Origin of the sequence: Escherichia sp. WS1450, assembly GCF_046487395.1 — a bacterium.
In the GTDB taxonomy this organism is placed as follows: domain Bacteria; phylum Pseudomonadota; class Gammaproteobacteria; order Enterobacterales; family Enterobacteriaceae; genus Escherichia; species Escherichia coli.
In genome coordinates, this window is the sequence record NZ_JBJQJO010000026.1 from 1 (window position 1) to 57,671 (window position 57,671).

The following is a 57,671-nucleotide window of genomic DNA, read 5'->3' on the forward strand; positions in this document are numbered from 1 at the left end:
TGATGTGAAACAGCTCATAGCCTCCATCTTCCATGAACACCGGGGATGTTATGGGTACCGGCGGATCCATTGTGAGCTTCAGAAAAGAGGTCTTAAGTTCAGTGGCAAAACGGTGCGAAAACTGATGCAACAGCTCGGCCTGAAGTCTCCTGTGCGCCTGAAGAAATACCGGTCTTACCGGGGAAATATGGGACTCGCTGCAGAAAATATCCTTCAGCGGCAGTTCAAAGCGGAAGCTCCCTGTGAGAAATGGGTGACAGATATCACCGAATTCAGGGCTGGCGGACAAAAACTGTACCTGTCCCCGATACTTGATTTGTTTAACGGGGAAATCGTGGCGTGGGAAACGGCCTGCAGGCCTACAGAGGAGCTGGTGAAGCGGATGTTAAATAAGGGGCTGGAAAGCCTTGCTGAAGGGGAGAAACCGCTGCTCCACAGTGATCAAGGATGGCATTACCGGATAAAAAGTTATCAGTCCGCCCTGGCGGACAGAGGGTTAGTGCAGAGCATGTCGCGCAAGGGCAACTGCCTTGATAATGCGGTAATGGAGAACTTCTTTGGTCACCTGAAAGAAGAAATGTACTATCGCCGGGACTACAGAAATGTAGAAGAGCTGGAAAATGCCGTTAACGAATACATAACTTACTGGAATCAAAAAAGAATAAAACTCAGTCTTGGGGGACTCAGTCCGGTAGAATACCGGACTGAGCATCAAAAAGCCGGTTAACTGAAACTGTCCAGGTTTTGGGGTTCAGTTCAAATCATCTATCCGGCATACAGTAACTAATCTCTCAACACCGCTCCCGGATATCCCAGCTGCCGCCAGGCTTCATACACCACGACCGACACCGCATTGGACAGGTTCATGCTGCGGCTGTCCGGCACCATTGGAATGCGAATTTTTTGTTCAGCGGGCAGGGCATCGAGAATGCTTGCTGGCAGGCCGCGCGTTTCCGGGCCGAACATCAGATAATCGCCATCCTGATAGCTTACGGCGCTGTGAGCAGGCGTACCTTTCGTGGTGAGGGCAAACAGGCGCTGGGGATTTTCTGCTTCGAGGAACGCGCGATAGTCATGATGACGCGTAACGGCGGTAAACTCGTGATAGTCCAGCCCCGCGCGGCGCAGGCGCTTATCGTCCCAGGCAAATCCCATCGGTTCGATGATATGCAGACGAAAGCCGGTATTAGCGCAAAGACGGATGATGTTGCCAGTATTTGGCGGAATTTCTGGTTCGTAAAGTACGATGTTTAGCATACTGCCCCCTTAGTGCGGGGGCAGGATAGCAGAAAATTGGTGATTGGTACGGCCTTTTCCCCTCACCCCCAACTATGCCGCATTCCCTTTCGCCATCGGAGCCAGTGCCGCAGGCAACTCTTTACCCAGCCCTTGCACCAGCGAATCTTGCGTAATTTCACTGATCGATTTCGCGCCAGTCAGCGTCATTGCCACTTTCATCTCTTTCTCGATTAGATTAAGCAGATTTGCCACGCCCGCCTGGCCCGCTGTTGCCAGCGCATACAGGAAAGCACGACCCAGCAGTACGGTGTCGGCACCGAGCGCAATCATACGCACGACATCAAGCCCGTTACGAATCCCGCTATCCGCCAGAATGGCGATATCACCTTTCACGGCATCCGCAATAGCAGGCAGTGCACGGGCAGAAGAGAGCACACCGTCCAGCTGGCGGCCACCGTGGTTAGAAACCACAATTCCATCAGCACCAAAACGTACTGCATCGCGCGCATCTTCCGGATCGAGGATCCCTTTGATCACCATCGGGCCATCCCAGAAATCGCGGATCCACTCAAGGTCTTTCCATGAGATGGACGGATCGAAATTATTCCCCAGCCAGCCGATGTAATCTTCCAGTCCGGTCGGTTTGCCGAGGTAAGCCGAGATATTACCTAAATCATGTGGACGACCGTTCAGGCCCACATCCCACGCCCATTGCGGATGCGTCACCGCCTGTAAGTAACGGCGCATTGCCGCATTTGGGCCGCTCATACCCGAGTGTGCATCACGGTAACGCGCGCCCGGTGTCGGCATATCCACGGTGAAAACCAGCGTCGAGCAGCCTGCCGCTTTTGCTCGCTCCAGTGCGTTACGCATAAAGCCGCGATCGCGCAGCACATAAAGCTGGAACCACATCGGACGTTTAATGGCTGGAGCGACTTCTTCAATCGGGCAAACGGAAACCGTCGAGAGAGTAAACGGAATGCCATGCGCATCCGCCGCTTTGGCAGCCTGAACTTCGCCACGACGCGCATACATGCCACACAAACCCACCGGAGCCAGCGCCACCGGCATCGACAATTTCTCATTAAACAGCGTCGTTTCCAGGCTTAAGTCAGACATGTTTTTCAGAATACGCTGGCGCAGCGCCACTTCTGACAAATCTTCCACGTTGCGGCGCAGCGTGTATTCAGAATATGCACCCCCATCCATATAGTGGAACAGGAACGGCGGCAGAATGCGTTGTGCTGCGGCGCGATAATCGCTGGCTGCGGAAATAATCATGCGTTTTTCTCCCTCGAATGCTCATTATGGTCACCAGGCAGGCGGGTAATGCGTGCATGGCGAGCTTGATCTTCATCGAATCGTTTCATGGTGGTGTGAACAAAGCTAAGGTGCGCCATCATTGCTTTACGCGCCCCGTCAGCATCACCGGCAAAAATGGCGTCAATGACTGCCTGATGTTGTTCGGTCAGCTGTGAAAAAACCGGGGGTACCAGATACATTCGCTGGCGGCTATGCTTCACAGAGGATTGCAGGACATCGAAGAAACCGCGCATGGTTTGCAGCAGCACGATGTTATGTGAGGCTTCGGCAATCGCCAGATGAAAACGAACGTCCGCTTGTGAGGCGAGATCCGGGTCTTCACTTAGCGTTGCTTCAAAGCAAAGCTGAATTTTCTCTTTTTCGCCTGGTGTGGCGCGCATTGCCGCATGCCACGCGGTGCTGGCTTCAATGGCGTAGCGGGCTTCCAGAATATCGAAACTGTAATCCGGATCATCGGCCATCAGCGTTTTCAGCGGTTGGACGATGTTTTGCTCCGACCATGTGTCATGACGCCAGCGAATAAACGTCCCGCCGCCGCGTCGACTAAGCAGCACGCCTTCGCTCACCAGTTTTGCCAGCGCCTCGCGCAGTGAATTACGTGATACGCCGAGTTGCATCGCCAGTTGACGTTCAGCGGGCAACTTCATGCCCGCCTCCAGGTTTTTTTCATCAATCAGCGCCCGCACACGATCGGCAACCTCGTCTGACAGGCGTCTGGGTAAAACAATCATTAAGGAATCATCCACGTTAAGACATAAGCCTGAAGCGTGGTGATCACGCCCACCATACAGGTGAAGATCAGGCTGTGTTTGACGGTAAAGCGGAACAGATCTGACTCTTTGCCTACCAGGCCTACCGCCGCACAGGCGATAGCGATAGATTGCGGAGAGATCATCTTACCGGTGACACCACCGGTGGTGTTGGCGGCAACCAACAACAGGTCAGAAACGCCAATTTGTTGTGCTGCAGTGGCTTGCAGGGCGGCGAACAGGGCGTTAGATGAGGTATCCGATCCGGTCAGGAAGACACCAAGCCAGCCGAGGAACGGCGAGAAGAAGGTGAATGCATGGCCGGTGTGCGCCAGTGCCAGCGCCAGCGTTGATGATAGTCCGGAATAGTTCGAGATAAAGGCGAACGCCAGCACCATACCGATGGAGTAGATAGGCAGAGCCAGTTCTTTCAGCGTGCTGCCGAAGGTGCTGATAGCGTCAGATGGTTTCATCTTCAGCCAGACAATCGAGAGCAGGGCAGCAAAAAGAATGGCGGTACCGGTGGCAGAGAACCAGTCGAACTTAAACACGGCGGCATACGCTGTCGCTTCACTGACCACTGGCGGCATACGGGCAACCAGTTTATCGAGGTACGGCACCGGAATATTGATCACCCATTCATACAGCGCACCACCCGAAGCGAACAGGGCTTTAAACGGTGGAATACTCCACAGCGTTACGGTGGCGGTCAGGAACAGGAACGGTGTCCAGGCGCGAAGCACCTGACCTGCGGTGTAACCGGTGTGAGCCAGCGTCATATCAACCTGTGACGCCCCCAAGTCACCGAAGCGGAATACGCGCACTGGTTGCCAGCGTTTGAGGAACAGCGTCAGGCAGAGCAGTGATACCAGCGAAGAGATAATGTCTGGCAGTTCCGGCCCAATGAAGTTAGAGCTGAGGTATTGAGCAATGGCAAACGAACCACCTGCAACCACGACCGCAGGCCACGTTTCTTTGATTCCGCGCCAACCGTCCATAATCGCCATGATCCAGAACAGCACGATAATGGTCATAAACGGCAGCTGACGCCCCACCATCTGACCAATCTCAAAGCTGTCGATGCCTGTTACCTGCCCGGCGACCAGAATCGGAATGCCCATCGCGCCAAATGCCACTGGCGCGGTGTTAACAATCAGGCACAGTCCGGCGGCGTAGAGTGGTTTAAAGCCCAGACCGACCAGCAATGCGGCGGTAATTGCTACCGGAGCGCCAAAGCCTGCGGCTCCTTCAAGGAAAGCGCCGAAACAGAAACCGACGATCAGCATTTGCAGGCGCTGGTCAGGGGTTATCGAAAGAATAGACGAGCGGATGATGTCAAACTGCCCGGTTTTCACCGAGATCTTATAGACGAACACTGCCGCAATAATGATCCACGCGATGGGCCACAAACCGTAGAAGAAGCCATAAACCACCGAGGCCAGCGCGTTAGCGACCGGCATTTTATAGAACAGCAAAGCCACGGCAAGGGCGATTGCCACCGTCCATGAGGCGGCGACATAACCTTTGAGTTTGAGCTTAATCAGCGCAAAGAAGAAAAACAGGATGGGAAGCGATGCTATCAGACTGGAAAGCCAGATATTCCCGGCGGGATCGTAGTTTTGTTGCCAGAGATTCATTGCAGGTCTCCTGCAGTCCACGCACATCGTGTAATGAGTCTGATGCTCATCTCCTTGTCACACGTTGTGTAAAAGTGGTACTGCCAATTGTGTTGTGTAGGGATAATGACAATGAATGGTTAACTAAATGTTATGTATTGGCAACATTGATGTGAGTTTTAATTGGAGATCTGTGAACCAGAGGTCAGATAAGCGAAGAATTGGTAGGGCCAATCTTGGGAGAGAGGTAATGAAGAAAAGGGCAATTCCCATCAGAGAATTGCCCCAGATTGTTGAACTGGTGCGCCTTATCTTGCCGGATGCGGCGTGAACGCCTTATCCAACCTACAGGAATGTGCTGAATCACCCCGTAGGCCTGATAAGCGTAGCGCATCAGGCAATGTGGCGTTTACCCATTCGTTAATGGATGATTACCACTGAATACCGGCACCGAGCGCGGCGGAGTATTCACCCTGGCTATTGGTACTACCTTGTAATTTGTAGACCCAACGACCATTGGCGCTCACCATCGACACACCTAAAGCAACAGCCGATTCACCATTGTAAGTACCGCCACCAATAGAGGCCATGCTGGCACCTGGAGTGTAAGCCTGCGGCAGACCGGTCATTGCCATTGCAGAAGCGATACCACCGCTCAACTTGCTTTCGGTTTTGGACAGTTTGTTATCCATCTCAACCATCCGCTGATCGGTATATTGCTTCGTTTCCTGCACGCTTTGCTTCAGCTGCGCATAGTTCACTGCGTCGTTGTTGTTCACGCCAGCGGAGACGTTGCTGATGCGAGTCGTACCGCCATTACCACCACCGAGAGTGATGTTGCTGTAGTCTACAGAGCCATCAGCTTTGGTGTCGTAACGAACGCCGCCTGCCTCAGAAGACTTCAGCTGCGAAACGTTAACCGCATCGGTGGCATTAACACCTGCAGCAACGTTGGTGATACGACGCTGGTTGGTAGAAGAACCCACAGAGATGGTATTTTCTTCGTTGGCCACGGAGCCTGTACCCAGCGCGACGCTGTTGTCAGCGGCAGCAATGGAACCAGAACCAATCGCAACACTATCTTTACCCTGCGCGTTGGCATCTACGCCATCGGTGTTGGTCTTGAAGTATTTGGTGCTACCGGTGGTTACGATATCGCCAATGCCGTTTTCGATATTGGTAACGCGAGTATCCAGATTCGTCACCTGATTGTTCAGGTTAGTAATGCTCTGGGTATTCTGGGAAACCTGCGCGTCCGTTACTTTCAACTGACCTACGTTAACCGCATCGGTATCCGCTGAACCAGCCGCGACGTTGGTGATCTGACGTTGACCGTCTTCACTGCCGACAGAGAATTCACCGACAGAATTCTGCGGTGCGTCCATGTTGTAGGCGGTGTAATCAGTTTGCGCACCACGGGTGGTCTGGGAACCACTACCCATCGCAATACTGTTTGCATGATTTGCACTCGCGTTGCTACCAATAGCAATGCCATTAAGTGCATTCGCGTCCACGTAGGCACCATAACCGATACCAATACCCACATTACCATTAACGATAGTTTTCGCGCCCATTGCTAGCGAGTCTTCACCTACTGCCAGTGAATCTTCAGCTGTTGAGTTAGCGTGGAAGTATTTGGTCGGCGTGGTAGCGACTGCACCAATGGCATTTTGCAACTGGCGAACCGTAACGGCGTCATGGGCTTCGGAACCATCGGCTACGTTGATGATTTGACGATATTTACCGTCATCACCAATAGACAACGCACCAAGTAGTTCGCCATCCGTGGTGTCATAACCAATCACAACACCTTCTTCCGACACGCTGGTGTCACGAGAACCTTTAACTATTACACGGCTGGAAACAGAACTGCTACCCAGGGCGATACCCGTATCAACGGAGCTGCTGCTACCTTGACCAATGGCTACGCTGCTTTCGCCTGAGGCGACAGCGTTATAACCCACAGCCGTAGCGCCAATACCTGAAGCGCTGGCATCGTTGAACGCTAAGCCGTTGTCGTTGGTACGTACATAGTTAATGCCCGCACCGTTATCTTCGATGTAGGTTTCGCTGGTGTTACCGGCAAGCTGATTGATGATTTCGCTGTTCTGCTGGATCAGCATATTGGTGTTAAACAGCTGAGAACCGTTGATGGCGTCAGTGCTGCCTTCGCCAATGTTACCATCAGCAACATTTGTGATGATGCTGGCCTTGCCGTCATGGCTGGCGTTGTAGGCACCTGCGCCGTCATTGGCTGTTGCATCCCACAGCAGAGCGTTATCGTCGAGCGCATCCAGGGCGTCACCGACGTTGTTGTACTCGGCATTTGCAATGGTGTAAGTCGGCGCAGTAATAGAACCATCAGCGTTAACTTCTGCGTCACCACCCAGGGCATCGGCAATGTACTTGTTGGTGGTATACAGTTGTGAACCGTTAATGGCATCGCTGCTGGTGGCAGAGATTGCACCGTTAGCGACGTTAGTGATTACACTGGCTGTTTTATCTTTTCCGTGAGCGGCGCTAAATGCACCATTGCCATCATTGGCTGTTGCATCCCACAACAGAGCGTCATCCAGCGTGGTATCGATCGCTTCCAGCGCGTCACCGACGTTGCTGTAACTGCCGCCAGCGATGGCATAAGTCGGTGCGGTGATTGTGCCGTCAGCATTGACTTCTGCGTCACCACCCAGAGTATCGGCAATGTACTTGCTGGTGTCATAGAGCTGTGAGCCGTTAATAGCGTCGCTGCTGGTAGAGGAAATTGCACCGTCTGCAACATTAGTAATGATGCTGGCTGTGTTATCTGTCCCGCGACCGGCGCTAAACGCACCGTCACCGCCCTTGGCGGTCGCATCCCAGAGTAGGGCGTCACCGAGTGATGTGCTAAATGACGTGTTAATGGCAGCCAGAGCATCACCGACGTTATTGTAATCAGTACCACCAATAGTGTAGGTTGGCCCGGTTAATACACCCGCATCGCTGATATCAGCACCACCGCCAAGGTATGACGTAAATGAATCAGCTAAGCCATAAAGTTGTGAGCCATTAATAGCGTCAGTGCTATCAGAGGATACAGTGCCTGCCAGTAAGTTGGTGATTTTGCTGTCAGTACCGTTGGTGCCGTGTTTGGCACTGAATGCACCCGCCGTAGCGTTCCACAGCAGGGAATCGTCACCGAGACTGTCAACAGCGTCAGTCAGGTTGGTGATGTTGGTGGTGTTCGTGGCGATATTGGTGGTGTTGGCTGCCACGGCATCGTTAGTGGTTTTGAGCTGAGAGCCGTTAACCGCGTCAGTGCTGCCAGCCGTCAGGTCACCGTCTTTGACGTTAGTGATTTTGCTGGTGGCATCAGTACCGTGCGCGGCGCTGAATGCCCCCGCAGTAGCGTTCCACAGCAGGGAATCGTCACCGAGGCTGTCAACAGCGTCAGTCAGGTTGGTGATGTTGGTGGTGTTCGTGGCGATATTGGTGGTGTTGGCTGCCACGGCATCGTTAGTGGTTTTGAGCTGAGAGCCGTTAACCGCGTCGGTGCTGCCAGCCGTCAGGTCGCCAGCGGTGACGTTGGTGATTTTGCTGGTGGCATCAGTACTGTGTGCGGCGCTGAATGCCCCCGCTGTAGCGTTCCACAGCAGGGAATCGTCACCGAGGCTGTCAACTGCGTCAGTCAGGTTGGTGATGTTGGTGGTATTCGTGGCGATATTGGTGGTGTTGGCTGCCACGGCATCGTTAGTGGTTTTCAGCTGAGAGCCGTTTACCGCGTCAGTGCTACCAGCCGTCAGGTCACCGTCTTTGACGTTGGTGATTTTGCTGGTGGCATCGGTACCGTGCGCGGCGCTGAACGCGGTGCCATTCCACAGCAGGGCATCGTCTTTAAGGTCGCCAACGGAATCCGTCAGGTTGGTGATGTTGGTGGTGTTGGTTGCCACATTATCGTTAGTGGTTTTGAGCTGAGAGCCGTTAACCGCGTCGGTGCTGCCAGCCGTCAGGTCACCGTCTTTGACGTTGGTGATTTTGCTGGTGGCATCGGTGCCGTGCGCGGCGCTGAACGCGGTGCCATTCCACAGCAGGGCATCGTCTTTAAGGTCGCCAACGGAATCCGTCAGGGTATTGATACTGTTAGTGTTGGTGGTGATATTGGCAGTATTGGTCGCTACGTTATCGTTGGTGGTTTTCAGCTGAGAACCGTTAACCGCATCCTTACTGGTATCAGAAATAGCGCCGTCTTTAACGTTGGTGATGGTACTGGTAGTATCTGTACCATGTGCCGCACTATATGCCTTTTTAAGGGAGTCCCATTGTAACGTATTATTGTCCAGGCCCGTTAAGGCGTCGCCAACAGTGCCGAAAATACCACTTTTCAGCCTGTAATTTGGGGAAGTAACGACGCCTTGCGCATTGACGGTAGCCCCCCCACCAAGATTGTCCGCTACTGACTTACTGATAGCATAAAGCTGTGATCCATTGATGGCATCAGTACTGGTAGTGCTGATATCACCTGCTGCCATATTGACAATTTGTCGCTGAGCTGTTGTGTTACCCACAGAAACAGTATCCGCGTCAGTCGCTACAGAACCAGCACCCAGAGCAACTGAATTTTTCCCCTGAGCACTGGCTTGAGCACCAATTGCAGTGCCATTTTCTAAACCGGCATAACTGCCTTGTCCAAGAGCAATAGCATTTACACCACCTGTAATACTACCATTACCCAGCGCGATAGCATTTGCGCCGTCAGCTTTATTCCCTTGACCGATGGCAATTGCGCCAGCCGCTACTGCCTGACTTTGATTGCCCAGAGCAATCGTGTTGTCGACATCTGCAATACTGCCGGAGCCCAACGCGATACTATTAAGTCCATTTGCCTCCGCGTTAGTACCAACTGCCGTCGCATTTTCAGCAGCTTTGCTCTCTGCACCCATAGCAATCGCGTTTGCGGCGTTGGCGGCGGATAGTCTACCGAATGCGAGGCTGTCTACGCCAGCTGCAGCACTGTTGCGGCCTACTGCAATCGCGTTAGCTGCAGATGCGGCGCTACTTGCACCCAGCGCCATTGCATATTCTTTCGACGCATTAGCCGTGGCTCCGAGGGCGATACTCATAATTCCTAAGGCCTTGCTTTCACGTCCAAATGCGATGGCGTCATCAGCACCAGTCTCTGCGTGATCCCCTTGTGCAATAGAAAATTCACCTACTGAGTTCGCATAACGACCAAGTGCGATTGAAAATCCACCCGTTGACGTTGCCGATGCACCTATAGCGAGGCTTCGCTCACCTGCTGAGGTAGTGTTAATCCCTAACGCCACTGATGCTTCGCCAAGCGAATGGGTCTTAGCACCGAGGGCTGTTGACCACCTTCCGTCAGCAGTTGAGTGATAACCTACTGCGGTGCTGGAGCCACCCCCGGTGTCTGTAAAACTATTTGCTTTTGCATCTTCACCGATAGCAACCCAGCCTGTTCCTGTTCCCTGGCCATAATTGACGCCCTGACCGTTGTCCCTTCCTGCCTGAGCCTGTACCCCAAACGACGACAACATTCCCCCAGCAACCAGGGCAGAAATTAACAGCTTACTGCGCCCGGATTTCTTGCCACGGCTTTTTGCCGTTTCACTGGCAACGGTGTAACTGCCTGTTGCCGGATTCCAGATAACTTTAAAAATTTTGTTCATTATTGATGCTCTCTATTCCTTGATATAAGCGCAGAAGCTGCATTTATTTTTTGTTTTTTCGCTGCCGAGTTTCAGCAGGTTGAACAGTGTCGAACTGGAGATTGGCCATATTGATGGACAACTTCAGATACTTCAGGTTATTAGGCGAAACGCCTTTTAATGTCAGATTAATGTCTTGCCATTGACCAGGCATTAATTGCAGAGTGGAATTCATGGTGGTGTTGAAAAGTAATTGTTGCCACTTTGCCAGAGCTTTGGCATCGGTGGGTCTTTCATTGCCCCATGTCGCATGAAAGCCAATATTTGATACGGGAACGCTTAAAAGGTTAACCAGCGAAATACGAATAACACTGCCATTTTCAACCGCATCAATAGCCAGCACCCGGCCTGCCAAACCGACCGATCCGTTATTTAAAATAAAATATTGTGTTTGTGCTGGGTTAAATTCTGTAAAGACAAATTCGTCCTGCTTGTCTTTAACCGCTTTCACCACGCCAGCGAGCGTCTTGGTACTATTTATGACAGTAGTTTGTTGTTTTTCAAAATGTTCTATCTTTCGCTTATCGAGTTCCTGCTGTTTCTCAAGCGCCTCAATTTTGCTTTTTTGCAACTCTTGCTGTGTAACGAGTTCGTCGACCTTACTCGCTTTTTCAATATAGTCACACCCTGCCAATAAGCAGAGAGGCACTATTATTAACACGCTTAACAGTGTTTTCTTTAGGTTCATAGGATGAATTCCTTTTCATAATCCCGATACGTTGATAATTACAGTACAATCATTTTTTTATGAATGATTAGAGTGGGGCATATCCGCCAAATAAATTTGTTAGAGAATTTTTGTATTAATGGGTTGTGCGAATATGTTTTTAAGTGTCAAACAATTTTAGTTTGTAGCCAATAAATAAATTGATCGCGCGGATTTTAATGATCGGTGTCAATCAATGTCAAATGTTTCACCGGATAAAGGCCCAAGGCAGGGAAAGGTAAATATTCAGTTGAGTGATGTTTTATTGCGGGGTTTGCGATGCTGATAGAAAAATTTAAATAATTAATTATGTTTCAAGCATTGATATGCGGTAATTCATTGTTGATATTGATACATCATTCTTTAATTTGTACCTGCTTTTCAGAATTTAGCCTGCTCCGATCGCTCAGAAGTGTAGGTGGCGTTGAATATATAATGTTAAGAACGTTATAAATATTCGATCTCTGAAACAGGCTCCTGCATGTGCCAGCAGGAGCGAGTAAATCGTGAGTGGCTGTAATTACAGCGACGAGAAAGGAACTTAAAACGCAGTCTTAGAGAACCCTGTCATCTCTTGCAGGCCCATTTCGCGGCCCAGCGCGGTCATTGGGTGCACAACCACCAGTCCGCGAACGCTCTTCTTCAGCTTGCCCATATCAGCTTGCTCTTTTTTAGTAATCGCGCGCTGGAACGGCATCTTCATCAGCTTCTGTGCTTCCTTACTGAGTTTCTGGCTGTGAACTTCGCGCAGGCGAGCAATTTCTGCTTCCAGAGTGGCTTTCTCTTTTTCCAGTTCGGCATATTTGTCTGCGGCTTCAACCAGCGACAGATCGGCCTGCTGGTGGCGGATGGCGTCCAGGCGATCGCTGAGACGTTTGATTTCGTTTTTTTCGACTTCTTTCATGTGATGGCTTCTGATAAAGATAAATTTATAGCCCCTAGTATGCGCGACCAGGTGCTTTGTTCACAACTGATGACATTGCAATAGTTCTATAACGTAAACATTAACATGCTTAAAAACTACGCAATTTATTGATTAATTAAGAAATTTAAAGAAAAAAGATAGTTAATAGAAACGGATGATTATTGAGGATTGAGCACGTTTTCCTTAATGTCATTTATACCGGGATCTAAACTAAAATTGGCGGCCGCGCATTCCCGGCGCGGGGTAATACGGAGATATCATCATGGGCAAATTAGGTGAAAACGTTCCGCTTCTTATCGATAAAGCCGTAGATTTCATGGCATCGAGCCAGGCGTTCCGGGAGTATCTGAAAAAACTACCTCCCCGTAACGCGATTCCGTCCGGAATACCTGATGAAAGCGTGCCGTTATATCTACAACGTCTGGAGTATTATCGTCGGCTTTATCGGCCGAAGCAGGTAGAGGGGCAGTAAGCAGACGTTGCTTACTTTTGGAAGGCTTTTTTTAAGCTGATTTTGGAAATCAGCTCTGTCAGTGAAAGGACCATTGTTGATCGCACAGCCTGTTGGTAACGCTGAATTTGCATTGCATACAAACTGGAGTCTGCAGGTTCAAACTGTGGCGGCGGTGGTAACGCCGCCACGCAATGCAGTTCACCAAAGGGTCCAAGGATTTCGTCGTCGGTAAACGCGTACTCGTTGCCGTCGTGATTTAGCTCTTCACGCAATGCCATCAGCAGTTCCGCATCTTCGTATTCCTGGCGGTTAATGACGCCCAACCCGTAAATGAGTTTTAAACGCACAGAAAGATCGCCCAGCGGACCGTCGCCGTCGAGTAACGGTTCTACAGCATACTTCACCGCGTAATCGTCTTTGCGGAATACCTGAAGCACCAGAAGATTTACCGCCTCGGTCAAAAGCTCGACGGCGGTGATCAGAAAGCTTCGCACGGTTTTGCCAGCATTCAGACGCTCAAGCACACGGTTTTCAAAGGCCTGGGTTTGTTCCATTGTTGCCTGCATATCTGACAATCTGTTATTCGGGCGCAGGGTATCCTGCGCCTGGTCCACCATTATTGCATTGCTTTATAAGCGGTTACCGCCTCGGATACAACCTCGCTGTTGGCATCAAGACCGGAAATCTGTGCCAGCGCCGCCAGCGGACCTTTGTCAGCGATCAGTGCTGCCAGTTCCTGAGCCTGCGGATCATCTTCACTGCGGAAGTGCATTGCAGCGGCAATACCTTCAATCAGGTTTTTATGTGGCAGACCATATTCCAGCGTTCCGAGCAGTGGCTTGATCAGACGGTCGCCAGCACTCAGTTTACGCAGCGGCTGACGGCCTACGCGCTCTACATCATCTTTCAGGTACGGGTTCTCGAAACGACCGAGGATTTTCCGGATGTACGCCGCATGTTTGTCTGCGTCAAAGCCGTAGCGCTTGATCAATACTGCACCACTTTCTTCCATCGCACCTTTTACCACCGCGCGGATTTTCTCGTCGAGAATCGCATCACGAATGGTCTGATGACCCGCCAGTTTTCCGAGGTACGCGGTTATAGCATGACCCGTATTCAGGGTGAAGAGTTTACGTTCGACAAATGCCATCAGGTTGTCGGTTAACTCCATGCCTGGGATGTTCGGCAGCGCGCCTTTGAACTGGGTTTTATCAACAATCCATTCGCTGAATGTTTCTACCGTCACTTCCAGCGGATCGTTGGTTGCAGAAGCCGAAGGCGGCACGATGCGGTCAACGGCGGAATCAACAAAGCCAACGTGTTCTTCTACCCACGCTTTGGCATCTTCCGGCAGGGCGTTCATTACATGGCATTTCAGCTGCGTGGTGCCGCGTACCATGTTTTCACAGGCGATGATGTTCAGCGGGGATTCATTACCTTGTTCTTTACGTTTCACCAGCCCTTTGGCGATTGCCGGGGCAATACGTTCCAGCACAACCGGACCAACGGCGGTAGTGACTAAATCAACCTGAGCAATCAGATCAACGACATCATCACCAATGCTGCTGACGGCATTGACGCCGGAAACGGTATCTACCTGCTCGGTTTCACCGACCACATGAACCTGATAGCTATGACGGGCATTCAGGGCATCAAGTACCACCTGATTGACATCGGCAAACGTCAGTTGGATACCCGCGTCTGCCAGCAGTTTACCGATAAAGCCACGACCGATATTACCTGCGCCAAAATGTAATGCTTTCATAGTATTAACCTTCATCAATGTTTTTACCCGAGAGGGCTGGGGTGAGGCTTTTCCCTCACCCAAACCCTCTCCATGTGGAGAGGGGCCGTGCCGGATGCGGCGTAAACGCCTTATCCGGCCTACAAGAACGTGCAAATTCAACAAACTGCGCTTTGTTTTGTAGGCCTGATAAGCGTAGCGCATCAGGCAATAAGCCCCACCTTCTCCATGTGGAGAGGTGGGATTGGATTACTTACGACCTGCCAGCAGTTCCAGCACTTCATCCACGCTGGTGGTGTGTGCCAGACGCTCGATGACAGACTCATCATCCAGTGCATTGGTCAGACTGGTGATAACCTGAATGTGCTCGTTGTTACGGGCAGCAATACCAATCACCAGACGGGCAATGTCATCTTCTTCTTCACCGAAGCGCACGCCTTCCGGGTACTGGCAGAACACCACGCCCGTTTTCAGTACGCGATCTTTTGCTTCAACCGTACCGTGTGGCACAGCGATAGACTCACCCAGATAAGTCGGGGTCAGTTTTTCACGATCCAGCATCGCCTGAACGTATTCTGGCTCAACGTAACCGCCTTTCACCAGTTGCTCGCCAGCAAAACGAATCGCTTCTTCTTTGGTTGCCGCTTTGCGACCGAGGAAGATGTTCTCCGCGCCCAGTTTGAACAGGTTAGCACTGGAATCGTCAAAGCTGTCTTTCAGACTGTCTTTCACTTTCACTTCGTTTTCAGTATGGCGCTGGGCAGCAACCAGACGTTCGGTCAGGCTGGTGTACAGGCCGCTGTCGAGGAAGTTGGTCAGCGAAATATGCTGTGCCTGCGGAACCTGGCGCATAGCGCGTTCGGTCAGGTCACGGTGAGTGATGACCAGGTCCACATCTGGCGGCAGGTTGTTGATCGCGCTGTTAGTGACCGAAATCTGCGACAGACCTGCATCCTGAATTTTCTTACGCAGCACACCTGCGCCCATCGCACTGGAACCCATACCGGCATCACAGGCAACGATGATTTTACGTACGTGGCTCAGGTCGTTAGTCACATCGCCCGCAGACAGCGGAGACGCGCCTTTAGACTCAGCTTTCATGTCCTGCATACGACGAGTTGCTGCTTCAATATCATCTTCTTCTTTCACTTTGCTGGTTTTCAGCAAAATAGCAGAGACAACGAAGGAGACAGCCATCGCCGCACACACACCCGCGATGTTAGCGAAATAAGCACCTTTTGGTGTCATCGCCAGTACCGCAAGGATAGAACCCGGAGATGCCGGAGAAACCAGACCACCGCCCAGGATAGTCAGCGTGAACACGCCAGTCATACCACCGAGGATAACGGCCAGAATCAGACGCGGATTCATCAGCACATACGGGAAGTAGATTTCGTGGATACCGCCCAGGAAGTGGATGATTGCCGCACCGCCCGCAGACTGTTTAGCGCTACCACGACCAAAGAACATGTACGCCAGCAGCACGCCCATACCCGGACCTGGGTTAGCTTCAATCAGGAAGAAGATGGATTTACCCAGTTCATGGGACTGCTGAATACCCAGCGGCGAGAAGATACCGTGGTTAATGGCGTTGTTGAGGAACAGGATTTTCGCCGGTTCAACAAAGATAGACGCCAGCGGCAGCATGTCATGGACAACCATGAAGTTAACGCCCGCAGCCAGCATTTTGGACAGGGCTTCAACAATCGGGCCAATGCCGAGGAATGCCAGAATAGCGAGGATCATCCCGATGATGCCTGCGGAGAAGTTATTCACCAGCATCTCAAAACCGGATTTGATCTTACCGTCTACCCAGCGGTCGAAGTGCTTAATGCACCAGCCGCCCAGCGGACCTGCAATCATAGAGCCGAGGAACATCGGCATGTCTGCGCCGACGATAACGCCCATGGTGGTAATGGCACCGACTACGCCGCCACGTTCGCCGCCTACCAGCTTACCACCGGTATAACCGATCAGCAGCGGCAGGAGATAAGTGATCATCGGCCCGACCAGCTTCGCCAGCGTTTCGTTCGGTAACCACCCTGTTGGAATAAATAACGCGGTGATGATACCCCACGCGATAAACGCGCCGATATTTGGCATCACCATGTTGCTGAGGAAACGACCAAAGCTTTGCACTTTGATCTTAATATCGGATGACATAAAAACACCCCTTCTTATGTTTGCTGTCGCGCAGGCTGGAAGCCCGAGGTTTTTTGTTAATGTGGCGGCAGAGGTAGCCGGACCTTGTAGATACTGCGAAATCTGGCACTGAATCGGTTAACTGTCCAGTCGACGGCCTTTTGTGTGATATCGGTCACATAAATATAGGGGGTAGAGAGGTAATTGACGTGATGCTCATCACAAAACTCTTGTGTAAAAAAGCAACAAGGCGGCGATTTTCGCTAAAAATGGCATTTAAATGTGAGTAATGTCACATTTTTGTTTTGTTGGTTTGTTGAATCTTTGTGATCTGAATCACAAGATATTTTCTTACGGCGTTCACCTGATGTGATCTACAGCATGTTATGCCCTCGTCATAAAATCGTTATGTAACTAAGCAACTCATCACCTCTAAAAATTATTCTTTGGTGTTATGGCGAGAATCGCGAACCCGAATTATTGTCAAAATATCAGCCTGACTCCCTTCTGGCTGCCAGCCAAAAAACAACACTGATAAACGTGAATCCGAGGCAGATATGTTTCTAAACTATTTCGCGTTGGGAGTGCTGATCTTCGTCTTTCTGGTGATTTTTTATGGAATCATCGCGATACATGACATCCCTTATCTGATTGCCAAAAAGCGCAACCACCCCCATGCCGACGCTATTCATACAGCGGGCTGGGTGAGCCTGTTTACTCTGCATGTTATCTGGCCGTTTCTGTGGATCTGGGCGACGCTCTATCAACCGGAGCGCGGCTGGGGCATGCAGTCACATGTTGCGTCGCAAGAGAAAGCGACTGACCCGGAAATCGCCGCACTTTCTGACCGAATTTCCCGGCTGGAGCACCAACTCGCCGCCGAGAAAAAGACTGACTATTCCACGTTCCCGGAGATCTAAATATGGATCTATTGATTGTTTTAACTTACGTGGCGCTGGCGTGGGCGGTCTTTAAAATCTTCCGCATTCCGGTGAATCAGTGGACGCTGGCGACGGCGGCGCTGGGAGGCGTGTTTCTGGTGAGTGGTTTGATTTTGTTGATGAACTACAACCACCCTTACACTTTTACCGCGCAAAAGGCAGTGATAGCGATCCCCATCACGCCACAGGTGACGGGAATTGTTACTGAAGTCACCGACAAAAATAATCAGCTTATTCAAAAGGGCGAGGTGCTTTTTAAACTCGACCCGGTTCGTTACCAGGCGCGAGTTGACAGACTTCAGGCTGACCTGATGACGGCGACGCATAATATAAAGACGCTGCGCGCGCAGCTCACTGAAGCGCAGGCCAACACCACCCAGGTTTCAGCGGAGCGCGACCGTCTGTTTAAAAATTATCAACGTTATCTGAAAGGCAGCCAGGCGGCGGTGAATCCGTTCTCGGAACGTGACATCGACGATGCGCGGCAAAATTTCCTCGCGCAGGATGCGCTGGTGAAAGGCTCGGTGGCGGAGCAGGCGCAGATCCAGAGCCAGCTCGATAGTATGGTTAACGGCGAGCAATCGCAGATTGTGAGCTTAAGAGCGCAACTTACTGAAGCAAAATATAACCTTGAGCAGACTGTCATTCGCGCGCCGAGCAATGGCTACGTTACTCAGGTACTGATCCGCCCAGGTACATACGCAGCTGCCTTGCCGTTGCGTCCGGTGATGGTTTTCATCCCCGAGCAAAAACGGCAAATTGTCGCCCAATTTCGGCAAAACTCGCTGTTACGTCTGAAACCCGGCGATGATGCGGAAGTGGTGTTTAACGCGCTACCTGGGCAGGTGTTCCACGGCAAACTGACCAGTATTTTACCTGTCGTGCCAGGCGGTTCTTATCAGGCGCAGGGGGTATTGCAATCATTAACGGTCGTGCCCGGCACGGACGGTGTGCTGGGAACCATTGAACTGGACCCTAACGATGATATCGATGCCTTACCCGACGGCATTTACGCCCAGGTGGCAGTTTACTCCGACCATTTCAGCCATGTTTCGGTGATGCGGAAGGTGCTGCTAAGAATGACCAGTTGGATGCATTATCTTTATTTGGATCATTGAGACTTATATCACCTGTGTTTTGCGTGAGCCTGAGCCATACTGATATTTTTCCTCGCACAAAGGACTCGGCATGAAACTCGTCGGTAGCTACACCAGCCCGTTTGTACGCAAACTTTCTATTCTGTTGTTAGAAAAGGGCATAACTTTCGAATTTATTAATGAACTGCCCTATAACGCGGACAACGGCGTGGCGCAATTTAACCCGTTAGGGAAAGTGCCGGTGCTGGTGACCGAAGAGGGCGAATGTTGGTTTGATTCGCCGATCATCGCTGAATATATTGAATTAATGAATGTCGCTCCGGCGATGTTGCCGCGCGATCCGCTGGAGTCGTTGCGGGTGCGCAAAATTGAGGCGCTGGCGGATGGCATTATGGATGCCGGGCTGGTATCGGTGCGTGAACAGGCGCGTCCGGCGGCGCAGCAGTCTGAAGATGAATTGTTACGCCAGCGGGAGAAAATCAACCGCAGTCTGGATGTGCTGGAAGGATATCTGGTCGATGGCACGCTCAAAACCGATACGGTCAATCTGGCGACTATCGCCATTGCCTGTGCCGTCGGATATCTCAATTTCCGCCGCGTTGCGCCAGGCTGGTGTGTCGACCGCCCACACTTAGTCAAACTGGTCGAAAACCTGTTTAGCCGCGAAAGTTTTGCTCGCACCGAACCGCCAAAGGCTTGATGCGCGATATGTCCTCCTGACCCATCTCACGTTACAATCCGTGGTTATGTTAAACGCCCTTCTCCGTGTGAGAGGGCCTTGATCAGCCAGGTTTCCTATGACAACCGAAACGCGTTCCCTCTATAGTCAACTTCCGGCTATTGATCGCTTATTGCGCGATAGCTCCTTCCTTTCTTTGCGTGATACTTATGGTCACACCCGCGTGGTGGAATTGCTGCGTCAGATGCTTGACGAAGCGCGAGAAGTGATTCGTGACAGCCAGACGCTGCCCGCATGGTGTGAAAACTGGGCGCAAGAAGTCGATGCCCGACTGACAAAGGAGGCGCAGAGCGCGCTGCGTCCGGTGATCAACCTGACGGGAACCGTGCTGCATACCAATCTTGGGCGAGCTTTACAGGCGGAAGCCGCAGTGGAAGCCGTTGCGCAGGCTATGCGTTCGCCAGTGACCCTCGAGTACGATCTGGACGACGCCGGACGCGGACATCGCGATCGGGCGCTGGCGCAGCTGCTGTGCCGCATTACGGGAGCGGAAGATGCCTGTATCGTTAATAACAATGCGGCGGCGGTGTTATTGATGTTGGCGGCCACTGCCAGCGGGAAAGAGGTGGTGGTATCTCGCGGCGAACTGGTGGAGATTGGCGGCGCGTTTCGTATTCCTGATGTCATGCGTCAGGCAGGCTGCACCCTACACGAAGTGGGGACCACCAACCGCACGCACGCTAATGATTATCGTCAGGCGGTGAATGAAAATACCGCGCTGTTGATGAAAGTACATACCAGTAACTACAGCATTCAGGGATTCACCAAAGCGATAGATGAAGCGGAACTGGTGGCGCTCGGCAAAGAGCTGGATGTTCCCGTAGTGACTGATTTAGGCAGTGGCTCGCTGGTTGATCTTAGCCAGTACGGTTTGCCGAAAGAGCCAATGCCGCAGGAGTTGATTGCGGCGGGTGTCAGTCTGGTGAGCTTCTCCGGCGACAAGTTGTTAGGCGGGCCGCAGGCAGGAATTATTGTTGGTAAAAAAGAGATGATCGCCCGCCTGCAAAGCCACCCGCTGAAGCGTGCATTACGCGCGGATAAAATGACCCTCGCGGCGCTGGAAGCCACGTTGCGTCTTTATTTACACCCTGAAGCTCTGAGTGAAAAATTACCGACCCTGCGCCTGCTTACCCGCAGCGCAGAGGTCATTCAAATCCAGGCACAACGTTTACAGGCCCCCCTTGCCGCACATTACGGCGCGGAGTTTGCGGTACAGGTTATGCCATGTCTTTCGCAGATTGGCAGTGGTTCGCTGCCGGTTGATCGCCTGCCGAGCGCGGCATTAACGTTTACACCCCATGATGGACGCGGTAGCCACCTTGAGTCATTAGCCGCCCGCTGGCGTGAATTGCCAGTGCCGGTGATTGGTCGTATTTATGACGGACGATTGTGGCTGGATTTACGCTGCCTTGAAAATGAGCAACGGTTTTTGGAGATGTTGTTGAAATGATTATTGCGACTGCCGGACACGTTGACCACGGCAAAACAACCTTATTGCAGGCGATTACTGGCGTAAATGCCGACCGTCTGCCGGAAGAAAAAAAGCGCGGCATGACCATCGATCTCGGCTATGCCTACTGGCCGCAGCCGGATGGCCGTGTGCCTGGTTTTATCGACGTACCCGGTCATGAAAAGTTTCTTTCCAACATGCTGGCTGGCGTTGGTGGTATCGATCACGCGCTGTTGGTGGTGGCGTGCGATGACGGCGTGATGGCACAGACCCGTGAGCATCTGGCGATTTTGCAGCTGACCGGTAACCCGATGCTGACAGTGGCGCTGACCAAAGCCGATCGCGTGGACGAAGCGCGTGTTGATGAGGTTGAACGCCAGGTAAAGGAGGTGCTGCGGGAATACGGTTTTGCTGAGGCAAAACTGTTTATCACCGCAGCAACCGAAGGTCGGGGAATTGATGCCCTGCGCGAGCATTTGCTTCAGTTACCAGAACGTGAACACGCCAGCCAACATAGTTTCCGCCTCGCGATCGACCGTGCATTTACCGTAAAAGGTGCCGGGCTGGTCGTCACCGGTACGGCGTTAAGCGGGGAAGTGAAGGTAGGCGATTCACTATGGCTGACTGGTGTAAATAAACCGATGCGCGTGCGTGCGCTGCATGCGCAAAATCAGCCAACAGAAACTGCCCATGCCGGTCAGCGTATCGCGCTTAACATCGCGGGTGATGCGGAAAAAGAGCAGATTCACCGTGGTGACTGGCTGCTTGCCGATGCGCCGCCGGAGCCTTTCACACGGGTGATTGTCGAGCTTCAAACCCATACACCGCTGACCCAGTGGCAGCCGCTGCATATTCACCACGCCGCCAGCCACGTCACGGGACGCGTTTCGCTGCTGGAAGATAACCTTGCCGAGCTGGTGTTCGACACGCCGCTATGGCTGGCGGATAACGATCGCCTGGTGCTGCGCGATATCTCGGCCCGCAACACGCTGGCGGGGGCGCGTGTGGTGATGCTTAACCCGCCGCGTCGCGGTAAGCGTAAGCCGGAATATCTGCAATGGCTGGCGTCTCTTGCACGGGCGCAGAGTGATGCCGATGCGTTATCTGTTCATCTGGAACGCGGAGCGGTTAACCTTGCGGATTTCGCCTGGGCACGGCAGCTCAACGGCGAAGGGATGCGCGAACTGCTGCAACAGCCTGGCTATATTCAGGCTGGTTATAGCTTGTTGAATGCGCCGGTTGCCGCCCGCTGGCAGCGGAAAATTCTCGACACATTAGCGACTTATCATGAGCAACATCGCGATGAACCTGGTCCTGGGCGCGAACGTCTGCGACGTATGGCGTTGCCAATGGAAGATGAAGCGCTGGTACTGTTGCTGATTGAAAAGATGCGCGAAAGCGGCGACATCCTCAGTCATCACGGTTGGCTGCATCTGCCGGATCATAAAGCGGGCTTCAGCGAAGAGCAGCAGGTCATCTGGCAAAAAGCAGAGCCGCTGTTTGGTGACGAACCGTGGTGGGTGCGTGACCTGGCAAAAGAGACGGGAACCGACGAGCAGGCAATGCGCCTGACGCTACGCCAGGCGGCGCAGCAGGGGATAATTACCGCGATCGTTAAAGATCGTTATTACCGTAACGATCGGATTGTCGAGTTTGCCAATATGATCCGCGATCTCGATCAGGAGTGTGGTTCAACCTGCGCGGCGGATTTCCGCGATCGCTTAGGTGTAGGCCGAAAGCTGGCAATTCAGATTTTGGAATATTTTGACCGCATTGGCTTTACGCGTCGTCGTGGAAATGATCATTTATTGCGCGACGCATTATTATTTCCGGAAAAATAAGGAAATGATTAATTAAGTTTTAAAATAAATTAATACAAAATTCTTATGAATTTAAAAAAAGCACATTGTTTAATGAATACAATGTGCTTTTTATTAGATTAATTTTGATAATCAATAATACTGATCATATTTTCAAATGAAAATCCTCAGTAAGCTGCCCGCCCTTTTTTACACTTTCAGGAGTGTGTTATGGCAGCTTCAACCTTTTTTATTCCTTCCGTGAATGTTATTGGTGCTGATTCATTGAATGATGCAATGAATATGATGGCAGATTATGGATTTACCCGTACCTTAATTGTCACTGACAATATGTTAACGAAATTGGGTATGGCGGGTGATGTGCAAAAAGCACTGGAAGAACGCAATATTTTTAGTGTTATTTATGATGGCACCCAACCTAACCCCACCACGGAAAACGTCGCTGCAGGTTTGAAATTACTTAAAGAAAATAATTGCGATAGCGTGATTTCCTTAGGCGGTGGTTCTCCACACGACTGCGCAAAAGGTATTGCGCTGGTGGCGGCCAATGGTGGCGATATTCGCGATTATGAAGGCGTTGACCGCTCTGCAAAACCGCAGCTGCCGATGATCGCCATCAATACCACGGCGGGTACGGCCTCTGAAATGACCCGTTTCTGCATCATCACTGACGAAGCGCGTCACATCAAAATGGCGATTGTTGATAAGCACGTGACTCCGCTGCTTTCTGTCAATGACTCCTCTCTGATGATCGGTATGCCGAAGTCACTGACCGCCGCAACCGGTATGGATGCCTTAACACACGCTATTGAAGCGTATGTTTCAATTGCTGCAACGCCGATCACTGACGCTTGCGCACTGAAAGCGGTGACCATGATTGCCGAAAATCTGCCGTTAGCCGTTGAAGATGGCAGCAATGCTAAAGCGCGTGAAGCAATGGCTTATGCCCAGTTCCTCGCTGGCATGGCATTCAACAACGCTTCTCTGGGTTATGTTCATGCGATGGCGCACCAGCTGGGCGGTTTCTACAATCTGCCGCACGGTGTATGTAACGCCGTTCTGCTGCCACACGTTCAGGTGTTCAACAGCAAAGTCGCTGCTGCGCGTCTGCGTGACTGTGCTGCTGCCATGGGCGTTAACGTGACAGGCAAAAATGACGCGGAAGGCGCAGAAGCGTGCATCAATGCCATCCGTGAACTGGCGAAGAAAGTGAATATCCCGGCAGGCCTGCGTGACCTGAACGTGAAAGAAGAAGATATTCCAGTGCTGGCAACCAATGCCCTGAAAGATGCCTGCGGCTTTACTAACCCGATCCAGGCAACTCACGAAGAAATTATGGCGATTTATCGCGCGGCGATGTAATCATCATTCCCACAATGGCTGTCTAATTGTCAGCCATTTTTTAAACTATCTCAAAATTTGCGATTTTTGAGATAGTTTCTCTTTCCTGCTATACACTATCTCAATATTGCGCTTTTTTGAGATAAGCACATGGCTATCAAATCACCTCCCGGACTTATTCCTTTATCACACTTATCGGGTGAGGAACTCCAGGCCCACCTGCGCTTTAACCGGGTTACCGATGAAAAAGGACGTTATCTACCTTTTGATGAGTTGCAGTACCGCATCAAAAAAGGAGAAAACGTCGATGTGGCGTGGACGCTTACCCGTCTGGCGCGCAACGCGGCGATCCAACGAATTAATTATTGCAATGAAGCGGGTGAACAGGCCGGATTCAACATTACCCCGGTGATTGCAGAAGCGTGCGAGCTTGTCGACAAACGTGCTACCGCGCTGGCGCTGAAAGATCAGACTGAACGGTTACGCGGGGCCGGAGCCGAGTTAAGCCAGTTACGCCTGGAAGAGCCGATCACCAGCTCCCAGCTGGAAGGTGCGAATACTACAACGCTGGTGGCGAGAAAAATGCTGGAAACAGGGCGGTCGCCACGCACTGAAGACGAGCATATGATTGCGGGAAATGCCCGGCTGATGGCGGAAATTCCGCACTTACTCGCAGAACCGCTGACGACTGCGCTTATTCGCCAGTTACATGCCATTGGTATGGGTGGAATCAATGACGCGAAATATCGTCCGGGAGAATTTCGTGAAACAGATGATGTTGTGATCGCCGACTATGACGGCAATATTGTGCACCAACCGCCCGCTGCGGCATTGTTGCTGGAACGGCTGGAAAAAGTTTGCCAGTGGTTAAACAGCCATGAAGGGTATATTCACCCGTTAATCCGTGCCTGCATTCTGCATTTTATGCTGGCCCATGAACATCCATTTCGCGATGGCAACGGGCGCACCAGTCGGGCACTGTTTTACTGGTATATGCTGAAATCGGGCTACGATGTCTTTAAATATATTTCCATCAGCCGTTTGCTTCATGCTGCACCGGTCAAATATGCCGCCAGCTGCCAGTACACTGAATCAGATGGTATGGATCTGACTTATTTCCTTGATTATCAGGCGGGTGTCATTAAACGTGCTTTGCAAAACTGGCAGCAGCATATTGATGAAATTATGCAACGAAGCGCAAAATTCGATAGTGTGCTGTTTAGCTCTGGCGTGCTTAAACGCTTGAATCCTCGCCAGGTAACGCTCCTGAATGTGATGCTCGCCAATCCGGGGAAAGAGTACACAGTTGCTGAAATTAGCGCGAGCCTGGGCGTCTCTGATAATACGGCTCGAGCTGATTTACGGACGATTGTTAAAGAAGGGTTTGCGCAAGAGAAGAAAATTAATGACCAGCAAGCCGTGTACGTCGCACATTACCCGCTGTAGTCCTTGCCCGTAAATTCGTGATAGCCGTCGTAAAGCTGTTACCGACTGGCGAAGATTTCGCCAGTCACGTCTACCCTTGTTATACCTCACACCGCAAGGAGACGATCATGACCAACAATCCCCCTTCAGCACGTGTTCAGCCCGGCGAGTATGGTTTTCCTCTTAAGTTAAAAGCCCGCTACGACAACTTTATCGGCGGCGAATGGGTAGCCCCTGCCGATGGCGACTATTACCAGAACCTGACGCCGGTGACCGGGCAGCTACTGTGCGAAGTGGCGTCTTCGGGCAAACGAGACATCGATCTGGCGCTGGATGCCGCGCATAAAGCGAAAGATAAATGGGCGCATACCTCGGTGCAGGATCGCGCGGCGATTCTGTTTAAGATTGCCGATCGGATGGAGCAGAACCTCGAACTGTTAGCGACCGCTGAAACCTGGGATAACGGCAAACCCATTCGCGAAACCAGTGCTGCTGATGTGCCGCTGGCAATTGACCATTTTCGCTATTTTGCCTCGTGTATTCGGGCGCAGGAAGGCGGTATTAGTGAAGTGGATAGCGAAACTGTGGCTTATCACTTCCACGAACCGTTAGGCGTGGTGGGGCAGATTATTCCGTGGAACTTCCCGCTGCTGATGGCGAGCTGGAAAATGGCTCCCGCGCTGGCGGCGGGCAACTGTGTGGTGCTGAAACCCGCACGTCTTACCCCGCTTTCTGTACTGCTGCTAATGGAAATCGTCGGTGATTTACTGCCGCCGGGCGTGGTGAACGTGGTTAACGGCGCTGGTGGGGAAATTGGCGAATATCTGGCGACCTCGAAACGCATCGCCAAAGTGGCGTTTACCGGCTCAACGGAAGTGGGCCAACAAATTATGCAGTACGCCACGCAAAACATTATTCCGGTGACGCTGGAGCTGGGCGGCAAATCCCCAAATATCTTCTTTGCTGATGTGATGGATGAAGAAGATGCCTTTTTCGATAAAGCGCTGGAAGGCTTTGCACTGTTTGCCTTTAACCAGGGCGAAGTTTGCACTTGTCCAAGCCGTGCTTTAGTGCAGGAGTCTATCTACGAACGCTTTATGGAACGCGCCATCCGCCGTGTCGAAAGCATTCGTAGCGGTAACCCACTCGACAGCGTGACGCAAATGGGCGCGCAGGTTTCGCACGGGCAACTGGAAACCATCCTCAACTACATTGATATTGGTAAAAAAGAGGGCGCAGATGTGCTCACCGGCGGGCGGCGCAAGCTGCTGGAAGGCGAACTGAAAGACGGCTACTACCTCGAACCGACGATTCTGTTTGGTCAGAATAATATGCGCGTGTTCCAGGAGGAGATTTTTGGCCCGGTGCTGGCGGTGACCACCTTCAAAACGATGGAAGAAGCGCTGGAGCTGGCGAACGACACGCAATATGGCCTGGGCGCGGGTGTCTGGAGCCGCAACGGTAATCTGGCCTATAAGATGGGGCGCGGCATTCAGGCCGGGCGCGTGTGGACCAACTGTTATCACGCTTACCCGGCACATGCGGCGTTTGGTGGCTACAAACAATCAGGCATTGGCCGCGAAACCCACAAAATGATGCTTGAGCATTACCAGCAAACCAAGTGCTTGCTGGTGAGCTACTCGGATAAACCGTTGGGGCTGTTCTGATATAAGAAGCTGGTCGCATTGGGTATTCATTGCCTGATGCGACGCTTACTCGTCTTATCATGCCTACGGGGACCTGACCGTAGGCCGGATAAGGCGTACACGCCGCATCCGGCATAAACAAAGCGCACGTTGTTACAATTTACGTTTTAAACCTACGTGCGCAATAACCCAGACTACGCCAACAGAAGTGCGTTTCTGGGGCGTGTTTTGCCAGGAGTTTAATCTCGCGTTTCGATGGTGAGCGGGCAAACCAGGCCGTAAATCACCATTGGCGTTCCGAGGCCAATCAGCAATAAACGGTAGATAATTGAAGGTTTAATACGCTTTATCTGTACTGTGGATGTTTTACTGGAGTTATTCATTAGCTTGGTCAATAGTTCCATTATTTCAATATGATAAACCTCGACCTGTTGAAAAGCCACGCAGCACACTTCAGAAAGTATATAAAAAACAATATGTCGTTATATAAATAAGGAAATTGCACTGCATCATGGCATTTCATAATATGCGTTAATTGTTCTTTTTTATATTCTTTGAGGGAAATATGTTCCTGGACTATTTTGCGCTGGGAGTGCTTATTTTTGTATTTCTGGTGATATTTTATGGGATTATTATTTTACATGATATTCCCTACCTGATTGCTAAAAAACGTAATCATCCTCATGCCGACGCCATTCATGTTGCTGGTTGGGTGAGTCTTTTTACGTTACATGTTATCTGGCCGTTTTTGTGGATTTGGGCCACGCTTTACCGCCCGGAGCGGGGATGGGGAATGCAAAGCCATGATTCATCCGTTATGCAACTGCAACAGCGCATTGCCGGGCTGGAGAAACAGCTCGCCGACATCAAATCCTCTTCTGCCGAGTAATACTTATGGATTTACTGATTATTTTGACCTATGTGGCTTTTGCATGGGCAATGTTTAAGATCTTCAAAATTCCCGTAAATAAATGGACCATTCCCACAGCGGCCCTGGGTGGAATATTTATTGTCAGCGGTCTAATTCTGTTAATGAACTATAACCATCCGTATACCTTTAAAGCGCAAAAAGCGGTTATTTCTATTCCTGTTGTCCCACAGGTGACTGGTGTGGTGATTGAAGTGACGGATAAGAAAAATACGCTGATTAAAAAAGGTGAAGTGCTATTTCGACTGGACCCGACGCGTTATCAGGCGCGGGTGGATCGGCTGATGGCGGATATCGTTACCGCAGAACATAAACAGCGGGCGTTGGGCGCAGAGTTAGATGAGATGGTGGCGAATACTCAGCAGGCAAAGGCCACGCGGGATAAATTCGCTAAAGAGTATCAGCGTTACGCACGCGGCAGCCAGGCGAAAGTAAACCCGTTTTCAGAACGCGATATCGATGTGGCGCGGCAAAATTATCTGGCGCAGGAAGCCTCCGTAAAGTCATCGGCAGCGGAACAAAAACAGATCCAGAGCCAGCTGGATAGCCTGGTGTTGGGTGAACATTCTCAAATCGCCAGCCTGAAAGCGCAGCTCGCGGAAGCAAAATATAACCTTGAGCAGACGATAGTGCGTGCGCCGAGCGATGGTTATGTGACTCAGGTCCTGATTCGTCCGGGTACCTATGCCGCGTCGCTGCCGCTACGTCCGGTGATGGTGTTTATACCCGATCAGAAACGACAAATCGTGGCGCAGTTCCGTCAGAACTCCTTGCTGCGACTGGCTCCTGGCGACGATGCGGAAGTGGTGTTTAATGCTCTGCCAGGTAAGGTATTCAGCGGTAAGCTGGCAGCCATTAGTCCAGCCGTTCCCGGCGGAGCTTATCAGTCGACCGGCACCTTACAGACGTTAAACACAGCGCCGGGTTCAGATGGCGTTATCGCGACCATTGAACTGGATGAGCACACTGATTTGAGCGCTTTACCAGACGGTATTTACGCCCAGGTGGCGGTTTACTCTGATCATTTCAGCCATGTCTCGGTGATGCGCAAAGTGCTGTTACGCATGACCAGTTGGGTGCATTACCTTTATCTCGATCATTAATCTTCGCTTTCCGCCGCTTGTTCAGGCCGCAGTTGCTGCGACTGAGCAAGCTGGTGGCGAATTTCACGCAGCATTTCATCCAGCACATACTGGACCCGCCAGGGCTGGTATTCCCGTTTACGGAAGATAGCCACCAGATCCAGCCACCATTCATAGGGTTGCTGAAAGCAGGGCACCAGCGTGCCGTCTTGCAGATCGCTCTGTACACTTTTGTCTGGCGCAAACACAATCCCCAGGTGATTTCGTGCCAGCTCCAGCGCCGATTGCGTGTTGTCGCAAACGTAATTTCCCTTCACGCGATAATCCCGCACCTCTTTACTCCCGGCGACGTTGAAGCGCCAGATATTCGCGTCGTCGATCATCATCGAGTCGATCAAAATACAGGAGTGATGTTCGAGTTCGTCAGGACGGCTAATGGGATGTTTCTCAAGATAGCGCTGGCTGGCATAAGCGGTTACGGCATATTGGGTAATAAAACTGGCAACCAGCGATTCATCTTTTGGTGGGGCATAGCTGATTAAAACATCACAATCATCAGGAAATTCGACGCCTTCATAAAAGGCATTACGCTCAAGATTGCAGGTTTTTAGCGATAAGGTGATATCACCGATATCTTTAATTTTATCGATTACATGTTTGGATAAATAGGTAATTATGCCGGTTGGGGCGTAGATGGTGACCCGACCACGTTTCTCATGCTTATAATCTGCAATAAAATTATTAAGCTGCTCGTTTCTGTCCAGCATGTCGTTGATGTACGGTAATAGCGCGGTGCCAAAAGGTGTGAGCATCAGTTGTCGGGTGGTTCGGTCAAAAACTTTTAAACCCACTTTTGATTCAAAATCAGCAAGATATTTGCTGACGTTGGCCTGTGCGATGCCAAGTACAGTCGCGGCATGGCTGATATTTTCACTGGCAGCGATTACCGAGATAATTTTTAACTCCCGGTACTTAAGTTGTAATTTTGTCATCGCAACAGCCCAATTATATATAATTTTATATATTACTATATAAATATGAATCTTGCACCGGAGAAATTGTAAGCATTACTATGCCGACTCTTTTTTATCTTATTTTAAAATGGAATACCGGACATGTTAATTAACCGCAATATTGTGGCGTTATTTGCGTTGCCTTTTATGGCAAGCGCAACTGCTTCTGAATTATCCATTGGTGCTGGTGCGGCTTATAATGAATCGCCTTATCGCGGTTATAATGAAAATACAAAGGCAATTCCGCTGATTAGCTATGAAGGTGATACTTTTTATGTTCGTCAGACCACGTTAGGTTTTATTCTGTCGCAAAGTGAAAAAAATGAACTTAGCCTGACCGCATCCTGGATGCCGCTGGAATTTGACCCTACCGATAATGACGATTATGCCATGCAACAGCTTGATAAGCGTGATAGTACGGCTATGGCGGGGGTTGCCTGGTATCACCACGAGCGTTGGGGAACCGTGAAAGCCTCTGCGGCTGCGGACGTTCTGGATAACAGCAACGGCTGGGTGGGGGAGCTATCGGTATTCCACAAAATGCAGATAGGTCGCCTGTCGCTGACACCTGCGCTGGGCGTTCTCTATTATGACGAGAATTTCAGTGACTATTACTATGGCATTTCAGAGAGTGAGTCCCGTCGTAGCGGTCTGGCAAGTTATTCCGCGCAGGATGCCTGGGTGCCCTATGTCAGCCTGACGGCAAAATACCCGATAGGAGAGCACGTCGTATTGATGGCGAGCGCAGGATACAGCGAGCTGCCGGAAGAGGTTACCGACAGCCCGATGATTGATCGTAATGAGAGTTTTACCTTTGTCACCGGCGTGAGCTGGCGTTTTTAATTCACCGGTGGATGTCGGTGCGGCTGGCCTACACTCTCGCACCGACTTGTATGCCTGATAAGACGTGTTAAGCGTCGCATCAGGCAATGTGCTCCTTACGTTGGATGCGGCGCGAGTGCCTTATCCAACCTACGGATGGCAATGCTTTTCCTCATTCACCCAGATCCGCATTTCGCCTTCACCCCGGTTGGCCCAGCTAAACCACGGGATAAAGGTCAGGGTTTGCGGCTGGCGTTTGGCTGGCGCGCTGTCGTAATGCCACAGCGGTTGCTGCTCTGGATTGCTCTGTTCATACCGGTAACCCGGAGCCTGGATTAAGATCTTATGGCGGAACAATCCCTTGCCTTCAAATGTCGTAAATGGCGCATCGGCGGGCAGCCACAGGTTATGCAGTGACTCGCCGTTGTCGGCCTGTTCCAGGCAATACACCAGCGGGCCGCGCTGAATCGCCACTTTTCCGGCGACGTGACGCACCTGAGGGTTACCGTAAACGCGGCGTACCGGCATCGGCAAAGTCAGATTCAGCGTATCGCCCTCCTGCCATTCGCGGGTAATGTGCAAATACCCTTTACGAATATCCTGCCCGACCTCTTCCCCATTCAATATGATCTGCGGCTGTGTGCACCAGTCCGGCAGACGTAAAGCCAGCGTATGACGCACCGGCTGGGGCGATTCAACCGCAATCGTCACCTGCTCCTGCCACGGATAGTTTCCGCTAACCCGCAGACGCAGCGTGCCATTTTCTACCGGCACTTCCATGCTGTTTCCTGCGTAGATGTTGATATACAACGCATCTTCACGCGGCGTGTAGAGATAATGACCAATCGAGGTTAGCACGCGGGCGATATTTGGCGGACAACAAGCGCAACCAAACCAACGCTGGCGGATCGGCTTAACGTGATCGTAGATATGGTTGAATTTTAACGTTTTTGGATGCACTTCCAGCGGATTCACATAGAAGAAATGTTTGCCATCCAGCGCCATGCCGCCGAGCACGGTGTTGTACAGTGCGCGCTCCATCACATCGGCATATTGACTGTCGCCTTCCATTTCCAGCATTCGCCGGGCGAACATCATCAGGCCGATGGAAGCACAGCTTTCGGCGTATACCGTGTCATTCGGCAGATCGTAATCGCTGCTGAACGCTTCGCCGCTGCTTTGTGAGCCAATGCCGCCGGTAATATATAACTGACGCTGGGCCATATTGTTCCACAGCCGCAGGCAATCCTGACGCTTGCTTTCATCGTGACTTAAACGCGCCAGATGTGCGACGCCAGTCATCAGATATACAAAGCGTACTGCATGTCCGATGGCGGTTTGTTGCTGTGCGATGGGTAAATGCGCCTGGCTGTAGGCTTTATCTTTCACCATCCACGCCGGGCCGTAGGTGTGCCAGTGCGAGGTCTGCCCGCGCTTTTCATATTCCTGGTCGTAATAGTGCGGTTGCGCACCACGCTGTTCGACAAAATAGTTCGCCAGCGCCAGGTAGCGCGGCTCTTCGGTCACTTCATACAGGCGCATTAGTGCCAGTTCAATTTCCGGGTGACCAGGATAACCGTGTAACTTACTTTCACCTGGACCAAATACGCTGTCGATATGATCGGCCAGACGGCAAACCACTTCCAGCAAGCGCCGCTTGCCCGTGGCCTGGAAGAAGGCGACTCCGGCTTCAATCAGATGACCGGCGCAGTAAAGTTCATGACACTCCGCCAGATTGCTCCAGCGTTCTTCGGGCGCTTTTACCGTAAAGTAAGTATTGAGATAGCCATCTTCGCACTGGGCGGAAGCGACCAGTTCGATTACCTCGTCAGCAGTTTTTTCCAGTTCGGCATCCGGCTTCTGGCACAGCGACCAGGCTACCGCTTCCAGCCATTTGGCGACGTCGCTGTCCTGAAACACCATCCCGTAAAATTCACCGTCTTGCAGTCCTGCGGCAATGCGAAAGTTTTCAATCGCATGGCTGGGTTCCGCTTCTGGGATACGATCGTTCAAGGCATCCCACTGATAAGGAATCACCACGTCGCGGACCAGTTGTTGGTACTGACCGAGGAACGGATCGCTGACCGTCAGTTTATGCAGATCGACTTCCGAAATGTTCATCTTGTGCTCCTTAAGGCTGTACATGACGCTGACGCAGGTCGCTAGCAATGCGTGACATCATAGGGTTATTGAGTTTGCAAAAGCGGATCGCCCCTGCCAGCAGCAGGTGGAATAGCGCAGGCAGCAATGTTTCCATCGCCGTGATCCCGCCAAGCGAACTGGTGGTCTGGTTTTCCACGCCTGGCTGGTAGGCGACAAAAATAAACAGCAGGCTGATGATCCCGGCGCTGGAGGCCCAGGCCAGCTTGATGAAAAACAGATTGAAGGCGAAGTTCATGCCGGAAGAACGTACGCGGGTTTTCCACTCGCCGTAGTCATCGGCAAAGGCCATCAATGAGAAGTGCAGTGGCAATGTGAAGCCAAGAATCACGCCATTACCGAGGATCACCGCCAGCCACAGCGTCTGATAAGCCGGGCCAGAAGGCAGGAACCACATCAACACCGCCAGCGCAGCGAGGAGCAGGTTGGTGTAGTAGTAAATTTTGACGGTATCGAAACGTCGCGTTAACGGGCTGACAATCACCGAGCCGATAATGGAGGCGAAGGTGACCATAGTGAAGAACAGCGACGTGTAGCCCGTACTGCCTTGTAAGACGTAGGTAATGAAGTACATATACCCACCGCCGCGAATGTTAAAGACGTTAATCAGCAGGAAAGACATGACCAGCATCAGCAGTAGTTGGTCGTTGTTCCGCAGCCCGGCAAGATGTTCGCGCAGGGTAAATTTCCCCATTGTGGAGAGCGGTACCCGTTCACGAACCCAGAAGAAACAGCACAGGAACATCACCACGGCGGTGGCGCACAGTACGCCGACGCCCAGTTGATAGCCGCGCGCGGCATTACCCTGACCGAAGAGATCCACCATCCACGGCAGGCCAACCGAAACCAGAAATCCCGCTACGCCGCAGAGAACGAATCGCCAGGACTGGCAGGAGATCACTTCATTGTGGCGGGTGGTCATGGTGTTGATCAGCGCGCAGTACGGCACGTTGATGGCGGTATAACCGACTGAAAGGAGCAGGTAAGTGCCGAACGCCCAGGCGATTTTTACTCCCATGCTGGCATCTGGCACGGTGAACGTCAGGATGCCGATAATGCCGATGGGAATGGCAATCCATAACTGCCACGGACGAAAGCGCCCCCAGCGACTTTGCGTCCGGTCGGCAATGACGCCCATCACCGGGTCGGAGATGGCATCAAACACGCGCAGTGCAATAAACAGTGTGCCGACCAGCGCCGGAGTTAAGCCAAAAACGTCGGTGTAGAAAAAGGTGAGAAAGTTCATGATCAGGCAAGTTATTACGGTGCCGCCTGCGTCACCCAGGCCGTAGCCTATTTTTTCCCGTACAGATAACGCATCGTCAATTTTACCTTTAGCGATATCAGCGGTAGTAATCGGTGTAGAGGTCATAGATATTCCTCGTGAATAGGGAGCAATTTTTAGTTTTATTGCAATGACCTGATTAATTCTGCCGTGAACGGGAATATCAACAAGGCGAGAAAAGAGTAAAAAAAGGTGACGATTCCTACCTGAATTTAAAAGTGTGAAATGGATCAGGTGAAATTAATGTTTTTGATTAATAATCAAAAGGTAATGTGTTTAATCATTAATGAATAAGCGGGAAATTACATATCAATGCTCGAATTATCCATGACGTTACCGATTAAAGTGCAAAATGGTGGATTATTTATTTCCCGTGGCGTAGGGAGGCATCCGGCAAGGCGGCTGGAGTCATGGGAAATTATCTTTGTCGAAAAAGGTCGATTAACGATTCAGGAAGAAGAGCGGATATTTCTGGTCGATGCGGGAGAGAGTTTATTACTCTGGCCGAACCGACAGCATGTTGGGGTAGAGGATTTTCCCGCCGATCTCAAATTTTACTGGCTGCATTTTGAGGTTAAAGCGCCGGATAGCGACCCGCGCTGGCTCACTCATCTTAGCGTGCCGCAACAAACGAAGGTTGCCGATCCGCAGGCGCTGGTGGCCCTGTTTCGCCAGTTCTTAAGCGAACAGGAAAAGCATCAACGCACTCCGGCGCTGGAGTTTATTGTGCTGCTGATTTTGCAGCAACTCACCCGTGACGCGCGTCTTGATGAACAGGCCGATGCCGCAGGTACCACGCTTGCCTGGAAAGCGCAGAAACTGATCCGCACGCAATATCATCGCCCGCTTTCCACGGCGCTTTTAGCCCGCGAGCTGTACTGCAATGCCGATTATCTTGGGCGCGTCTATCGGCGGGTGTTTCATCTGACGTTAACAGAAGCAATCCATCGCCAGCGAGTGCGCGAAGCCGAAAAGCTGTTAATTAGCGAAGCGCGATCGCTCACGGAAGTGGCGGCGTTGTGCGGGTTTAATGACGTTGGCTATTTCCGGCAGATTTTTCGCAAACACACCGGTTTAACGCCAGCTGCGTGGAAGCGACGTTACAGCAAGGAACATATCAATTCGTAGTGCCGGGGCGATGAAGCCCCGGCGTGAGGGATTACTGCCCGTAATAGGCATTGGCCCCATGCTTACGCAGGTAGTGCTTATCCAACAGTTCGTTTTGCATCGCAGGGAGTTGCGGCGCAAGCTGGCGCGAGAACAGGCCCATATAGGCGCACTCTTCCAGCACCACGGCGTTATGCACTGCATCGGCGGCATTTTTTCCCCAGGCGAACGGGCCGTGAGAATGTACCAGAACCGCCGGGATTTGCGCTGGACTCCTGCCGCGTTCTTCGAGGGTTTCAATGATCACTTCGCCAGTCTGGTATTCATACTCGCCGTTGATCTCTTCTGCGGTCATCAGGCGCGTGCAGGGGATGGCTCCATAGAAGTAATCGGCGTGCGTGGTGCCCCAGGCGGGGAGATCCAGCCCGGCCTGTGACCAGATGGTCGCGTGGCGCGAGTGGGTATGCACAATGCCACCGATTTCGGCATAGCGACGGTAGAGCGCCAGATGCGTTGGCGTGTCGGACGAGGGTTTTTTTCTGCCTTCCACCACCTTACCGGTGGCTATCTCAACCACCACCATATCGTCGGCGGTCATCACGTCGTACTCGACGCCGGAAGGTTTGATTACCATCCATTGCCGCGTTTCGTCTACCGCGCTGACATTGCCCCAGGTGAACGTCACCAGATGGTGAGCGGGAAGCTCCAGATTCGCCGCCAGCACGTCGGCTTTCAGTTGCTCTAACATATAAATCCAGCCTCCTGCATACGCGCTTCAATCCAGCGCCGCGCCTGAATAATCTCCAGCACCGGCTCTTTGGCTTTTTCGGTCCACATCTCAATCAGGAAAGAACCGCGATAGTTCAGTTCATGCAGCGTTTTGAAGATGCCAACGAAATCGACGCAGCCTTCGCCAAACGGCACATCACGGAACTGTCCGGGACTTTGCTCGGTGACTGGCCGGGTGTCTTTCAGGTGGATTGCGGCAATACGGTCAATGCCCAGTTTCAGTTCGGCGGAAACATCATTGCCCCAGGCGCTGAGGTTGCCGACGTCCGGGTAGACGGTGAACCACGGCGAGGCGAGCATCTCGTCCCACTTTTTCCATTTGCTGATGGAGTTCATAAACGCGGTATCCATAATCTCCACCGCCAGCATGACTTGTGATGCCGCCGCCTGTTCGACCGCCCACGCCAGCCCTTCAGCAAAACGTTGCTGGGTGCCTTCGTCGTGGTCTTCGTAATAGACGTCATAACCCGCCAGTTGAATGGTGCGAATGCCGAGATCGCGCGCCAGGCGAATCGCTTTACTCATGATTTCCCGCGCCCGTTCGCGCACCGCCTCGTCCCGGCTGCCAAAGGGAAAGCGACGATGTGCGGACAGGCACATTGACGGAATGGCAACACCCGTTTCGATCATCGCAGTGACCAGCGAAGCACGTTGTGCGGCGTTCCAGTCAAGGCGTGACAAACGTTCGTCGGTTTCATCCACCGACATTTCGACAAAATCAAAACTGCAGCTTTTCGCCAGCACCAGCCGCTCGGGCCAGGAGAGATCTTTCGCCAGCGCTTTTTCATAAATCCCTAACGGATGATTACGCACGCGCGCCTCCCCAGATGGCATCAATTTGCGCATGGAAATCGCCAGCCACCTGCGCCGGATTTGCTGCGCCTGCCAGCGCCCGCCCGGCAATAAACGCTTTCACGCGGATATCTTTAAACAGCGGCAGGTCAGCAGGGGTAATCCCGCCAGTAATGGAAAGCTCAAGGCCGATATCGGAAAGCGCCTTCATGCGTGCCAGATCGGCTTCGCCCCACTGTTGCCCGCTGGCCTGCGCGTCACGACCGCGATGATAAATGGCCTGCCGCACGCCAATACGATGCCAGTCGCGGGCGTCGTCCAGCGTCCAGTTACCGAACAGCTCTATCTGAATTTCACCACCGCAGCGTTGCGCCATGGCGTGGCCTTTTTCCACCGTCGCGAGCGGCGCGGCGCAGATGATGGTCATCCAGTTAGCGCCTGCGCCAAACGCCTGTTGCGCGAGCGTTTCACCCGCGTCGGCGACCTTCCAGTCAGCAACGATGATTTTGTCCGGGCACTGTTCGCGCAAGGCTTTCACCGCGCCAAGCCCTTCGTTTAAACAGAGAATGGTGCCCGCTTCGACGATATCGACGCTGTCTTTTAACAGCATCACGTCGCGCTGTGCGTCTTCAAGTGATGAGTGGTCGAGGGCCAGTTGCAGAAGTGGTCGGCTCATAATGTGTGCTCCTTGATGCGGGCGTGAAAGCCCTGAAGTGCGGCAATGAGATGCTGATAGCGTTGGTATTTTTGTTGGTAAAGCTGATGTGCGGTCATATCCGGCAGCAGGGTGCGTACTGGGTGCTGTAAATCACGTTGGGCTTCGCTGAAATCGCGATAAACTCCGGTGCCGACGCGGGCGGCAAGTGCCGCACCAAAGCAGCCGGTTTCTTCCACCTGCGGCAGTTCGATACGCAGCCCGCTGACGTCCGCCAGCATTTGCATCCAGACATCGGAATGCGCCGGGCCGCCAGTGACGCGCAGGGTGTGCACATCAGTAAAACGTTCGCGCATCCGGTTGAGATGGGTCATATGGCTGAACACCACGCCTTCATAAATGGCCTGCAACAGGTGTGCGCGGGTGTGAATGGCCTGCATCCCGTAGAAACCGCTGGTCATCTCGAGTCCGGCGTTGCTGCCGTACAGGAACGGCAGGAAAAAGAGATCGCCCCCGGCCTTTGGCAAGCTGGCAACGGCCTGGTTAATCTCATCAAACGAGATTTCTCCCCACTGTGCGGTAAACCATTCGAGGTTGCCGGAAGAGGTGGGGCTGGCTTCGTGAACGATAAATTGACCATCGTTAACGTAGCGACCATAGACATACGGATGCGCTTCACCGTCACGTAAACCACGGGTTATGCCGCTGGTCACCGCCCAGGTGCCCATCACCGCATTAAGGGTAAATTCGTCTTCGATCCCGGCGCAGAGTGCGGTGGAAACCACATCAAACAGGCCGCCGACAACGGGCGTACCCGCTTTCAGACCGGTCAGTGCAGCTGTCTGAGCGGTGATTTCCCCGCAGATTTCGGCAGATCCGACAACAGGCGGCAGGGCGTGGTTGATTTCAGCGATCCCCAGCCAGTCGGTGAGACACGGGTCATATTTCCCGCGACTCATGTTGTAGAGGTTGGACTCGGAAATATTGCTCTCTTCACAGCCTTTGACGCCAGTTAAACACCAGCGCAGGTAGTCGTGCGTCATCATCACGCAGCCAATTTGCGCGTAGCGTTCTGGTTCGTGCTCTTTCAGCCAGCGTAACAGCGACACCGGATGCCCGGTCCACAAGGTTTGTCGGGTCAGCGGGTAGAGTTTTTCCGGGATGCCATCTTCCTGCCAGCGACGAACGATTTCCATCGCCCGGCGATCCGAGGACAAAATGGCGTTACCGAGCGGCTTGTCGTTTTTATCCAGCAAAAACAAGCCCTTTCCCTGTGCGGAGATGCCGATACCGACTATTTGTTCCCCGCTAACACCAGAATGAGTAAGCAGGGGGCGAATGACAGCTATGCAGCATTGCCACAGTTCTGCCATATCGCGCTCTGCCCAGCCTGGCTGCGGGCTTAATGCGCACAGCGGCAGGCGTTGCACGCCTGCCTCCCGGCCTTCGCGGTCATACAGCCCGGCTTTCAGCCAGCTACCGCCACAATCTAACCCCAGCCAGTATTGCGTCATGGTTTATTGCACCTCATCCACGGCTTTCAGCAGATCAGCTCCCTGCGGCACATCTTTAACAAACATGTCGCGAACCTGATTCCCCAGTGCGTCGCTAAAGGCTTTGCGGTCGAGATCGGTGATGACTTCCACGCCCGCTTCTTTCATGCCGTCGATGATTTTTTGCTGATCTTCGGCAACCAGTTTGCGCTGGTAGTTACCCGCTTCCTGCGCAGATGAGATCAGCGCCTGCTGGAACTCCGGGGTTAAGCCGTCAAACTTCGCTTTGTTGATCACCACCAGAAGTGGCGAATAGGCGTGGTGCGTCAGAGAAAGGTACTTCTGTACTTCGAAAAATTTTGCTGACCAGACGACGTTGATCGGGTGTTCCTGAGCGTCGATAGTGCGCGTTTCCAGCCCGGTATAGACTTCGGCAAACGGCATCGGGATCGGGTTAGCGCCAAAGACTTTGAATGCGGCGATATTCATCGGGCTATTGTTGGTGCGAATTTTCAGCCCTTTCAGGTCGGCGGGGGTTTTAACCGGTGCGCGCGAGTTGGTGACATCGCGCCAGCCGTTTTCCCAGTAGGCCAGTACTTTCAGTCCCTTACCTTCAAGGGAGACTTTCAGGTCATCACCGACTTTGCCGTCGAGCGTTTTATGCGCGTGAGCGGTATCGCGGAACAGGAAAGGGACATCAAGCAGGTTCATCACAGGTGACAACCCGGCAAAGTTATTCGAGCCGGACATTTCCATATCGATGGTGCCACCACGTACGCCGCTGATCATCGCCTGCGCATTACCGAGAGTGCTATCCGGAAACAATTTTAATTTCAGTTCGCCTTTGGTTTTTTCCTGTAATAATTCATTGAATTTCTTTGCCGCAATATGTTGCGAGTCGGTTTGTGAGGTTTCATAACCGAAACGTAATGATTGTGCCGCCAGAGAAGATGTGCTGAACGCAGCCACTCCGGCAATTAATAAAGCGTAGGTTACAGAACGTAATTTCATAATATTTTCCTTTTAATTAATCCATTTCAAAGGGAGGATGATGAGATCGGGAATAAAAACAAATACGACTAATAATGAATATAAAACCAGGATGTAAGGGAAAACGCCTCTGACTGCATCATCGAATTTGAGTTTTGCCACCCCTGAAATAACGTTAAGCACATTACCGATAGGCGGTGTAATTAAGCCGATTGAGCAGTTAATGATAAACATGACACCGAAATAAATCGGATCGATTCCTGCCTCTTTAACTAAAGGCATTAATACCGGGGTAAGAATTAATACCGTCGGCGTTAAATCCATGACCATGCCGACAATCAGGATAGCCACCATAATGACGATAAACAGCAGACGCGGTGAATCGACCAGCGGTTGCAGTAAATCAGAAACCATCATCGGCAGTTCAGCAATGGTGATCAGCCAGGCGGAAACTTGTGCCGAGGCCACCAGAAACATCACCACTGAGGTCGTTTTCGCTGCGCCAATGAGCACATGCCAAAGTGTGGCGAAGGTCATTTCACGGTAAATAACTGTGGCGACAAACAGCGCATAGAAAGCAGCAACGGCCCCGGCTTCGGTAGGGGTAAACAGACCGGAGCGAAACCCGCCAATAATGATGACTGGAAGAAACAGCGCCCAGATACCGGAGACAAAAGAGTGCCAGATTTCCTGCATCGTTGCTTTTTGCTGGCGGGGTAAATTAAGGCGACTGGCCTGCCACCACCAGGTAAGCATCAGCGTTGCGCCCATCATCATGCCAGGGGCAATGCCCGCCATAAACAGCTTACTGATGGATAATCCGCTGGAAACGCCGAAAATAATAAACGGAATGGAAGGGGGAATAATTGGCGCGATAATGCCGCCAGAGGCAATCAGCCCCGCCGCCCGGTTGACCGGGTAGTCGGCGCTGCGCATCATCGGCACCAGTAGAGCGGCAACGGCGGCGGTATCTGCAACGGCAGAACCAGAAAGGCTTGCCATAATCATAGCCGCCAGCACGCCGACGTAGCCCAGCCCGCCTGGTTTATGCCCCACCAGTTTCATCGGCAGGTCAACAATGCGTTTTGACAAGCCGCCCGCATTCATGATTTCACCCGCCAGCACAAAGAACGGTATCGCCAGCAGGGAGAAACTGTCGGCTCCGTTCACCAGCGTTTGTGCCATGATCTGGACATCAAACATATCCAGCCAGAACATTAACGCCGCCCCGCACAACAAAAGTGCCCAGGCAATAGGCAAACCGATAGCAATGCCACCCAACAGGCAGCCCAGAAAAATCAGCACAGCCATGATTAAGCTCCTTGCGGTGGCGGCGTTAGAGAATTGCTACGCGTGATGAGTTGATATAAATGACGCAGCTCAAAGAATGCGATAACGAGGCTGGTGGGCAGACAAGCGGCATACATCAGACCGATGGGCAAGCCGAGGATCGGTGAATAATCGCTCCAGTCCTGAATTGTTTTTAGCGTTGCGCCCCAGGCCAGTGCGCCACAAATAAATAAGATTAAGGAATGGGTAACCAGAGCGACTCGTCGCTGCCACGCGGGGGAGAGTTTCTCCACCAGAAAGGTGACCTGAACGTGGGCGTTATCCATAAAAGCTACAATCGCGCCAATAAACGTTAACCAGACAAATAAATAACGAGACAATTCATCAACAGATAAAATGCTTGTCTGAAAACCATATCTTAAAATAATGTTTATAAATACAATACAGGAGAGTACGGCGAGATTAATCGCCAGTATTGCTTCAGGTATTTTTTTCATAGCTATTCCTTGAGGCTATGTCTGTCATAATTCAAGTTGCATGTGCAGCAACCTAAATTATTAATATAGTTAGAGCAATAACATTACCCAGGCGTTCTGGCGTAGACGATTATTCGATTAATTCAGCGCTGTTAATGCGACTTTAACCACAATTTTTCGTATCTCAGAGGCTGTTTGCAGAATACAACCTGGTCGATGAACATCCTGCGGGAAGAAAATAGCGTAGCTGCCCGGTATCATTTCTATAAATGATTCATGTTCACTATCGTGATAAAAAATAATATCGCGCTGATCTAATAGTGATTCGCTGACTTTATTATTTCCCGTATCAATAGCTATGCCGATTTTCTCTTCACCCCACGCCAGAAACTGAATATCGATATACCGACGATGCACTTCCGGACGGTTTTCGATTTTATCTCGCGTCGTTAAGTCGATAATTTGCGCATAAATATTCTTGCCGTCGATTTCGACAACACCCGGCTCCAGGGCGTTGAAATCGGTAGCGCGCAGAAAATCGAGCGCCTTTTCAATGGCGGCAGGCAAACGGCACGGGTCAGGCTGCGCGATATGTCCAAAAATCATGACTTATCTCCTCATAACGCCTGGATTTTGGCCCACACGCTGTCATCAACGGTGATGCCGTTACGGCGGTTTTCGGCCAGCAGGGTAGTAAATTCGTGGCCGGGTAAGCGGATGGCCTGGTTTTCGTCAGCGCGTTCAGCGGTAGTAACGTAATCCATGATGCGTTGCAGCTTGGCATCGCGGGTGGGGCCGTCGATCAATTTATCCACTTCGATGGCGATAAAGATTTGCGAAACGCCGTATTCGTCGCTGTTGTCCTGGGTGACTTCGGCAACCGATGCGCCGTCGGAAAGGAGAGTGGCGATCATATCCAGCACAATCGACATGCCAGAACCTTTCCAGTAGCCCATCGGCAAAATGCGGCGATTTTTCTCGATAACGCCAGGTTCTTTGGTCAAATTGCCCTCATCATCAAAGCCACCATCGACCGGGAGCTGACGACCTGCCAGACGGTTAACTTCTAACATGCCGTAAGAGAACATCGACATCGACATATCGACCATGGTGATTGGGGTAGAAGGAATGGCGACGATCAGCGGGTTGGTGCCGATGCGACACTCTTTTGCGCCCCACGGCGGCATTACGGCGATGGAGTTGGTCCAGCAAATGCCAATATAGCCTTTTTCCGCCGCCTGCCAGCCGTAGCTGCCGCCGCGCATCCAGTGGTTGGCATTACGTAGTGCCACCAGACCAATACCGTGATCGGCAGCCAGTTCAATGGCGCGATCCATCATCTTTTTCGCTGTCAGGTTACCGATCGAACGCTGAGCGTCCCACTGTTCAATTGCGCCGAGGCTGGTTATACGTTTGGGTTGGGCATCGGGAATGATATCGCCGTTTTCCAGTTGTTGAATGAAACGAGGGAAACGGTTGACGCCGTGAGAATAAACGCCGGATTCGGTGGTGCGGGCGAACATTTCGGCACAGGCATCAGCCGTTTCGCTGTCAACGCCGCGTGAAATTAAGACTCGATTAAAGGCTGCTTTTAACTGCTCAAATGTCACTTTCATCCCTGGCTTCCTTGTTTTTTTGATCGCTTTTTTGGCTTAAAATTTCAATATGCGAAATCTTATTTCAAATATATCGATCGCTTTTTAACAAAGCAATCTGATTGATGAATTTCAAAAAACTTAAAAATCAAGTGGTTATAAATTATCTGTCGAGATCGTGAACTACGACACACTTTGCGCTACCATCAGGACGCGACAAAATGGGGAAAGAAGTGATGGGAAAAAAAGAGAACGAGATGGCGCAGGAAAAAGAGCGTCCAGCCGGAAGCCAGAGTCTGTTTCGCGGGTTGATGCTGATTGAGATTTTGAGCAACTATCCAAACGGTTGTCCTTTGGCGCATCTTTCGGAACTGGCTGGTTTAAATAAGAGTACCGTCCATCGCTTATTGCAGGGATTACAGTCCTGCGGCTATGTGACCACCGCGCCCGCCGCAGGGAGTTACCGCCTGACTACCAAATTTATTGCCGTCGGGCAGAAGGCGCTGTCTTCGCTGAATATCATTCATATCGCCGCTCCGCATCTTGAGGCACTGAACATCGCCACTGGTGAAACCATTAACTTCTCCAGCCGCGAAGACGATCACGCTATTTTGATTTATAAGCTGGAACCCACAACCGGGATGCTGCGAACCCGTGCCTATATAGGCCAGCATATGCCGCTCTACTGTTCCGCAATGGGCAAGATCTACATGGCGTTTGGTCACCCGGACTACGTGAAGTCATACTGGGAAAGCCATCAGCATGAGATCCAGCCGTTAACCCGCAATACCATTACCGAGCTCCCCGCGATGTTCGACGAACTGGCGCACATTCGTGAAAGCGGAGCGGCGATGGACAGAGAAGAAAACGAACTCGGCGTCTCCTGTATTGCTGTTCCGGTGTTTGATATTCATGGGCGGGTGCCGTACGCCGTGTCGATTTCTCTTTCGACATCACGTCTGAAACAGGTGGGGGAGAAAAATCTCCTGAAACCACTGCGTGAAACCGCGCAGGCTATTTCTAATGAACTGGGATTTACTGTCAGGGACGACCAGGGCGCGATCACATAACCCTTTGGACAAGTGCCAAAACTTTAACATTTCCTTCGTTGGATCAAAGCAGTAGAGACGCGCTCTCTGGCACTCTGCTGTTTTAGTGCAAAGGAGTGATCATGAACCGGTTTATTATTGCAGATGCGACGAAATGTATCGGTTGCCGTACCTGTGAAGTGGCTTGCGCAGTGTCGCATCAGGAAAATCAGGATTGCGCTGCGTTGTCACCAGACGAGTTTATTTCCCGTATTCGTGTTATTAAAGACCACAGCTGGACCACGGCAGTAGCCTGCCATCAGTGTGAAGATGCACCGTGCGCGAATGTCTGCCCTGTTGACGCGATAAGCCGCGAACATGGGCATATTTTCGTTGAACAATCACGTTGCATTGGCTGTAAAAGCTGTATGCTGGCTTGCCCGTTTGGTGCGATGGAGGTCGTTTCTTCGCGCAAAAAGGCGAGGGCGATTAAGTGCGATCTGTGCTGGCATCGGGCGACGGGACCGGCCTGTGTTGAAGCCTGCCCGACAAAGGCGTTGCAGTGCATGGATGTCGAGAAAGTGCAGCGACATCGGCTACGGCAGCAGCCTGTTTGAAACGTTTTTCCGGCGTTTCTCAACGCAGGGATAGTGCGCTTTGTTTATGCCGGATGCGGCTAAAACGCCTTATCCGGCCTACAAATTCTACCAAATTCAATATATTGCAGAAATCATGTAGGCCTGATAAGCGTAGCGCATCAGGCAATTTTTAGTGACTTTCAGCCCAGGCTCTTTCTATCTCTTCTGCCAGAATCTTCACACCCGCCTCAATTTTCTCCGGCTCCGGCACGTAGTTCATGCGCATACATTGATGTGTATGTGGCCACGGTTTATCCAGCCCTGGGAAGAAGTTGTGCCCCGGCACCATCAGCACGCCCCGTGCTTTCAGGCGCTGGTAGAGCTGCTCGGTCGTAATTGGCAAATCCTTAAACCATAGCCAGAGGAAAATGGCTCCTTCGGGTTTATGAATCAGGCAGCGATCTTCCGGTAAATAGCGGCGAATGATAGCGATAGTTTCCTGAACACGCTGGTAGTAAAACGGTTTGATGACTGTTTCAGACAGGCGCAGCAGATCGTTACGCTTAATCATTTCACACATCATCGCCGGACCAATACCGCCAGGTGCCAGGCTGATAATGCCGTTCATATTGGTGATGGCGGTGATGATTTTTTCATTGGCGATGATAATGCCGCAGCGGGAGCCAGGTAGCCCCAGCTTGGAAAGACTCATGCACAGTACGATATTCGGATTCCACAGCGGGCGCGCTTCGCTGAAGATGATACCCGGGAACGGGACGCCATAAGCGTTATCAATCACCAGCGGAATGCCATGTTGATTCGCCAGCGCGTCAAGCTTCAGCAACTCTTCGTCAGTAATCACATTGCCTGTTGGATTCGTCGGCCGGGAGACGCAAATCATCCCGGTTTCTTCGCCAATATGCAGATGCTCAAAATCGACGTGGTATTTAAACTGGCCTTCCGGCAGCAGTTCAATATTCGGACGCGCAGAGACAAACAGATCTTCTTCCAGTCCGGCGTCAGCGTAGCCAATGTATTCCGGTGCCAGCGGGAACAGCACTTTTTTGACCCGACCATCGGCACGGCGTCCGGCAAACAGATTAAATAAGTAGAAAAACGCGCTCTGGCTGCCGTTTGTTAGTGCAATATTCTGTGGTTCGATATCCCAACCCAACTTCTCGCGCAGCATTCCGGCAAGCAGTGTGAGTAGCTCCGTTTTCCCCTGTGGACCGTCGTAATTGCACAGTGCATCAGTCGCTTTGCCACTTTCCAGCATGTCGGTCAGTAGCGTCTGGAAGTAGTCCTGCATTTCCGGGATCTGCGCTGGATTACCGCCGCCGAGCATAATCGCGCCAGGCGTGCGTAAACCGTCGTTCAGATCTTCCATCAGCAGCGTAATGCCGGAGTGGCGGGTAAATTTGTCACCAAAAAGGGAGAATGTCATAGCGGGATATCTGTCGAACTCTGTAGCAAGGAAGGTAACAATAACGCTACATTTGCTGGGGTGCAAATCGGTCTGTTGAAGAGTGAGCGGTGCTTTATCCTGCAACGCTGATTAGGGCTGACATTTTATCCTGGTTGGCGGCTTCCCGAGGTACTGACGAACGGGAAGCCGGAAAAGTCACTGTTGCCCAGCCCAGATGACCAGCACTTTATCGTCGCCATGCTCACGAACAAAGCCGTAGCCCTGCTTCAGCGAAAGTGTCGTTTGTTTGCCCGCGCCAATTGCGGGATGGCGGGCGCGGAACTGGCTGATTTTCTGCCAGTGCGCGACGCTGGCGGCAGATTTACCGCTAACATCCTGCCAGTTCATATCCGAACGTGTACCTTGCAGCGGATCCGAACCGGTGGGGCCGAACGGACGCGAGGATTCATCACCATAAAAGATTTGTACCGCGCCTGGCGCTAATAATAATAACTCTGCTGCTTTGTCGCCCCCTTCACGGAACAGGCGGGTATCATGCGACGAGAGGTAGCTCAACACGTTGAAATCCTGCAATTTCTCCGCCATTTGCTGCCAGGTCGTATCCATCTGCGCCAGACAATCGACTGCTTTAGCCGCCTGCTCCTGATAATCGAAATTGATCATCGCATCGAAGCCGTGGCGATAGTAGTCACTTTGCATCACGCCGTGGCCCCAGGCTTCACCGGTCATCCAGAAAGGTTTGTCATCTAATGCTTTGTCGGGGTTAGCTTTTTTCCATTCGCGAAGCGCGGCGCTGGCTTCGGTTTTCAGTTGCTGCCAGGCGGGCAACTCAACATGTTTGACGGTGTCGACCCGAAAACCATCAATCCCATAGTCGCGGACCCACTGACTTAACCAGTGGGTTAAGTAATCGCGAGGGGTAAAGCCGTCGATGACTTTAGCGTGGGTATCCGTTTTGTTTTTATAGAACACCGGCAGACCAGAAGCGGTCGTTGATTCGGTTTTGATATCCGGCAAAAAGGCCAGCGACATAGTGAGATCGTCGAATCCAGGATTGTCGTAATCGCCGATATCGGTTCTGATCCAGTTTTTTCCCCACCATTTATCCCAGCCTGTTTTGTCGCTGAAATTAATGTAATCGTTAAAGCTATGCCAGGTTTGCCCGGCGGCAGGTTTCCAGTCGCTCCAGCGTTCACCCAACGTTTTTTTCACTTCGTCACCAGAAAGATATAACGCGCCAAACTGATACTCCTGCATATCCGCCAGTGTGGCATAGCCGGTGTGGTTCATCACGACATCAAAGAGAATACGAATACCGCGCTGATGCGCGCTATCAACCAGTGTCCGTAGATCGGCTTCACTGCCCATATTGGCATCAAGATTCGTCCAGTCCTGTGTGTAATAACCGTGGTAGGCATAATGCGGGAAATCGCCTTTTGTACCGCCGCCGACCCAGCCGTGAATTTGCTCAAATGGGGCACTTATCCATAAAGCATTGACGCCCAGCTGCTGGAGGTAATCCAATTTGTTGGTCAGGCCGCGTAAATCGCCGCCGTGAAAAGTGCCAATTTCTGCCATACCGTCTTTATGACGTCCGTAACTCTGGTCATTACTGGGATCGCCGTTTTCGAAACGATCTGTCAGCACAAAGTAAACCGTGGCGTTATGCCAGTCGAAAGGGGCGGATGTGTCAGTTTCTGCCCGTTCCAGCAGGAGTAAACCGTTGCTGGTGGCAGCGGGTTGTAACGTTATTTGACCGTTCTTCACTATCGCAATTTGCTGGCTGTAATAATCCCGGACTGCGGCTCCCTCCGGAAAAGTGGCGCTGACATCCAGTGTGAGCGGTAATCCATCCCATTTCGGGCATTCACGGACCAGGCTTGCTACCGGTTCGACGGCGTTCTGGATGGATATCATCAATGTTGGTGTACCGGAGCGGGTGTCTAGTTGCAGCGTATATTCGCCGTCCCTGAACAATCGCCATTGAGGTGGCGTGTTGCTACAAGGTTGCAGGGAAAGCATCTGATTGAGTTTTATCGCATCCGCAGGCTGCCAGCACTGTTGGTCAAAATTTAGCGTTAGTGGACGCGTACCTTTGGGCAACTGTGCGTGGCTGACAAATGTTCCCGTCCCCTGTTCGCTAAAGGCGGGAAACCCCGGAGAAGTCCAGCTGGCGGCAACGGCGAAGCCAGGAAGGAGTGTCAGAAAACAGGCGGCGAGTTTCATGGCGGATGAGTCCTTATTGCTGCGATTTCAGACAGTTTGCCAGCGATAAGCCAGACAAAACTCATCCCTGAGCGTTAAGTCCACAGGATGAGAAGCAAGGGTGAGCGATCGCGCGCAAAAAACGGCTGAATTTTGCGATAAACCCCACATTTTCTGCGATTTAGCGCCAATCTGAATCGTTAACTCGTGACATAGTTTCAGATTTGGACTATTCCTTGGGGTGCTCTTGACAGCTATTTTTGATATGATTTGAGATTCAACTCTCAAATTTGTAAAAAATATAAGGTGTTGGAATGATTAAATCCGACCAGGAGACCTGATGATTTTGACTCCCATACGACGATATGGGGCGATGATTCTTATGTTACTCACTCTGGTGTTTTCGAGTGAGGTGTTAGCGAAGACGCACACAACAACAGCGAGTCAAAAGTCCCACTTAACTAAAGCTAGTAATAAACAGGTAAGCAGTAAACAAGAGTATTCTCGCAATAGTGCAAAGAGTAGTTCACTTCCTGATTTGCGAAAATACCCTTCCGGAACACCAAGGAAAAAGGCGTTTCTCCGGACTGTAATGCCTTACATTACCAGCCAAAATGCGGCCATTACTGCGGAACGTAACTGGCTGATTTCAAAACAGTATCAGGGCCAATGGTCACCTGCTGAGCGTGCGCGTCTGAAAGACATCGCCAAACGCTACAAGGTGAAGTGGTCTGGTAATACGCGAAAAATCCCGTGGAATACCTTGCTTGAACGCGTAGACATTATCCCCACCAGTATGGTAGCGACGATGGCTGCAGCAGAAAGCGGTTGGGGAACGTCGAAGCTGGCGCGCAACAACAACAATCTGTTCGGCATGAAATGCATGAAAGGACGTTGTACTAATGCGCCGGGTAAAGTGAAGGGGTACTCACAGTTTAGTTCTGTCAAAGAATCGGTGAGCGCCTATGTCACTAACCTGAATACGCATCCGGCTTACTCTTCGTTCCGTAAATCGCGTGCGCAGCTGCGTAAAGCGGATCAGGAAGTGACTGCCACAGCGATGATTCACAAGCTGAAGGGCTACTCGACCAAAGGGAAGAGTTATAACAACTACCTGTTCGCAATGTACCAGGATAACCAACGGTTAATCGCGGCACATATGTAATTGCATTTCCTCGAGCCTTATCCGACTTGTCAGTCGGATAAGGCTTTTGCTCGTATCAGGTGGTTGTGCTGGGTTACCTGATGTGACGCCGACAATTCTCATCATCGCTACAACATGACCTCGCTATTTACATCGCGATACTCTTTTGGCGTCGTGTCATATGCTTTTTTAAAAACAGAGTAGAAATATTGCAGCGATGGATAACCGCACATTTGCGATATCTCATTGATCGACAAGGTGGTTGAAATCAGCAGACTGCGCGCTTTCTCCAGCTTCTCGGCATGAATCATGGCATGGATGGTTTCACCCACCTCTTCTTTAAAACGCTTCTCAAGATTGGAGCGTGATATGCCCACCGCATCCAGTACCTGATCCACTTTAATCCCTTTACAGGCGTGATTACGAATGTAATGCATGGCCTGAATAACGGCGGGATCGGTCAGCGAGCGGTAATCTGTTGAGCGCCGTTCAATGACGCGAACTGGTGGGACCAAAATCCGCTGTAGCGGCATTTCTTCTTTATCTAATAATCGATGCAACAGTTTTGCCGCCTGATAGCCCATTTGCCGTGCGCCCTGAGCGACCGAAGAAAGGGCGACACGCGACAGATAGCGGGTCAGTTCTTCGTTATCGATGCCAATCACGCATAATTTTTCCGGTACGGGAATGTGTAGATGTTCACATACTTGCAGAATATGCCGCGCCCGGGCGTCAGTAACGGCAATAATCCCGGTTTGCGGTGGCAGCGTTTGTAGCCAGTCTGCCAGCCGATTTTGCGCGTGTTGCCAGTTCTCTGGCGCGGTTTCTAACCCCTGATAAACCACTCCGCGATACTTTTCTTCGGCGACAAGCTGACGAAATGCATATTCGCGTTCAGTGGCCCAACGTTTGCCGCTTGATTCCGGAAGACCATAAAAAGCAAAGCGGTTAACGCCTTTCTCTTTTAAATGCAAAAATGCGCTTTCAACCAGCGCATAGTTATCGGTGGCAATGTAATGAACGGGTGGGTAACTTTCTGCAAGGTGATACGAGCCGCCAACCCCAACAATAGGGACGTGGACATCAGCCAGAGCTTGCTCGATCTGTTTGTCGTCGAAGTCGGCAATGACGCCATCTCCCAACCAGTCCTTGATTTTATCAATGCGGGCGCGGAAATCTTCTTCAATGAAAATATCCCATTCCGATTGTGACGCCTGTAAATATTCCCCTACGCCTTCTACTACCTGCCGGTCATAGGCTTTATTGGCATTGAACAGTAATGTGATGCGGTGACGTTTAGTAAACATGGTTCTTTTCCTGCTGAATCATGCAAAAACTCAAAACCGGTAATACGTTACCGGCTTTGAGAAAATTTTTATCAAAATCAAGAACGGCGTTTGGTTGCGGAGTCCATCCATACTGCCAGCAACAGAATCGCACCTTTAACGATATACTGCCAGAAGGTCGGTACATCCATCATACTCATACCGTTATCCAGTGAAGCCATGATGAATGCCCCCATTACCGCTCCAGCCACGCTCCCGACGCCGCCTGCCAGACTGGTGCCGCCAATCACGCATGCTGCAATTGCGTCCAGTTCGGCGATATTTCCCGCAGAAGGTGAACCAGCGCCAAGTCGAGAACTGAGGATTAATCCGGCGATAGCGACCATTAATCCGTTAATAGCGAATACGGCAAGTTTGGTGCGTTCAACGTTAATCCCGGAGAGACGTGCTGCTTCCAGATTGCCGCCGATGGCATAAATGCGTCGTCCAAATGCCGTCCGCGTTGCCATAAACATTCCGCCGAGTAACAGCAACGTCAGCAGCAGAACGGGAGTGGGAACGCCACGGTAATCGTTCAACAGCCAGATTGCGCCTAAGACGATAATCGCCGTTAATGACTGGCGACCGACAACTGCGGTAGAGGCCGGAGACTGCAAACCCAAAGCCTGACGGCGCATTCTTCCGCGCCATTGCCAGCCAACAAAAGCCATTAAGCCAAGCGCGCCAATGATGAAGCCGGTGCTGGCGGGTAGATAGCTTTGCCCAATTTGTGACATCGCGGCGCTGGTGGGAGATACAGTCGTGCCGTTGGTGATGCCAATGAGTATGCCGCGAAATGCCAACATGCCCGCGAGGGTGACAATAAATGAAGGGACTTTGCGGTACGCTACCCACCATCCGTTCCAGGCACCGAGAAGCAGTCCCAGAACCAGCGTTACAATGATGGTCAGTGGCAAAGGCCAGCCTAACCAGACGTCACAAATCGCCGCGACGCCACCTAACAGCCCCATCATTGAGCCGACGGAAAGGTCGATTTCAGCAGAAATTATGACGAACACCATTCCTACTGCGAGGATGCCGGTAATCGCTGTCTGGCGTAACAGGTTGGAGACGTTACGGGCGCTTAAGTAGGCACCATCGGTGGTCCAGGTAAAGAACAGCATGATTGCGATGATAGCTGCAATCATCACGAAGACCTGCAAATTCAGTGACTTCAGCCCGGAAAAGCCACCGGATGTCGGTACGGCCAATTTCACTTCAGACGGATTGCTTTTCGACATGATGTTCGCTCCTCAATGCGGCTTCCATCACCTGCTCCTGAGTCAGGTTATGATTTATCAGGTTGGCTTTTAGTTTCCCTTCATGCATCACCAGTACACGATCGCTAAGGCCGAGCACTTCAGGTAATTCGGAAGAGATGACAATAACGGCAATACCCTGCTGGACGAGTTGGTTAATTAATTTGTAGATCTCGTATTTCGCGCCAATATCGATACCCCTGGTAGGCTCATCAAGAATGAGAATGCGCGGGTTGAGTAACAGGCAGCGAGCGAGGATCGCTTTTTGCTGATTACCGCCGCTCAAACGTCCAATAGCAAGGTCGGGGGACGACGTTTTAACTTTGAGTTGCTGGATTGATTCCAGAATACATTTTTGCTCTGCCGCGTCATCAAGCTGGCTAATACCGCCGGTAAATTTATTGAGTGCGGCGAGGGTAATATTTTTACCAACCGCCATTACCGGAACGATGCCGTCGCGCTTTCTGTCTTCGGGGACCATCGCAATCCCCTGGGCGATGGCTTGCTGACAGTTACGAATATCTACCTGTTTGCCATCAATATAAATTTTTCCTTCCCATTGTCCGGGCCACACGCCAAACAGGCACTGAATGGTCTCGGTACGTCCGGCACCAACGAGTCCGGCAATACCCAGTATTTCGCCACGTTTCAGGGAAAACGAGACATCATTAACTCGTTTAATATGACGATTAACCGGATGCCATGCCGTCAGATGTTCAATACGTAATATTTCATCTCCGGTGGTATGTGGTTCATTAGGGTAAAGCGCGGTTAACTCTCGCCCGACCATCATGGTGATAATATCGTCTTCACTCATTCCGGCAGCATCACGCGTACCAATGTGCTGACCGTCGCGAATAACGCAAATCGTATCGGAAATCGCTTTGACTTCGTTGAGTTTGTGCGAAATATAAATACAGGCGATACCGTGCTGTTGTAGATCGCGAATAATATCCAGTAAAACCGACGTTTCCTGCTCAGTTAATGAGGCTGTCGGTTCATCGAGAATTAACAAACGCACCTGTTTATTAAGTGCCTTGGCAATTTCAACCAGTTGTTGTTGCCCAAGCCCTAAATCGCCAACGCGGGTATCGGGTGAAATGGATAAACTGACCTGTGCGAGCAGCTTCTGACAGCGTAGTGTCATCAGGTCATAATCCATAATGCCATTGTGGGTTATTTCGTTACCCAGGAAGATATTTTCCAGCACAGTCAATTCTTTCACCAGGGCCAATTCTTGGTGAATAATGGCGATACCTTTGCGTTCGGTATCGCGGATGTGACTCGCCTGAATCTCTTCTCCCGCAAAAATAATTTCGCCTTCGTAGGAACCATGGGGATAAATACCACACAGCACTTTCATCAGCGTTGATTTACCAGACCCATTTTCCCCACAGAGTGAGACGATTTCGCCAGCATTCAACCGCAAGCTGACGTTATCAATCGCCTTCACACTGCCGAAGGTTTTGGTAATGTTCTTCATTTCAAGTAGATAAGGCATAACGACTCCACCTAAGCCAATTCATTCACGCGGCATGGAGAGAAATCACGCCCCCGCTCCTCGCCGGGGCGTAACGCTTACAGCTCGCTCTCTTTGTGGAATCCGTCTTTAACTACCGTTTCTTTGATGTTGTTTTTATTCACATCGATCGGTGTCAGCAGGCGGGAGGGAACATCTTTCAGACCATTATTCAGAGTGGTATCTGCTTTTGGTTCCTGACCATTGCCCAACTCAACGGCAATTTCTGCGGCAGTATTTGCCAACAATGTAATAGGTTTATACACCGTCATAGTTTGCGTACCGGCAGCAATACGTTTAATACCTGCGAGATCCGCATCCTGGCCGGAAATTGCTACTTTCCCTGATAAACCTTGCGCACTTAATGCCTGAATTGCCCCACCTACGGTGGCATCGTTTGAGGCAACTACAGCATCAATTTTGTTATTATTGGCGGTTAGCGCGTTTTCCATAATTTTCAATGCGTTTTCCGGTAACCAGCCATCAACCCATTGGTCACCAACGACTTTAATTTTTCCGGAATCAACGTAAGGTTTTAACACTTTCATTTGCCCGGCGCGGAACAGCTTGGCGTTGTTATCTACCGGCGAGCCGCCCATCAGGAAGTAATTACCTTGCGGAACAATATCGACCAGGGCTTTTGCCTGCAGTTCACCGACTTTTTCGTTATCGAAAGAAATATAAAAATCGATATCCGCATCGTTAATCATACGGTCGTAAGCTAATACTTTAATACCTTCTTGTTTGGCTTCTTTTACAACGTTACTTAATACCTGACCGTTATACGGAATAATGACAAGAACATCGACGCCCCGGTTAATCATGTTTTCAATCTGCGACATTTGTGTTTCTTCATTGCCATTTGCAGACTGTACAAATACTTTCGCGCCGAGAGATTCTGCCTTTTTCACAAAAATATCTCGATCTTTTTGCCAGCGTTCAAGACGGAGATCATCAATCGCCATACCTATTTTGACTTCTTTGGCGTGTGCCGCAACGTTGGTAAGCAGAAGTGAGGTGCAAAGGGTGAGTAGAATGTTCTTTATTTTCATGGTGTAGGGCCTTCTGTAGGTAGAGGACAGCTTTAATAAGTAACAATCACCGCGATAAACGTAACCAATTTTTAGCAACTAAACAGGGGAAAACAATTACAGATTTTTATCTTTCGATTACGATTTTTGGTTTATTTCTTGATTTATGACAGAGATCTTACTTTTGTTGCGCAATTGTACTTATTGCATTTTTCTCTTCGAGGAATTACCCAGTTTCATCATTCCATTTTATTTTGCGAGCGAGCGCACACTTGTGAATTATCTCAATAGCAGTGTGAAATAACATAATTGAGCAACTGAAAGGGAGTGCCCAATATTACGACATCATCCATCACCCGCGGCATTACCTGATTATGGAGTTCAATATGCAAGCCTATTTTGACCAGCTCGATCGCGTTCGTTATGAAGGCTCAAAATCCTCTAACCCGTTAGCATTCCATCACTATAATCCCGACGAACTGGTGTTGGGCAAGCGTATGGAAGAGCACTTGCGTTTTGCCGCCTGCTACTGGCACACCTTCTGCTGGAACGGGGCGGACATGTTTGGTGTGGGGGCGTTTAATCGTCCGTGGCAGCAGCCTGGTGAGGCACTGGCGTTGGCGAAGCGTAAAGCAGATGTCGCATTTGAGTTTTTCCACAAGTTACATGTGCCATTTTATTGCTTCCACGATGTGGATGTTTCCCCTGAGGGCGCGTCGTTAAAAGAGTACATCAATAATTTTGCGCAAATGGTTGATGTCCTGGCAGGCAAGCAAGAAGAGAGCGGCGTGAAGCTGCTGTGGGGAACCGCTAACTGCTTTACAAACCCTCGCTACGGCGCGGGTGCGGCGACGAACCCAGATCCAGAAGTCTTCAGCTGGGCGGCAACGCAAGTTGTTACAGCGATGGAAGCAACTCATAAATTGGGCGGTGAAAACTATGTCCTGTGGGGCGGTCGTGAAGGTTACGAAACGTTGTTAAATACCGACTTGCGTCAGGAGCGTGAACAGCTGGGCCGCTTTATGCAAATGGTGGTTGAGCATAAACATAAAATCGGCTTCCAGGGTACGTTGCTTATCGAACCGAAACCGCAAGAACCGACTAAACATCAATATGATTACGATGCTGCGACGGTGTATGGCTTCCTGAAACAGTTTGGTCTGGAAAAAGAGATTAAACTGAACATTGAAGCTAACCACGCGACGCTGGCAGGTCACTCTTTCCATCATGAAATAGCCACCGCCATTGCGCTTGGCCTGTTCGGTTCTGTCGACGCTAACCGTGGCGATGCACAACTGGGCTGGGACACCGACCAGTTCCCGAACAGTGTGGAAGAGAATGCGTTGGTGATGTATGAAATTCTCAAAGCAGGCGGTTTCACCACCGGCGGTCTGAACTTCGATGCCAAAGTACGTCGTCAAAGTACTGATAAATATGATCTGTTTTACGGTCATATCGGCGCGATGGATACGATGGCGTTGGCGCTGAAAATTGCAGCACGCATGATTGAAGATGGCGAGCTGGATAAACGCATCGCGCAGCGTTATTCCGGCTGGAATAGCGAATTAGGCCAGCAAATCCTGAAAGGCCAAATGTCACTGGCAGATTTAGCCAAATATGCTCAGGAACACAATTTGTCTCCGGTGCATCAGAGTGGTCGCCAGGAGCAACTGGAAAATCTGGTAAATCATTATCTGTTCGACAAATAACGGCTAACTGTGCAGTCCGTTGGCCCGGTTATCGGTAGCGATACCGGGCATTTTTTTAAGGAACGATCGATATGTATATCGGGATAGATCTTGGCACCTCGGGCGTAAAAGTTATTTTGCTCAACGAGCAGGGTGAGGTGGTTGCTTCGCAAACGGAAAAGCTGACCGTTTCGCGCCCGCATCCACTCTGGTCGGAACAAGACCCGGAACAGTGGTGGCAGGCAACTGATCGCGCAATGAAAGCCCTGGGCGATCAGCATTCTCTGCAGGACGTTAAAGCATTGGGTATTGCCGGCCAGATGCACGGTGCAACCTTACTGGATGCCCAGCAACGGTTATTACGCCCTGCCATTTTGTGGAACGACGGGCGCTGTGCGCAAGAGTGCGCTTTGCTGGAAGCGCGAGTTCCGCAATCGCGGGTGATTACCGGTAACCTGATGATGCCCGGATTTACTGCGCCTAAATTGCTATGGGTTCAGCGGCATGAGCCGGAGATATTCCGTCAAATCGACAAAGTATTGTTACCGAAAGATTACTTGCGTCTGCGTATGACGGGGGAGTTTGCCAGCGATATGTCTGACGCAGCTGGCACCATGTGGCTGGATGTCGCAAAGCGTGACTGGAGTGACGACATGCTGCAGGCTTGCCACTTATCTCGTGACCAGATGCCCGCATTATACGAAGGCAGCGAAATTACTGGTGCTTTGCTACCTGAAGTTGCGAAAGCGTGGGGTATGGCGGCGGTGCCAGTTGTCGCAGGCGGTGGTGATAATGCAGCTGGTGCGGTTGGTGTAGGAATGGTTGATGCTAATCAGGCAATGTTATCGCTGGGGACGTCGGGAGTCTATTTTGCTGTCAGCGAAGGGTTCTTAAGCAAGCCAGAAAGCGCCGTACACAGCTTTTGCCATGCG

At 51.3% G+C, this 57,671-nt stretch carries 47 protein-coding genes and 1 pseudogene (1 of these 48 running past the window's edge); 19 read left to right on the forward strand and 29 right to left on the reverse strand.

Annotated features, from left to right (window positions below):
• A pseudogene (locus ACJHYR_RS22550) lies at positions 1–727 on the forward strand (IS3-like element IS1397 family transposase); the annotation flags it as partial.
• Between the two features lie 56 nt (positions 728–783).
• On the opposite strand, the gene trmL reads toward ACJHYR_RS22550, so the two are convergent.
• The 7 genes from trmL to ACJHYR_RS22585 form a co-directional block, all read right to left on the reverse strand.
• Positions 784–1,257, reverse strand: coding sequence for a tRNA (uridine(34)/cytosine(34)/5-carboxymethylaminomethyluridine(34)-2'-O)-methyltransferase TrmL (gene trmL, locus ACJHYR_RS22555; protein WP_000932347.1), 474 nt, complete (start codon positions 1,255–1,257; stop codon positions 784–786).
• 72 nt (positions 1,258–1,329) lie between these two features.
• Positions 1,330–2,520: a quinone-dependent L-lactate dehydrogenase gene (gene lldD / locus ACJHYR_RS22560; RefSeq protein ID WP_000586962.1), complete on the reverse strand. Its 1,191-nt coding sequence runs from the start codon at positions 2,518–2,520 to the stop codon at positions 1,330–1,332.
• Positions 2,517–3,293, reverse strand: coding sequence for a transcriptional regulator LldR (lldR, locus tag ACJHYR_RS22565; RefSeq protein ID WP_001304974.1), 777 nt, complete (start codon positions 3,291–3,293; stop codon positions 2,517–2,519). Before lldR ends, lldD begins: the two co-directional genes overlap by 4 nt.
• The gene (lldP, locus tag ACJHYR_RS22570) at positions 3,293–4,948 is read right to left on the reverse strand and encodes an L-lactate permease (RefSeq protein WP_001297977.1); all 1,656 of its coding nucleotides are present in this window, start codon (positions 4,946–4,948) and stop codon (positions 3,293–3,295) included. Before lldP ends, lldR begins: the two co-directional genes overlap by 1 nt.
• A gap of 410 nt (positions 4,949–5,358) precedes the next feature.
• Positions 5,359–10,590: a YadA-like family protein gene (locus ACJHYR_RS22575; RefSeq protein ID WP_021526556.1), complete on the reverse strand. Its 5,232-nt coding sequence runs from the start codon at positions 10,588–10,590 to the stop codon at positions 5,359–5,361.
• 43 nt (positions 10,591–10,633) lie between these two features.
• The gene (locus ACJHYR_RS22580) at positions 10,634–11,317 is read right to left on the reverse strand and encodes a DUF3251 domain-containing protein (protein ID WP_001049687.1); all 684 of its coding nucleotides are present in this window, start codon (positions 11,315–11,317) and stop codon (positions 10,634–10,636) included.
• 559 nt (positions 11,318–11,876) lie between these two features.
• Entirely contained in the window at positions 11,877–12,239 is a 363-nt protein-coding gene (locus ACJHYR_RS22585) for a YibL family ribosome-associated protein (RefSeq protein WP_000665680.1), read from the reverse strand.
• 283 nt (positions 12,240–12,522) lie between these two features.
• Here ACJHYR_RS22585 and yibT point away from each other — a divergent pair, with 283 nt between their 5' ends.
• Positions 12,523–12,732 (forward strand): protein YibT, encoded by a 210-nt coding sequence (gene yibT / locus ACJHYR_RS22590; protein WP_000517100.1) that lies wholly within the window; start codon positions 12,523–12,525, stop codon positions 12,730–12,732.
• Positions 12,733–12,743: 11 nt separating this feature from the next.
• Here the strand turns inward: yibT and mtlR are convergent, their stop codons facing one another.
• The 3 genes from mtlR to mtlA all read right to left on the reverse strand — a co-directional run bounded on the left by mtlR (position 12,744) and on the right by mtlA (position 16,621).
• Positions 12,744–13,331: a mannitol operon repressor MtlR gene (gene mtlR / locus ACJHYR_RS22595; protein ID WP_000228269.1), complete on the reverse strand. Its 588-nt coding sequence runs from the start codon at positions 13,329–13,331 to the stop codon at positions 12,744–12,746.
• Positions 13,331–14,479 carry a mannitol-1-phosphate 5-dehydrogenase gene (gene mtlD, locus ACJHYR_RS22600; protein ID WP_059327908.1) on the reverse strand — a complete coding sequence of 383 codons (1,149 nt, stop codon included), beginning with the start codon at positions 14,477–14,479 and terminating at the stop codon, positions 13,331–13,333. The genes mtlR and mtlD overlap by 1 nt, the downstream gene beginning before the upstream one ends.
• Before the next feature lie 228 nt (positions 14,480–14,707).
• Positions 14,708–16,621, reverse strand: coding sequence for a PTS mannitol transporter subunit IICBA (mtlA, locus tag ACJHYR_RS22605; RefSeq protein WP_000093252.1), 1,914 nt, complete (start codon positions 16,619–16,621; stop codon positions 14,708–14,710).
• 536 nt (positions 16,622–17,157) lie between these two features.
• Here mtlA and ACJHYR_RS22610 point away from each other — a divergent pair.
• The 8 genes from ACJHYR_RS22610 (at position 17,158) to aldB (ending at position 27,080) form a co-directional block, all read left to right on the forward strand.
• Positions 17,158–17,520, forward strand: a complete 363-nt coding sequence (locus tag ACJHYR_RS22610; RefSeq protein ID WP_000479624.1) for a DUF3302 domain-containing protein — start codon at positions 17,158–17,160, stop codon at positions 17,518–17,520.
• 2 nt (positions 17,521–17,522) lie between these two features.
• The gene (locus ACJHYR_RS22615; protein WP_000364939.1) at positions 17,523–18,659 is read left to right on the forward strand and encodes an HlyD family secretion protein; all 1,137 of its coding nucleotides are present in this window, start codon (positions 17,523–17,525) and stop codon (positions 18,657–18,659) included.
• A gap of 70 nt (positions 18,660–18,729) precedes the next feature.
• Positions 18,730–19,338 carry a glutathione S-transferase gene (locus ACJHYR_RS22620; RefSeq protein WP_000779792.1) on the forward strand — a complete coding sequence of 203 codons (609 nt, stop codon included), beginning with the start codon at positions 18,730–18,732 and terminating at the stop codon, positions 19,336–19,338.
• Positions 19,339–19,435: 97 nt separating this feature from the next.
• On the forward strand, positions 19,436–20,827 hold the full coding sequence (gene selA, locus ACJHYR_RS22625) for an L-seryl-tRNA(Sec) selenium transferase (RefSeq protein ID WP_000206248.1): 1,392 nt from the start codon (positions 19,436–19,438) through the stop codon (positions 20,825–20,827).
• On the forward strand, positions 20,824–22,668 hold the full coding sequence (gene selB / locus ACJHYR_RS22630) for a selenocysteine-specific translation elongation factor (protein WP_000582424.1): 1,845 nt from the start codon (positions 20,824–20,826) through the stop codon (positions 22,666–22,668). The genes selA and selB overlap by 4 nt, the downstream gene beginning before the upstream one ends.
• A 189-nt stretch (positions 22,669–22,857) precedes the next feature.
• Positions 22,858–24,009 (forward strand): L-threonine dehydrogenase, encoded by a 1,152-nt coding sequence (gene yiaY / locus ACJHYR_RS22635; protein WP_000741502.1) that lies wholly within the window; start codon positions 22,858–22,860, stop codon positions 24,007–24,009.
• Positions 24,010–24,138: 129 nt separating this feature from the next.
• On the forward strand, positions 24,139–25,434 hold the full coding sequence (locus ACJHYR_RS22640; protein WP_000985748.1) for a Fic family protein: 1,296 nt from the start codon (positions 24,139–24,141) through the stop codon (positions 25,432–25,434).
• A gap of 107 nt (positions 25,435–25,541) precedes the next feature.
• A complete protein-coding gene (gene aldB / locus ACJHYR_RS22645; RefSeq protein WP_014639341.1) occupies positions 25,542–27,080 on the forward strand; it encodes an aldehyde dehydrogenase AldB in 1,539 nt (512 codons plus the stop codon).
• 218 nt (positions 27,081–27,298) lie between these two features.
• On the opposite strand, the gene ACJHYR_RS22650 is transcribed toward aldB, so the two are convergent.
• Positions 27,299–27,502 carry a hypothetical protein gene (locus tag ACJHYR_RS22650; RefSeq protein WP_000885435.1) on the reverse strand — a complete coding sequence of 68 codons (204 nt, stop codon included), beginning with the start codon at positions 27,500–27,502 and terminating at the stop codon, positions 27,299–27,301.
• Between the two features lie 122 nt (positions 27,503–27,624).
• Here ACJHYR_RS22650 and ACJHYR_RS22655 point away from each other — a divergent pair, with 122 nt between their 5' ends.
• Both ACJHYR_RS22655 and ACJHYR_RS22660 read left to right on the forward strand, forming a co-directional pair.
• Positions 27,625–27,948, forward strand: a complete 324-nt coding sequence (locus ACJHYR_RS22655) for a DUF3302 domain-containing protein (protein WP_000478195.1) — start codon at positions 27,625–27,627, stop codon at positions 27,946–27,948.
• A 5-nt stretch (positions 27,949–27,953) separates the two neighbouring features.
• Positions 27,954–29,090, forward strand: a complete 1,137-nt coding sequence (locus ACJHYR_RS22660; protein WP_000364890.1) for an HlyD family secretion protein — start codon at positions 27,954–27,956, stop codon at positions 29,088–29,090.
• On the opposite strand, the gene ACJHYR_RS22665 is transcribed toward ACJHYR_RS22660, so the two are convergent.
• Complete coding sequence (locus tag ACJHYR_RS22665; protein ID WP_000164036.1) at positions 29,087–30,061, reverse strand: LysR family transcriptional regulator; 975 nt, start codon at positions 30,059–30,061, stop codon at positions 29,087–29,089. The two genes, ACJHYR_RS22660 and ACJHYR_RS22665, sit on opposite strands and share 4 nt — an antisense overlap.
• A 123-nt stretch (positions 30,062–30,184) precedes the next feature.
• On the opposite strand from ACJHYR_RS22665, the gene ACJHYR_RS22670 reads away from it, so the two are divergent.
• Positions 30,185–30,925 (forward strand): MipA/OmpV family protein, encoded by a 741-nt coding sequence (locus tag ACJHYR_RS22670; RefSeq protein WP_000906820.1) that lies wholly within the window; start codon positions 30,185–30,187, stop codon positions 30,923–30,925.
• Positions 30,926–31,054: 129 nt separating this feature from the next.
• Here the strand turns inward: ACJHYR_RS22670 and ACJHYR_RS22675 are convergent, their stop codons facing one another.
• On the reverse strand, positions 31,055–33,025 hold the full coding sequence (locus ACJHYR_RS22675; protein WP_001026867.1) for a glycoside hydrolase family 127 protein: 1,971 nt from the start codon (positions 33,023–33,025) through the stop codon (positions 31,055–31,057).
• Between the two features lie 10 nt (positions 33,026–33,035).
• A complete protein-coding gene (locus tag ACJHYR_RS22680; protein ID WP_059327905.1) occupies positions 33,036–34,436 on the reverse strand; it encodes an MFS transporter in 1,401 nt (466 codons plus the stop codon).
• A 225-nt stretch (positions 34,437–34,661) separates the two neighbouring features.
• Here ACJHYR_RS22680 and ACJHYR_RS22685 point away from each other — a divergent pair, with 225 nt between their 5' ends.
• The gene (locus ACJHYR_RS22685; RefSeq protein ID WP_000891838.1) at positions 34,662–35,477 is read left to right on the forward strand and encodes an AraC family transcriptional regulator; all 816 of its coding nucleotides are present in this window, start codon (positions 34,662–34,664) and stop codon (positions 35,475–35,477) included.
• Between the two features lie 31 nt (positions 35,478–35,508).
• On the opposite strand, the gene araD is transcribed toward ACJHYR_RS22685, so the two are convergent.
• From araD to yiaK, 9 genes are all read right to left on the reverse strand, one after another.
• On the reverse strand, positions 35,509–36,204 hold the full coding sequence (araD, locus tag ACJHYR_RS22690) for an L-ribulose-5-phosphate 4-epimerase (protein ID WP_059327904.1): 696 nt from the start codon (positions 36,202–36,204) through the stop codon (positions 35,509–35,511).
• Entirely contained in the window at positions 36,198–37,058 is an 861-nt protein-coding gene (locus ACJHYR_RS22695) for an L-ribulose-5-phosphate 3-epimerase (RefSeq protein WP_001586419.1), read from the reverse strand. Before ACJHYR_RS22695 ends, araD begins: the two co-directional genes overlap by 7 nt.
• A complete protein-coding gene (ulaD, locus tag ACJHYR_RS22700) occupies positions 37,051–37,713 on the reverse strand; it encodes a 3-keto-L-gulonate-6-phosphate decarboxylase UlaD (protein WP_000089508.1) in 663 nt (220 codons plus the stop codon). The genes ACJHYR_RS22695 and ulaD overlap by 8 nt, the downstream gene beginning before the upstream one ends.
• Positions 37,710–39,206, reverse strand: a complete 1,497-nt coding sequence (lyxK, locus tag ACJHYR_RS22705) for an L-xylulokinase (RefSeq protein ID WP_059327902.1) — start codon at positions 39,204–39,206, stop codon at positions 37,710–37,712. Before lyxK ends, ulaD begins: the two co-directional genes overlap by 4 nt.
• Before the next feature lie 3 nt (positions 39,207–39,209).
• Positions 39,210–40,196, reverse strand: a complete 987-nt coding sequence (gene yiaO, locus ACJHYR_RS22710; protein ID WP_025210972.1) for a 2,3-diketo-L-gulonate TRAP transporter substrate-binding protein YiaO — start codon at positions 40,194–40,196, stop codon at positions 39,210–39,212.
• A 12-nt stretch (positions 40,197–40,208) separates the two neighbouring features.
• Entirely contained in the window at positions 40,209–41,486 is a 1,278-nt protein-coding gene (yiaN, locus tag ACJHYR_RS22715; protein ID WP_025210971.1) for a 2,3-diketo-L-gulonate TRAP transporter large permease YiaN, read from the reverse strand.
• Positions 41,487–41,488: 2 nt separating this feature from the next.
• Positions 41,489–41,962, reverse strand: coding sequence for a 2,3-diketo-L-gulonate TRAP transporter small permease YiaM (yiaM, locus tag ACJHYR_RS22720; protein WP_059327901.1), 474 nt, complete (start codon positions 41,960–41,962; stop codon positions 41,489–41,491).
• 117 nt (positions 41,963–42,079) lie between these two features.
• On the reverse strand, positions 42,080–42,547 hold the full coding sequence (locus ACJHYR_RS22725; protein ID WP_000576051.1) for a YhcH/YjgK/YiaL family protein: 468 nt from the start codon (positions 42,545–42,547) through the stop codon (positions 42,080–42,082).
• An 11-nt stretch (positions 42,548–42,558) separates the two neighbouring features.
• Positions 42,559–43,557, reverse strand: coding sequence for a 3-dehydro-L-gulonate 2-dehydrogenase (gene yiaK, locus ACJHYR_RS22730; RefSeq protein WP_000869042.1), 999 nt, complete (start codon positions 43,555–43,557; stop codon positions 42,559–42,561).
• 200 nt (positions 43,558–43,757) lie between these two features.
• Here yiaK and yiaJ point away from each other — a divergent pair, with 200 nt between their 5' ends.
• Both yiaJ and ACJHYR_RS22740 read left to right on the forward strand, forming a co-directional pair.
• A complete protein-coding gene (yiaJ, locus tag ACJHYR_RS22735; RefSeq protein ID WP_000514241.1) occupies positions 43,758–44,606 on the forward strand; it encodes an IclR family transcriptional regulator YiaJ in 849 nt (282 codons plus the stop codon).
• 101 nt (positions 44,607–44,707) lie between these two features.
• Complete coding sequence (locus ACJHYR_RS22740; protein ID WP_001296520.1) at positions 44,708–45,181, forward strand: 4Fe-4S binding protein; 474 nt, start codon at positions 44,708–44,710, stop codon at positions 45,179–45,181.
• Between the two features lie 151 nt (positions 45,182–45,332).
• Here ACJHYR_RS22740 and avtA read toward each other — a convergent pair whose 3' ends face one another.
• Positions 45,333–46,586: a valine--pyruvate transaminase gene (gene avtA, locus ACJHYR_RS22745; RefSeq protein ID WP_000144359.1), complete on the reverse strand. Its 1,254-nt coding sequence runs from the start codon at positions 46,584–46,586 to the stop codon at positions 45,333–45,335.
• Positions 46,587–46,763: 177 nt separating this feature from the next.
• A complete protein-coding gene (malS, locus tag ACJHYR_RS22750; protein WP_000761246.1) occupies positions 46,764–48,794 on the reverse strand; it encodes an alpha-amylase in 2,031 nt (676 codons plus the stop codon).
• A gap of 319 nt (positions 48,795–49,113) precedes the next feature.
• On the opposite strand from malS, the gene ACJHYR_RS22755 reads away from it, so the two are divergent.
• Entirely contained in the window at positions 49,114–49,938 is an 825-nt protein-coding gene (locus ACJHYR_RS22755; RefSeq protein WP_001297957.1) for a protein bax, read from the forward strand.
• A 107-nt stretch (positions 49,939–50,045) separates the two neighbouring features.
• Here ACJHYR_RS22755 and xylR read toward each other — a convergent pair whose 3' ends face one another.
• The 4 genes from xylR to xylF form a co-directional block, all read right to left on the reverse strand.
• Positions 50,046–51,224: a D-xylose utilization transcriptional activator XylR gene (gene xylR, locus ACJHYR_RS22760; RefSeq protein WP_000494490.1), complete on the reverse strand. Its 1,179-nt coding sequence runs from the start codon at positions 51,222–51,224 to the stop codon at positions 50,046–50,048.
• A 77-nt stretch (positions 51,225–51,301) separates the two neighbouring features.
• Positions 51,302–52,483: a xylose ABC transporter permease XylH gene (xylH, locus tag ACJHYR_RS22765; RefSeq protein ID WP_000045986.1), complete on the reverse strand. Its 1,182-nt coding sequence runs from the start codon at positions 52,481–52,483 to the stop codon at positions 51,302–51,304.
• Positions 52,461–54,002 (reverse strand): D-xylose ABC transporter ATP-binding protein, encoded by a 1,542-nt coding sequence (xylG, locus tag ACJHYR_RS22770; RefSeq protein ID WP_001146509.1) that lies wholly within the window; start codon positions 54,000–54,002, stop codon positions 52,461–52,463. Before xylG ends, xylH begins: the two co-directional genes overlap by 23 nt.
• A gap of 77 nt (positions 54,003–54,079) precedes the next feature.
• Positions 54,080–55,072: a D-xylose ABC transporter substrate-binding protein gene (xylF, locus tag ACJHYR_RS22775; RefSeq protein ID WP_001586414.1), complete on the reverse strand. Its 993-nt coding sequence runs from the start codon at positions 55,070–55,072 to the stop codon at positions 54,080–54,082.
• 365 nt (positions 55,073–55,437) lie between these two features.
• Here xylF and xylA point away from each other — a divergent pair, with 365 nt between their 5' ends.
• Both xylA and xylB read left to right on the forward strand, forming a co-directional pair.
• Positions 55,438–56,760, forward strand: a complete 1,323-nt coding sequence (xylA, locus tag ACJHYR_RS22780) for a xylose isomerase (RefSeq protein WP_001149573.1) — start codon at positions 55,438–55,440, stop codon at positions 56,758–56,760.
• A gap of 71 nt (positions 56,761–56,831) precedes the next feature.
• Positions 56,832–57,671, forward strand: partial view of a xylulokinase gene (xylB, locus tag ACJHYR_RS22785; protein WP_000275358.1) — the 5' portion only. Its footprint extends 615 nt past the window's final position; only the first 840 of its 1,455 coding nucleotides appear in the window; the start codon lies at positions 56,832–56,834; the stop codon falls past the right edge of the window.

What these genes read in the sequence shown, in the direction of transcription:
- trmL (WP_000932347.1), bottom strand. Translation starts at nt 1,257, where the DNA reads ATGCTAAACATCGTACTTTACGAACCAGAAATTCCGCCAAATACTGGC.
- lldD (WP_000586962.1), bottom strand. Translation starts at nt 2,520, where the DNA reads ATGATTATTTCCGCAGCCAGCGATTATCGCGCCGCAGCACAACGCATT.
- lldR (WP_001304974.1), bottom strand. Translation starts at nt 3,293, where the DNA reads ATGATTGTTTTACCCAGACGCCTGTCAGACGAGGTTGCCGATCGTGTG.
- lldP (WP_001297977.1), bottom strand. Translation starts at nt 4,948, where the DNA reads ATGAATCTCTGGCAACAAAACTACGATCCCGCCGGGAATATCTGGCTT.
- ACJHYR_RS22575 (WP_021526556.1), bottom strand. Translation starts at nt 10,590, where the DNA reads ATGAACAAAATTTTTAAAGTTATCTGGAATCCGGCAACAGGCAGTTAC.
- ACJHYR_RS22580 (WP_001049687.1), bottom strand. Translation starts at nt 11,317, where the DNA reads ATGAACCTAAAGAAAACACTGTTAAGCGTGTTAATAATAGTGCCTCTC.
- ACJHYR_RS22585 (WP_000665680.1), bottom strand. Translation starts at nt 12,239, where the DNA reads ATGAAAGAAGTCGAAAAAAACGAAATCAAACGTCTCAGCGATCGCCTG.
- yibT (WP_000517100.1), top strand. Translation starts at nt 12,523, where the DNA reads ATGGGCAAATTAGGTGAAAACGTTCCGCTTCTTATCGATAAAGCCGTA.
- mtlR (WP_000228269.1), bottom strand. Translation starts at nt 13,331, where the DNA reads ATGGTGGACCAGGCGCAGGATACCCTGCGCCCGAATAACAGATTGTCA.
- mtlD (WP_059327908.1), bottom strand. Translation starts at nt 14,479, where the DNA reads ATGAAAGCATTACATTTTGGCGCAGGTAATATCGGTCGTGGCTTTATC.
- mtlA (WP_000093252.1), bottom strand. Translation starts at nt 16,621, where the DNA reads ATGTCATCCGATATTAAGATCAAAGTGCAAAGCTTTGGTCGTTTCCTC.
- ACJHYR_RS22610 (WP_000479624.1), top strand. Translation starts at nt 17,158, where the DNA reads ATGTTTCTAAACTATTTCGCGTTGGGAGTGCTGATCTTCGTCTTTCTG.
- ACJHYR_RS22615 (WP_000364939.1), top strand. Translation starts at nt 17,523, where the DNA reads ATGGATCTATTGATTGTTTTAACTTACGTGGCGCTGGCGTGGGCGGTC.
- ACJHYR_RS22620 (WP_000779792.1), top strand. Translation starts at nt 18,730, where the DNA reads ATGAAACTCGTCGGTAGCTACACCAGCCCGTTTGTACGCAAACTTTCT.
- selA (WP_000206248.1), top strand. Translation starts at nt 19,436, where the DNA reads ATGACAACCGAAACGCGTTCCCTCTATAGTCAACTTCCGGCTATTGAT.
- selB (WP_000582424.1), top strand. Translation starts at nt 20,824, where the DNA reads ATGATTATTGCGACTGCCGGACACGTTGACCACGGCAAAACAACCTTA.
- yiaY (WP_000741502.1), top strand. Translation starts at nt 22,858, where the DNA reads ATGGCAGCTTCAACCTTTTTTATTCCTTCCGTGAATGTTATTGGTGCT.
- ACJHYR_RS22640 (WP_000985748.1), top strand. Translation starts at nt 24,139, where the DNA reads ATGGCTATCAAATCACCTCCCGGACTTATTCCTTTATCACACTTATCG.
- aldB (WP_014639341.1), top strand. Translation starts at nt 25,542, where the DNA reads ATGACCAACAATCCCCCTTCAGCACGTGTTCAGCCCGGCGAGTATGGT.
- ACJHYR_RS22655 (WP_000478195.1), top strand. Translation starts at nt 27,625, where the DNA reads ATGTTCCTGGACTATTTTGCGCTGGGAGTGCTTATTTTTGTATTTCTG.
- ACJHYR_RS22660 (WP_000364890.1), top strand. Translation starts at nt 27,954, where the DNA reads ATGGATTTACTGATTATTTTGACCTATGTGGCTTTTGCATGGGCAATG.
- ACJHYR_RS22665 (WP_000164036.1), bottom strand. Translation starts at nt 30,061, where the DNA reads ATGACAAAATTACAACTTAAGTACCGGGAGTTAAAAATTATCTCGGTA.
- ACJHYR_RS22670 (WP_000906820.1), top strand. Translation starts at nt 30,185, where the DNA reads ATGTTAATTAACCGCAATATTGTGGCGTTATTTGCGTTGCCTTTTATG.
- ACJHYR_RS22675 (WP_001026867.1), bottom strand. Translation starts at nt 33,025, where the DNA reads ATGAACATTTCGGAAGTCGATCTGCATAAACTGACGGTCAGCGATCCG.
- ACJHYR_RS22680 (WP_059327905.1), bottom strand. Translation starts at nt 34,436, where the DNA reads ATGACCTCTACACCGATTACTACCGCTGATATCGCTAAAGGTAAAATT.
- ACJHYR_RS22685 (WP_000891838.1), top strand. Translation starts at nt 34,662, where the DNA reads ATGCTCGAATTATCCATGACGTTACCGATTAAAGTGCAAAATGGTGGA.
- araD (WP_059327904.1), bottom strand. Translation starts at nt 36,204, where the DNA reads ATGTTAGAGCAACTGAAAGCCGACGTGCTGGCGGCGAATCTGGAGCTT.
- ulaD (WP_000089508.1), bottom strand. Translation starts at nt 37,713, where the DNA reads ATGAGCCGACCACTTCTGCAACTGGCCCTCGACCACTCATCACTTGAA.
- lyxK (WP_059327902.1), bottom strand. Translation starts at nt 39,206, where the DNA reads ATGACGCAATACTGGCTGGGGTTAGATTGTGGCGGTAGCTGGCTGAAA.
- yiaO (WP_025210972.1), bottom strand. Translation starts at nt 40,196, where the DNA reads ATGAAATTACGTTCTGTAACCTACGCTTTATTAATTGCCGGAGTGGCT.
- yiaN (WP_025210971.1), bottom strand. Translation starts at nt 41,486, where the DNA reads ATGGCTGTGCTGATTTTTCTGGGCTGCCTGTTGGGTGGCATTGCTATC.
- yiaM (WP_059327901.1), bottom strand. Translation starts at nt 41,962, where the DNA reads ATGAAAAAAATACCTGAAGCAATACTGGCGATTAATCTCGCCGTACTC.
- ACJHYR_RS22725 (WP_000576051.1), bottom strand. Translation starts at nt 42,547, where the DNA reads ATGATTTTTGGACATATCGCGCAGCCTGACCCGTGCCGTTTGCCTGCC.
- yiaK (WP_000869042.1), bottom strand. Translation starts at nt 43,557, where the DNA reads ATGAAAGTGACATTTGAGCAGTTAAAAGCAGCCTTTAATCGAGTCTTA.
- yiaJ (WP_000514241.1), top strand. Translation starts at nt 43,758, where the DNA reads ATGGGGAAAGAAGTGATGGGAAAAAAAGAGAACGAGATGGCGCAGGAA.
- ACJHYR_RS22740 (WP_001296520.1), top strand. Translation starts at nt 44,708, where the DNA reads ATGAACCGGTTTATTATTGCAGATGCGACGAAATGTATCGGTTGCCGT.
- avtA (WP_000144359.1), bottom strand. Translation starts at nt 46,586, where the DNA reads ATGACATTCTCCCTTTTTGGTGACAAATTTACCCGCCACTCCGGCATT.
- malS (WP_000761246.1), bottom strand. Translation starts at nt 48,794, where the DNA reads ATGAAACTCGCCGCCTGTTTTCTGACACTCCTTCCTGGCTTCGCCGTT.
- ACJHYR_RS22755 (WP_001297957.1), top strand. Translation starts at nt 49,114, where the DNA reads ATGATTTTGACTCCCATACGACGATATGGGGCGATGATTCTTATGTTA.
- xylR (WP_000494490.1), bottom strand. Translation starts at nt 51,224, where the DNA reads ATGTTTACTAAACGTCACCGCATCACATTACTGTTCAATGCCAATAAA.
- xylH (WP_000045986.1), bottom strand. Translation starts at nt 52,483, where the DNA reads ATGTCGAAAAGCAATCCGTCTGAAGTGAAATTGGCCGTACCGACATCC.
- xylG (WP_001146509.1), bottom strand. Translation starts at nt 54,002, where the DNA reads ATGCCTTATCTACTTGAAATGAAGAACATTACCAAAACCTTCGGCAGT.
- xylF (WP_001586414.1), bottom strand. Translation starts at nt 55,072, where the DNA reads ATGAAAATAAAGAACATTCTACTCACCCTTTGCACCTCACTTCTGCTT.
- xylA (WP_001149573.1), top strand. Translation starts at nt 55,438, where the DNA reads ATGCAAGCCTATTTTGACCAGCTCGATCGCGTTCGTTATGAAGGCTCA.